The organism is Streptomyces sp. NPDC111656, assembly GCF_055656965.1.
The window spans coordinates 1-56,654 of sequence record NZ_JBVKCA010000021.1 but is presented as its reverse complement, the minus strand read 5'-3'; the positions used below and the strand labels follow the sequence as shown (position 1 = coordinate 56,654).

The 56,654-nt window shown below is 70.9% G+C and carries 49 protein-coding genes; 30 read left to right on the top strand and 19 right to left on the bottom strand.

Translation table 11 applies throughout. The features are described from left to right. Positions 1-15: 15 nt before the first annotated feature. Both ACZ7M3_RS42005 and ACZ7M3_RS42000 read right to left on the bottom strand, forming a co-directional pair. Positions 16-1,350, bottom strand: coding sequence for a PH domain-containing protein (locus ACZ7M3_RS42005; protein ID WP_472070811.1), 1,335 nt, complete (start codon positions 1,348-1,350; stop codon positions 16-18). Next, positions 1,347-1,862 (bottom strand): PH domain-containing protein, encoded by a 516-nt coding sequence (locus tag ACZ7M3_RS42000; RefSeq protein ID WP_472070809.1) that lies wholly within the window; start codon positions 1,860-1,862, stop codon positions 1,347-1,349. Before ACZ7M3_RS42000 ends, ACZ7M3_RS42005 begins: the two co-directional genes overlap by 4 nt. Before the next feature lie 31 nt (positions 1,863-1,893). Between ACZ7M3_RS42000 and ACZ7M3_RS41995 the strand changes: the two genes are divergently transcribed. Beyond that, on the top strand, positions 1,894-3,045 hold the full coding sequence (locus ACZ7M3_RS41995; protein ID WP_095853300.1) for an NADH-quinone oxidoreductase subunit D: 1,152 nt from the start codon (positions 1,894-1,896) through the stop codon (positions 3,043-3,045). On the opposite strand, the gene ACZ7M3_RS41990 is transcribed toward ACZ7M3_RS41995, so the two are convergent. Continuing rightward, positions 3,010-4,158 carry an SAM-dependent methyltransferase gene (locus ACZ7M3_RS41990; protein ID WP_472070807.1) on the bottom strand — a complete coding sequence of 383 codons (1,149 nt, stop codon included), beginning with the start codon at positions 4,156-4,158 and terminating at the stop codon, positions 3,010-3,012. The genes ACZ7M3_RS41995 and ACZ7M3_RS41990 overlap by 36 nt on opposite strands. 142 nt (positions 4,159-4,300) lie before the next feature. On the opposite strand from ACZ7M3_RS41990, the gene ACZ7M3_RS41985 reads away from it, so the two are divergent. The 3 genes from ACZ7M3_RS41985 (at position 4,301) to ACZ7M3_RS41975 (ending at position 6,990) form a co-directional block, all read left to right on the top strand. Beyond that, the gene (locus ACZ7M3_RS41985) at positions 4,301-5,506 is read left to right on the top strand and encodes a sensor histidine kinase (RefSeq protein ID WP_472070805.1); all 1,206 of its coding nucleotides are present in this window, start codon (positions 4,301-4,303) and stop codon (positions 5,504-5,506) included. A 70-nt stretch (positions 5,507-5,576) separates the two neighbouring features. Beyond that, entirely contained in the window at positions 5,577-6,248 is a 672-nt protein-coding gene (locus ACZ7M3_RS41980) for a response regulator transcription factor (protein WP_054237494.1), read from the top strand. Positions 6,249-6,357: 109 nt separating this feature from the next. After that, positions 6,358-6,990 (top strand): AAA family ATPase, encoded by a 633-nt coding sequence (locus tag ACZ7M3_RS41975; RefSeq protein WP_472070803.1) that lies wholly within the window; start codon positions 6,358-6,360, stop codon positions 6,988-6,990. A 93-nt stretch (positions 6,991-7,083) separates the two neighbouring features. Here the strand turns inward: ACZ7M3_RS41975 and ACZ7M3_RS41970 are convergent, their stop codons facing one another. Next, positions 7,084-8,190 carry a DUF5937 family protein gene (locus ACZ7M3_RS41970; RefSeq protein ID WP_472070801.1) on the bottom strand — a complete coding sequence of 369 codons (1,107 nt, stop codon included), beginning with the start codon at positions 8,188-8,190 and terminating at the stop codon, positions 7,084-7,086. 167 nt (positions 8,191-8,357) lie between these two features. Between ACZ7M3_RS41970 and ACZ7M3_RS41965 the strand changes: the two genes are divergently transcribed. After that, positions 8,358-8,576: a hypothetical protein gene (locus ACZ7M3_RS41965; protein ID WP_472070799.1), complete on the top strand. Its 219-nt coding sequence runs from the start codon at positions 8,358-8,360 to the stop codon at positions 8,574-8,576. A gap of 62 nt (positions 8,577-8,638) precedes the next feature. Here ACZ7M3_RS41965 and ACZ7M3_RS41960 read toward each other — a convergent pair whose 3' ends face one another. Next, entirely contained in the window at positions 8,639-9,877 is a 1,239-nt protein-coding gene (locus tag ACZ7M3_RS41960; RefSeq protein WP_472070797.1) for a threonine aldolase family protein, read from the bottom strand. A gap of 173 nt (positions 9,878-10,050) precedes the next feature. On the opposite strand from ACZ7M3_RS41960, the gene ACZ7M3_RS41955 reads away from it, so the two are divergent. The 10 genes from ACZ7M3_RS41955 (at position 10,051) to ACZ7M3_RS41910 (ending at position 18,885) form a co-directional block, all read left to right on the top strand. Continuing rightward, entirely contained in the window at positions 10,051-10,983 is a 933-nt protein-coding gene (locus tag ACZ7M3_RS41955) for a Rossmann-like and DUF2520 domain-containing protein (protein WP_075032433.1), read from the top strand. Continuing rightward, the gene (panC, locus tag ACZ7M3_RS41950) at positions 10,980-11,972 is read left to right on the top strand and encodes a pantoate--beta-alanine ligase (protein ID WP_472070795.1); all 993 of its coding nucleotides are present in this window, start codon (positions 10,980-10,982) and stop codon (positions 11,970-11,972) included. The genes ACZ7M3_RS41955 and panC overlap by 4 nt, the downstream gene beginning before the upstream one ends. Further along, positions 11,969-13,747, top strand: a complete 1,779-nt coding sequence (locus tag ACZ7M3_RS41945) for an L-aspartate oxidase (protein ID WP_452973990.1) — start codon at positions 11,969-11,971, stop codon at positions 13,745-13,747. The genes panC and ACZ7M3_RS41945 overlap by 4 nt, the downstream gene beginning before the upstream one ends. A 5-nt stretch (positions 13,748-13,752) precedes the next feature. Beyond that, on the top strand, positions 13,753-14,763 hold the full coding sequence (gene nadC / locus ACZ7M3_RS41940; protein WP_355309596.1) for a carboxylating nicotinate-nucleotide diphosphorylase: 1,011 nt from the start codon (positions 13,753-13,755) through the stop codon (positions 14,761-14,763). Positions 14,764-14,768: 5 nt separating this feature from the next. Then, entirely contained in the window at positions 14,769-15,566 is a 798-nt protein-coding gene (locus tag ACZ7M3_RS41935; protein WP_054237503.1) for a type III pantothenate kinase, read from the top strand. Between the two features lie 708 nt (positions 15,567-16,274). Then, entirely contained in the window at positions 16,275-16,898 is a 624-nt protein-coding gene (locus ACZ7M3_RS41930; RefSeq protein WP_472070879.1) for a hypothetical protein, read from the top strand. Positions 16,899-16,911: 13 nt separating this feature from the next. Continuing rightward, the gene (locus ACZ7M3_RS41925; protein ID WP_095853288.1) at positions 16,912-17,091 is read left to right on the top strand and encodes a hypothetical protein; all 180 of its coding nucleotides are present in this window, start codon (positions 16,912-16,914) and stop codon (positions 17,089-17,091) included. Between the two features lie 178 nt (positions 17,092-17,269). After that, entirely contained in the window at positions 17,270-17,767 is a 498-nt protein-coding gene (locus ACZ7M3_RS41920; protein ID WP_472070792.1) for a BlaI/MecI/CopY family transcriptional regulator, read from the top strand. 9 nt (positions 17,768-17,776) lie between these two features. Continuing rightward, positions 17,777-18,322 (top strand): amino-acid N-acetyltransferase, encoded by a 546-nt coding sequence (locus ACZ7M3_RS41915; RefSeq protein WP_472070790.1) that lies wholly within the window; start codon positions 17,777-17,779, stop codon positions 18,320-18,322. A gap of 227 nt (positions 18,323-18,549) precedes the next feature. After that, positions 18,550-18,885, top strand: a complete 336-nt coding sequence (locus ACZ7M3_RS41910) for a histone-like nucleoid-structuring protein Lsr2 (protein WP_095853285.1) — start codon at positions 18,550-18,552, stop codon at positions 18,883-18,885. A gap of 34 nt (positions 18,886-18,919) precedes the next feature. Here the strand turns inward: ACZ7M3_RS41910 and ACZ7M3_RS41905 are convergent, their stop codons facing one another. After that, positions 18,920-19,588: an SCO3374 family protein gene (locus ACZ7M3_RS41905; protein ID WP_472070788.1), complete on the bottom strand. Its 669-nt coding sequence runs from the start codon at positions 19,586-19,588 to the stop codon at positions 18,920-18,922. Positions 19,589-20,018: 430 nt separating this feature from the next. On the opposite strand from ACZ7M3_RS41905, the gene ACZ7M3_RS41900 reads away from it, so the two are divergent. Continuing rightward, entirely contained in the window at positions 20,019-22,544 is a 2,526-nt protein-coding gene (locus tag ACZ7M3_RS41900) for an ATP-dependent Clp protease ATP-binding subunit (RefSeq protein WP_054237510.1), read from the top strand. A 76-nt stretch (positions 22,545-22,620) separates the two neighbouring features. Here the strand turns inward: ACZ7M3_RS41900 and ACZ7M3_RS41895 are convergent, their stop codons facing one another. Continuing rightward, positions 22,621-25,761: an NACHT domain-containing protein gene (locus ACZ7M3_RS41895; protein WP_472070786.1), complete on the bottom strand. Its 3,141-nt coding sequence runs from the start codon at positions 25,759-25,761 to the stop codon at positions 22,621-22,623. A 493-nt stretch (positions 25,762-26,254) separates the two neighbouring features. On the opposite strand from ACZ7M3_RS41895, the gene ACZ7M3_RS41890 reads away from it, so the two are divergent. Beyond that, positions 26,255-26,845 (top strand): M23 family metallopeptidase, encoded by a 591-nt coding sequence (locus ACZ7M3_RS41890; protein ID WP_472070784.1) that lies wholly within the window; start codon positions 26,255-26,257, stop codon positions 26,843-26,845. Here the strand turns inward: ACZ7M3_RS41890 and ACZ7M3_RS41885 are convergent. Further along, on the bottom strand, positions 26,842-27,453 hold the full coding sequence (locus ACZ7M3_RS41885; RefSeq protein ID WP_054237513.1) for a TetR/AcrR family transcriptional regulator: 612 nt from the start codon (positions 27,451-27,453) through the stop codon (positions 26,842-26,844). The two genes, ACZ7M3_RS41890 and ACZ7M3_RS41885, sit on opposite strands and share 4 nt — an antisense overlap. A gap of 150 nt (positions 27,454-27,603) precedes the next feature. Here ACZ7M3_RS41885 and ACZ7M3_RS41880 point away from each other — a divergent pair, with 150 nt between their 5' ends. Beyond that, positions 27,604-29,196, top strand: a complete 1,593-nt coding sequence (locus ACZ7M3_RS41880; protein ID WP_472070782.1) for an MDR family MFS transporter — start codon at positions 27,604-27,606, stop codon at positions 29,194-29,196. 473 nt (positions 29,197-29,669) lie between these two features. Here the strand turns inward: ACZ7M3_RS41880 and cseC are convergent, their stop codons facing one another. The 5 genes from cseC to ACZ7M3_RS41855 form a co-directional block, all read right to left on the bottom strand. Beyond that, positions 29,670-30,995: a two-component system sensor histidine kinase CseC gene (gene cseC / locus ACZ7M3_RS41875; RefSeq protein WP_472070780.1), complete on the bottom strand. Its 1,326-nt coding sequence runs from the start codon at positions 30,993-30,995 to the stop codon at positions 29,670-29,672. 344 nt (positions 30,996-31,339) lie between these two features. Continuing rightward, the gene (cseB, locus tag ACZ7M3_RS41870; RefSeq protein WP_099942703.1) at positions 31,340-32,044 is read right to left on the bottom strand and encodes a two-component system response regulator CseB; all 705 of its coding nucleotides are present in this window, start codon (positions 32,042-32,044) and stop codon (positions 31,340-31,342) included. A 19-nt stretch (positions 32,045-32,063) separates the two neighbouring features. Beyond that, positions 32,064-32,717 carry a hypothetical protein gene (locus ACZ7M3_RS41865; RefSeq protein WP_388401854.1) on the bottom strand — a complete coding sequence of 218 codons (654 nt, stop codon included), beginning with the start codon at positions 32,715-32,717 and terminating at the stop codon, positions 32,064-32,066. Beyond that, positions 32,705-33,244: a SigE family RNA polymerase sigma factor gene (locus tag ACZ7M3_RS41860; protein ID WP_060898668.1), complete on the bottom strand. Its 540-nt coding sequence runs from the start codon at positions 33,242-33,244 to the stop codon at positions 32,705-32,707. The genes ACZ7M3_RS41865 and ACZ7M3_RS41860 overlap by 13 nt, the downstream gene beginning before the upstream one ends. 270 nt (positions 33,245-33,514) lie before the next feature. Beyond that, the gene (locus tag ACZ7M3_RS41855) at positions 33,515-34,438 is read right to left on the bottom strand and encodes an HhH-GPD family protein (RefSeq protein ID WP_308435076.1); all 924 of its coding nucleotides are present in this window, start codon (positions 34,436-34,438) and stop codon (positions 33,515-33,517) included. 337 nt (positions 34,439-34,775) lie between these two features. Here ACZ7M3_RS41855 and ACZ7M3_RS41850 point away from each other — a divergent pair, with 337 nt between their 5' ends. Then, positions 34,776-35,594 (top strand): hypothetical protein, encoded by an 819-nt coding sequence (locus tag ACZ7M3_RS41850; RefSeq protein ID WP_472070777.1) that lies wholly within the window; start codon positions 34,776-34,778, stop codon positions 35,592-35,594. 195 nt (positions 35,595-35,789) lie between these two features. On the opposite strand, the gene disA is transcribed toward ACZ7M3_RS41850, so the two are convergent. Together disA and radA are read right to left on the bottom strand one after the other, a co-directional pair. Next, positions 35,790-36,914, bottom strand: coding sequence for a DNA integrity scanning diadenylate cyclase DisA (gene disA, locus ACZ7M3_RS41845; RefSeq protein ID WP_067373625.1), 1,125 nt, complete (start codon positions 36,912-36,914; stop codon positions 35,790-35,792). A gap of 79 nt (positions 36,915-36,993) precedes the next feature. After that, a complete protein-coding gene (gene radA / locus ACZ7M3_RS41840; RefSeq protein WP_095853276.1) occupies positions 36,994-38,403 on the bottom strand; it encodes a DNA repair protein RadA in 1,410 nt (469 codons plus the stop codon). Positions 38,404-38,607: 204 nt separating this feature from the next. Between radA and ACZ7M3_RS41835 the strand changes: the two genes are divergently transcribed. Next, positions 38,608-40,413 (top strand): BACON domain-containing protein, encoded by a 1,806-nt coding sequence (locus ACZ7M3_RS41835; protein WP_472070775.1) that lies wholly within the window; start codon positions 38,608-38,610, stop codon positions 40,411-40,413. A gap of 49 nt (positions 40,414-40,462) precedes the next feature. On the opposite strand, the gene ACZ7M3_RS41830 is transcribed toward ACZ7M3_RS41835, so the two are convergent. After that, on the bottom strand, positions 40,463-41,323 hold the full coding sequence (locus tag ACZ7M3_RS41830; RefSeq protein ID WP_382005154.1) for a DUF3109 family protein: 861 nt from the start codon (positions 41,321-41,323) through the stop codon (positions 40,463-40,465). Positions 41,324-41,394: 71 nt separating this feature from the next. Here ACZ7M3_RS41830 and ACZ7M3_RS41825 point away from each other — a divergent pair, with 71 nt between their 5' ends. From ACZ7M3_RS41825 to ilvD, 4 genes are all read left to right on the top strand, one after another. Beyond that, a complete protein-coding gene (locus ACZ7M3_RS41825) occupies positions 41,395-42,327 on the top strand; it encodes a Ppx/GppA family phosphatase (protein WP_472070773.1) in 933 nt (310 codons plus the stop codon). A 315-nt stretch (positions 42,328-42,642) separates the two neighbouring features. After that, positions 42,643-43,467 (top strand): sugar phosphate isomerase/epimerase family protein, encoded by an 825-nt coding sequence (locus ACZ7M3_RS41820; RefSeq protein WP_095853272.1) that lies wholly within the window; start codon positions 42,643-42,645, stop codon positions 43,465-43,467. Further along, complete coding sequence (locus ACZ7M3_RS41815; RefSeq protein WP_472070771.1) at positions 43,464-44,081, top strand: TetR/AcrR family transcriptional regulator; 618 nt, start codon at positions 43,464-43,466, stop codon at positions 44,079-44,081. Before ACZ7M3_RS41820 ends, ACZ7M3_RS41815 begins: the two co-directional genes overlap by 4 nt. 200 nt (positions 44,082-44,281) lie before the next feature. Continuing rightward, positions 44,282-46,135, top strand: coding sequence for a dihydroxy-acid dehydratase (gene ilvD / locus ACZ7M3_RS41810; RefSeq protein WP_472070769.1), 1,854 nt, complete (start codon positions 44,282-44,284; stop codon positions 46,133-46,135). Between the two features lie 83 nt (positions 46,136-46,218). Here the strand turns inward: ilvD and ACZ7M3_RS41805 are convergent, their stop codons facing one another. Further along, positions 46,219-48,357, bottom strand: a complete 2,139-nt coding sequence (locus ACZ7M3_RS41805) for a protein kinase domain-containing protein (RefSeq protein WP_472070767.1) — start codon at positions 48,355-48,357, stop codon at positions 46,219-46,221. 231 nt (positions 48,358-48,588) lie between these two features. Between ACZ7M3_RS41805 and ACZ7M3_RS41800 the strand changes: the two genes are divergently transcribed. The 3 genes from ACZ7M3_RS41800 (at position 48,589) to ACZ7M3_RS41790 (ending at position 50,488) form a co-directional block, all read left to right on the top strand. Continuing rightward, complete coding sequence (locus ACZ7M3_RS41800) at positions 48,589-48,921, top strand: SH3 domain-containing protein (protein ID WP_472070765.1); 333 nt, start codon at positions 48,589-48,591, stop codon at positions 48,919-48,921. Positions 48,922-48,969: 48 nt separating this feature from the next. Beyond that, a complete protein-coding gene (locus ACZ7M3_RS41795; protein WP_054228689.1) occupies positions 48,970-49,449 on the top strand; it encodes a hypothetical protein in 480 nt (159 codons plus the stop codon). Between the two features lie 178 nt (positions 49,450-49,627). After that, positions 49,628-50,488 carry a class I SAM-dependent methyltransferase gene (locus tag ACZ7M3_RS41790; RefSeq protein WP_472070763.1) on the top strand — a complete coding sequence of 287 codons (861 nt, stop codon included), beginning with the start codon at positions 49,628-49,630 and terminating at the stop codon, positions 50,486-50,488. On the opposite strand, the gene ACZ7M3_RS41785 is transcribed toward ACZ7M3_RS41790, so the two are convergent. Further along, positions 50,452-51,888: a SulP family inorganic anion transporter gene (locus tag ACZ7M3_RS41785; RefSeq protein WP_452976466.1), complete on the bottom strand. Its 1,437-nt coding sequence runs from the start codon at positions 51,886-51,888 to the stop codon at positions 50,452-50,454. The genes ACZ7M3_RS41790 and ACZ7M3_RS41785 overlap by 37 nt on opposite strands. A gap of 303 nt (positions 51,889-52,191) precedes the next feature. Here ACZ7M3_RS41785 and ACZ7M3_RS41780 point away from each other — a divergent pair, with 303 nt between their 5' ends. The 3 genes from ACZ7M3_RS41780 to proC all read left to right on the top strand — a co-directional run bounded on the left by ACZ7M3_RS41780 (position 52,192) and on the right by proC (position 54,914). After that, complete coding sequence (locus ACZ7M3_RS41780; protein WP_472070761.1) at positions 52,192-53,052, top strand: ABC transporter ATP-binding protein; 861 nt, start codon at positions 52,192-52,194, stop codon at positions 53,050-53,052. Then, complete coding sequence (locus tag ACZ7M3_RS41775) at positions 53,049-53,849, top strand: ABC transporter permease (protein WP_355624353.1); 801 nt, start codon at positions 53,049-53,051, stop codon at positions 53,847-53,849. Before ACZ7M3_RS41780 ends, ACZ7M3_RS41775 begins: the two co-directional genes overlap by 4 nt. A gap of 255 nt (positions 53,850-54,104) precedes the next feature. After that, positions 54,105-54,914: a pyrroline-5-carboxylate reductase gene (gene proC, locus ACZ7M3_RS41770; RefSeq protein ID WP_054228694.1), complete on the top strand. Its 810-nt coding sequence runs from the start codon at positions 54,105-54,107 to the stop codon at positions 54,912-54,914. Positions 54,915-54,997: 83 nt separating this feature from the next. Here the strand turns inward: proC and trpS are convergent, their stop codons facing one another. Then, positions 54,998-55,996, bottom strand: coding sequence for a tryptophan--tRNA ligase (gene trpS, locus ACZ7M3_RS41765; RefSeq protein WP_472070759.1), 999 nt, complete (start codon positions 55,994-55,996; stop codon positions 54,998-55,000). Between the last annotated feature and the right edge of the window lie 658 nt (positions 55,997-56,654).

Sequence of the window (56,654 nt, the reverse complement as noted above, 5' to 3'; positions counted from 1 at the left end):
TGCCCTCTCGTCGTCTTACGCCATCCAGCGGTCCGGCCGGGCCTCGCGCCGCCCCGTCCGGGACCGGTCGGCCTGCGCCTGAAGAAGCTCCGCGGCCTCCGCGGCGTCCCGCAGCCGCGCCGTCACCGTGCGGTTGGCCCCCGTGTCCACATGGACGTCGGCGACGCCCCTGAAGCGCTCCCAGGGCCCTTGCGTCAGCCGTACGCTCTGCACCTTCGCGTGCGGCACGAGCGACAGGCGGCGGCGCAGCAGCCCGTGACGCGCCGCGAAGACGGTGTCGGTGACGGCGAGCCCGTACCCCCGCCACCACAGCGGCACGCACCACCAGGCCCGGCGCGGCGGCCGGGACAGGGCGGACGGCACCGTCACCCCGGGCAGCACCCTCGCGATCACCGACTCGGCGGCCTCGCGCGGAGCGACGGGCACGAGGACGGAGTTCGAGGACCCCGCCACGTCGAGTTCCACCCGCACCCAGCCGCGTCGCCGCCACAGCAGCGGTTCGACGATCCGTACGGTCTGCACGCGTCCGGGCGGCACCGTCTCGTGCGTACGGTCGAGGAGGCCGTGGTCGATGCGGAGCCCGTCCGGCGACTCGCCCACCGTCCAGTCGTACTCGCCGACGAACCGCCCCACGCTGCTCGCGCCCGCGGCGCCGAGCAGCGGCACCCCGGTGGCGAGGACCGTCCACACACTGTGGGTGGCGAACCACAGGAACGGGGGCACGACGAGCGCGGCGGCCAGGGAACCCCAGGTGGCGCCGGTGAGGACGAGGGAGACGGCGAGGAAGCCCGCCGGCACGTGCAGCAGCTGTCGTACCGGCGCCTCGCCGACCTCGTGAGCCGTCTCGGGGGCGAAACCGGCGGCGCGGGCGAGGAGTTCGGCGCGCAGTGCGCGGGCCTCGTCCTCGCCGAGATAGGCTAGTTCGTCCTTCTTGTCCGTTCCTATGACGTCGAGTTTGAGCTTGGTGACGCCCGCGACGCGGGCCAGCAGCGGCTGGGTGACGTCGACGGCCTGCAGCCGGTCGAGCCGGATGTGCGCGGTGCGCCGGAACAACAGGCCTGTACGGATGCGCAGTTCGGTCTCGGTCACCGCGAAGTGCGTGAACCACCAGCTCAGAAAGCCGTACAGGGCCGCCGCCGGGACGATGACGGCGAGCCCGATGAGCAGCGCGGTCGTCGTCAGCCTGGTCAGCTGCTCCTGTGCCTGGTTGGGGTCGTGCACGGCCCAACCGGCGACCACCGCGACCGGCGCCCAGGCGCGCCGGAACGGTGTCACCGGGTGCAGCCGCCGCTCCACCAGCGGCTTCTGCTCCCGTATGGCGTCCTCCGCGCCGGGCGCCGGCGCGTTCACAGCCCCGCCGATCGGGCTTCGCCCAGCTCGGTCAGCCGGTCGCGCAGCCGCTCGGCCTCGGTCGGGTCCAGGCCCGGGATGCACGCGTCCGTCGCGGCGGCCGCCGTGTGCAGCTGCACGCTCGCCAGCCCGAAGTGCCGCTCCACGGGTCCGGAGGTCACCTCGACCAGCTGCATCCGCCCGTACGGCACCACGGTCTCCTCGCGGAACAGCACACCCCGGCTGATCAGCAGGTCGTCCGCGCGCTCGGCGTATCGCCAGGAGCGCCAGTTGCGCCCCAGCATCCCCCAGCCCCACACGAGCAGGGTGAACGGCAGCAGCGCGAAGGCCGCCCAGACGGCGCCCGCGAACACCGCGAGAAGCACCCCCAGGGTGATCGTCAGCAGTCCTAGCCACACCACCAGCAGCAGCCGGCGCATCCGCAGCAGTCCCGGCGGCAGCCCGGTCCAGACCGGCTCCGCCGCCGTGCTTCCCACGGTGTTTCCCGCGGTCTCCGCGCTCCCCGTATCCATGCCGCAAGGGTACGTACGACAGACTGTCCCCATGACTCCTACGACGGAGACCATGGTCGGTATCGGCGGCGCCGCGGAGAGCACCGACATGGTGCTCAACATCGGGCCCCAGCACCCGTCCACGCACGGGGTGCTGCGGCTGAAGCTGGTCCTGGACGGTGAGCGGATCCAGCACGCGGAGCCGGTGATCGGCTATATGCACCGTGGCGCGGAGAAGCTCTTCGAGGCGCGCGACTACCGCCAGATCATCATGCTCGCCAACCGCCACGACTGGCTCTCCGCCTTCTCGAACGAGCTGGGCGTGGTCCTCGCCGTGGAGCGGATGCTCGGCATGGAGGTCCCCGAGCGCGCGGTGTGGATGCGGACCCTCCTCGCGGAGCTCAACCGGGTCCTGAACCACTTGATGTTCCTGGGCTCGTACCCCCTGGAGCTGGGCGGGATCACCCCGATCTTCTACGCCTTCACGGAGCGCGAGGAGCTCCAGCACGTCATGGAGGAGATCTCCGGCGGGCGCATGCACTACATGTTCAACCGCGTCGGCGGTCTCAAGGAGGACCTCCCGGCCGGCTGGACCACCCGCGCGCGCGGCGCCGTCACGGCCCTGCGCTCGCGGATGGGCGTGTACGACGACCTGGTGCTCGGCAACGAGATCTTCCGGGGGCGTACGCGGGGTGTGGGCGCTCTCACGCCGGAGACCGTGCACGCCTACGGAGTGAGCGGGCCGATCGCGCGCGCTTCGGGCGTCGACTTCGACCTGCGCCGGGACGAGCCGTACCTCGCCTACGGGGAGCTCCAGGACACCCTGAAGGTCGTCACCCGCCAGGAGGGTGACTGTCTGGCCCGCTTCGAGTGCCTCCTGGGGCAGACCCACAACGCGCTCGACCTCGCGGACGCCTGTCTCGACCGGCTCGCGGACCTTCCGCCCGGGCCGATCAACCAGCGCCTCCCGAAGGTCCTGAAGGCGCCCGAGGGACACACCTACGCCTGGACCGAGAACCCCCTCGGGATCAACGGCTACTACCTGGTCAGCAAGGGCGAGAAGACCCCGTACCGGCTGAAGCTGCGCTCGGCCTCGTTCAACAACATCCAGGCGCTGGTGGAGCTGCTGCCCGGGACGCTGGTCGCGGACATGGTGGCGATCCTGGGGTCACTGTTCTTCGTGGTCGGGGACATCGACAAGTAGGCCGTCGGCGAGGAGGCCGTCGGCCGGTGGATCGTCGGCGAGGAGGCCGGCGATCATTGGGTTCGGAATTCCCACCGGCTGGAGCAGCCAGCCGAAGTCGCCCAGGCCGCCGGTCGCGGTGAGCTCGGCGGCTTCCCCCGCGCCCGCCAGAGCGCGTACGTAGGCGGTGGGGTCCGTGGCGGCGAGTGAGAGCGCGGGCCGGGCGCCGCTCACGCCGAGCGCGCGCAGGGCCGCCCGCTGGGTCGCCACGCGCCCTCCGGGCAGCGCGCACGCGTCCAGCGCCACATGCGCCGTGATGTCGCACGAACCGTCCGGCACGGGCGCCGTCTCCCTGCCCTCGCGGAAGCCGGTGAGTGTCCCGAAAGGCGGTCGCGCGGCGGCGAAGTGCGCGTAGTCGACGGCGACGGCGAGGCCCCGGTCCAGGGAGGCGACCGCATCGGCCCAAGCGGTGTCTCTAGGGAGACCGATCTCGGCGCGGGCCCCCTCGAAGGGCATCCCCTCGGAGGGCACGTCATCGGAAAACATCTCTTCGGAGGGCGCCCCTGGGAAAGGCACCTCTTCGGAGGCCAGTGGCCACCACCTCCGCAGCCACTCCGCCTCCGCCCCGCCCACGGGCTCACCCAGGCGCTCGGCCCCGTCGTCGTCCCGTACGAGAACCACCCGGGGTACGCCCGCCGCGTCCACCTCCGCCACCTCCACCGGCACGTTGTCCAGCCACTCGTTGGCGAACAGCAGCCCGGTGATCCCCTTCGGGGGACGGCTGAGCCACTCGATCCGGTGATCGAGAACAGCGGGGCGGTCGGCGCGTTCGACGGCGTACCCGCGCGCGCGGGAGGCCACTTCGGCGGGGAGCGCGGCGAGGACACCGGTCACCAGCTCACCGCGGCCCGCCGCCATGTCGACGAAGGCGAGCTCGGCAGGGCGGCCGAGGGCCTCGTCGACCCGGCACAGCAGCCGGGCCACGGCCGCGGCGAACAGCGGGGACGCGTGCACCGACGTACGGAAGTGGCCGGCCGGCCCCTCGGGCCCGCGATAGAAGCCGGAGGGCCCGTACAGGGCCTCCTCCGTCGCCTCGCGCCAACCTCGCCACTCACCCGTTCCCACACGCCTCACCGAACCAGGCTAGGCCCCCCTTCACGACAGGCCCTAGCCGTCTCGGGCGGGGGAGCATCCACCTTGGGGAGTACGAGCGCCCCTTGCGGATCGACCCTCCGGTTGACCCCTGCACACTGCATGCTTCCCTACGCTGGGTTACGTGCAGCGCCTCTATGACTTTCTCCGCAGGCACCCGACGTGGGTCGACAGCTTCTGGGCCATCGTCCTGCTCGGGATCTCCGGCGTGAGCCTGACCAATGTCAACGGCGCCGCCGACCAGCGCGGGTCGCTCGCCGCGGCGCTCCCGATCGCCGTCGTCCTGAGTGCGGTCGTCGCGCTGCGCCGTCTCATGCCCGAGAAGATGCTGGTCCTGGCCGCGGTGACGGGTGTCGCGCAGGTGGTCCTGGATGTCCCGCCGGCGCCCGCGGACTTCGCGATGCTGGTGATCATCTATACCGTCGCCGCGGACGGTGCCCGCTGGGCTTCGCGCCTCGGGTTGATCGGCGGCCTCTGCGCGGCGACCGTCGGGCAGCTCCGCTGGCCGCTGCGGGATGAGGGCCCGCTGGGCGCCGTCCTGATAGTGATCTTCCAGACGGTTCCGTTCGCGCTCGCCTGGGTGCTCGGCGACTCGATCCGCACCCGCCGCGCCTACCTCGCCCAGCTGGAGGAGCGCGCCGCCCGCCTGGAGAAGGAGCGCGAGGCGCAGGCCAAGGTGGCCGTCGCAGCCGAGCGCGCCCGGATCGCCCGCGAACTGCACGACGTGGTCGCGCACAACGTCTCGGTGATGGTGGTCCAGGCAGACGGCGCCGCGTACGTCATGGACGCCGCCCCCGAGCAGGCCAGGAAGGCCCTCGAGACCATCTCCGGGACCGGTCGCCAGGCCCTCGCCGAGATGCGCCGCCTGCTCGGCGTGCTGCGCACCGGCGAGCACCAGGAGAGCGGTGAGTACGTGCCGCAGCCCGACGTCGAGCAGCTCGACGACCTCATCGAGCAGTGCCGCACCTCGGGCCTGCCCGTCGACTTCAAGGTCGAGGGCACCCCGCGCCCGCTGCCCAGCGGGGTGGAGCTCACGGCGTACCGCATCGTCCAGGAGGCGCTCACCAACACGCGCAAGCACGGTGGCCCGAACGCGGGCGCGAGCGTGCGCCTGGTCTACTTCGACGACGGGCTCGGGCTGCTCGTCGAGGACGACGGCAAGGGCGCGCCCCACGAGCTGTACGAGGAGGGCGGCGCCGACGGCCAGGGGCACGGCCTGATCGGGATGCGCGAGCGCGTCGGTATGGTCGGAGGCACTCTGGACGCGGGGCCGCGCCCCGGTGGAGGCTTCCGCATCAGCGTCCTGCTGCCGCTCAAGTCGGCTCACTGACACCTGTAACGACACCTTTTGGTCAGTTCCAAGAGCTTTTTGACCGTTGATGGAGAGGGAAGAGACCCCGATGGCGATCCGCGTGATGCTCGTCGACGACCAGGTGCTGCTGCGCACCGGCTTCCGGATGGTGCTCGATGCCCAGCCGGACATGGAGGTCGTGGCCGAGGCGGGCGACGGCGTCGAGGCCCTCCAGGTCCTGCGGTCGACCGCGGTCGACGTGGTGCTGATGGACGTACGCATGCCGAAGCTGGACGGCGTGGAGACCACCCGCCGCATCTGCTCGGACCCCAACCCCCCGAAGGTGTTGATCCTCACCACCTTCGACCTCGACGAGTACGCCTTCTCCGGCCTGAAGGCGGGCGCCTCCGGCTTCATGCTCAAGGACGTGCCGCCCGGCGAGCTGCTCACCGCCATCCGCTCCGTGCACAGCGGTGACGCCGTGGTCGCGCCTTCGACCACCCGGCGTCTGCTCGACCGGTTCGCGCCGATGCTGCCCCACGCCGGCAAGGAGCCCCAGCACAAGGAGCTGGAGCGGCTCACCGACCGTGAGCGCGAGGTGATGGTGCTGGTCGCGCAGGGTCTGTCGAACGGCGAGATCGCGGCCCGTCTCGTGCTGTCCGAGGCCACCGTGAAGACGCATGTGGGGCGCATCCTGACCAAGCTGGGGCTGCGGGACCGGGTGCAAGTGGTGGTCCTCGCCTATGAGACCGGGCTCGTACGGGCGGGCGGGCAGCGTTGATCCGGGGCGGGCACGCTGATCCGGGTCGACGGGCCGACGGGCCGACGGGCCGACGGGGCGATCGTGGGTGCGTGACCGGGGCGTGACCGGGGCCCACTAGGGTCTGCGCATGCTCCTGTGGATCAACGGCCCCTTCGGGGGCGGCAAGACACAGACCGCACACGAGATCCAGCGACGGCTGCCCGGCAGCGTCGTCTGCGACCCGGAACACGCAGGCTTCGGTCTGCGCCGCATGCTTCCGCCCGAACTGCGCGGGGACTTCCAGGACTTGGCGTCCTGGCGGCAGGGTGTGGTCGAGGTGCTCGATCTCGCCCTCGGCAAACACGACGGCGTGGTCATCGCCCCCATGACGGTCACCAACGCCCGCTATTTCGAGGAGACGGTCGGGCGACTTGCCGAACTGGGCCACGACGTACGGCACTTCGCGCTCCTCGCCGAGCGTGAGACCGTACTGAAGCGGTTGCGGGAACGCGGCTTCGGACACCTCCTTCAGTACGTCGCCGGGAAGGACGCCCCGCTGCGGCGCGAGAGTTGGGCCGTGCGGCAGCTCGACGACTGCCTGGAGCGGCTGCGCGAGCCGGAGTTCGCGGAGCACCTGTGGACCGATCACACGACGGTCGCCAAGACGGCCGACCGGATCGCCGTGCTCGCGGGACTGACGCTGACGCCGAACAAGGACGGGGCGGTGCGGGGACGGCTGCGACGGGCGTGGAGCGGCGCCCAGCACATCCGGTTCGACTGAGCCTCCGGAGCGCCGGACAGGGGGCCGCCGGGCACGGCATGGGGCCGACGAGCTTGACGTGCGGCCGCCGGGTTCGGCATGGGTCCGCCGGGCTCAGCGCAGGATGCCCTCCAGGAAGTCGCTGCCCAGCCGGGCCACGACGCTGACGTCCAGCTGGTGCAGCACGTACCGCCCGCGGCGTCTCGTGGTGATCAGGCCCGCCTTCTTGAGCACGCCCAGGTGCCGGGATATCTCCGGGGCCGTCATCCCGTTCACCTGCGCCAGCTCGCCCGTGGTGAACGCGCTGCGGGCCAGGCTGCGGCAGATCCGCATCCGGACCGGATGGGACAGCGCGGTCATCCGCAGGGTCAGCTGCTCCAGCGAGAACGGTGCCGCGAGCTCCGGGGAACCGACCGGGTAGTGCAGCACCGGCTGCCAGCCGTAGCGATGCAGCACCATCAGGTGCGGCCAGCCGAGACTGGTCGGCACGAGGAGGAGCCCGCCCTCCCCGGCGGCCGTCTGGCCCTGGCCCAGCTTGTCGACCGTGATCGTCCGGCCGGTCTCGTCGAGCGTCACCGCCGGGGACACCGAGGCCATGGCCTCGGCCAGGCCCTTGTGCCGCAGGAGGTCCGTCTTGTGGCGGGCGTCCGCCGCGAGCTGGTGGCGCAGCCGGGACCAGGTCTCGGCGAAGAAGGCCTCGTCGCAGTCCTCGAGGAACTGCCGCAGCCAGGCCCGGATCTGCGGCGGATCGTCCAGCAGCCGCTTGCTGAACCGCACCTGCTGGGGTCCGCGCGCGGCGGCCAGCTCCAGCGCGCGCTGCTGCAGCTCGGGGTCGGAGAGCGTGTCCCGGCCCGGCGCCGCGTACGGAAGCGCGCAGGTGAACTCCAGGGCGGCGTCCACGAACTGCTCGTCGGTCAGCTTGTCCAGCAGGTCCAGCTCCTCGGCGAGCGTGGCGCCCGGGAGCGTGGTCCTGCCGGGAATCCCCGCGTACGGCAGGAACAGGTCCGAGAACGTCGTCCGCCACAAGAAGTCGGCCTCGCACATCCGGTCCGCGAGATGCGGGTCGAGCCGGGCGGTCACGCCGGTCGCCCAGCCCTGCAGCCCGGGGTGGTGACCCGGCTCGGACAGCGCGTGCAGCGCCATGCCGAGCTCGGCCAGGGGCGACGGCACGACGGAGATCCGCTCCTGCCGCAGCCCGGTGACGTCGATGTGCACGCTCATGACCTCATGGTGCACCCCGCCACTGACAACGCCGTCGTCGATTGACGGCGACCGTCAATCGGGGCGACAGCCGCCGAGGACGGGCGCAATCTGGGACGACCGGGGCAACCGCGGGCCTTCGGATCCCCCTCCCGTCGCGCGTTTCCCGTCCCGAGAGGCAATGAGCCATGAGCATCACCCAGCAGTACTTCCTCGACAGCTACCGGGCCCGTCGGCACGGCGAGCCGGCCCCTCCGGCGCCCGGCGCGCACGACTGGCAGGTCGCCCGCGAGCTGCGCGACCTCCGGCGGTTCCGGGCGGTCGTGGCGGGCCGCCCGGCCCACGGGCGGATACGCCGGGCCCTGGGCCGGTGGCTGCGCGGACGGCGGCCACACCCGGGCTGCTGACCTCCGTGCGGGTCGCGCAGGTTTCCGTGCGGGGGCGGCCGGTCGCCGGTCGCCGTGTGCGGTCAGCCGGGCAGTCGCTCGACGAACTCCCGGACGGCCGCCCGTACGTCCTGCGCCGTCCACTCCAGACCGGGCGCCGCCACCGTGACCTCGGTGAGCGCGAGCCCCGGACCGCCCCGCATCCAGCTCTGGGAGAAGAGCGAGGTCTTCGTCTCCTCGGTCTGCCGCAGCGCCGCGTCCGTCAGGACGTCCGGGTCGTACGGCAGCCAGACCTGGAACTGGTGGGTGTGCGGCTCCTCCGGGTGCACGCGCACCCAGGGGACCTTGGCCTCCGTGAAACCCTCACGCAGGGCGGCGGCGACCACGCGCGCGTGGGCCACGTACTGCGGCAGCCGGGGCAGCTCCTGGTCCAGGCCGATGAGCGCGGCGAGCGCCGTGGGGAACTGCTGGAGGATCATGCCGCCGTACCGGTGGCGCCAGGTCTTCGCCTCGTCGATCAGCGTCTTCGGGCCCGCGATCACCGCCCCGCCGAAGCCCCCGAGCGACTTGTAGAACGACACGTAGACGCTGTCCGCGAGGCCCGCGATCTCGTCCAGTGGGCGGCCGAAGTGCGAGGTGCACTTCCACAGGCGGGCTCCGTCGAAGTGGACCACCGCGTCACGATCCCGGGCGGCCTCCACGACCTCGGAGAGTTCCTCCCAGGAGGGCAGCACAAAACCGGCGTCCCTGAGCGGCAGTTCGAGCAGCAGCGCCCCGAAGGGCTCCTCGAAGTCCCGTACCTCCTGGGCCGTGGGCAGCCGGGGCTCGTCGGTCACCCGCACCGGTCGCAAGCCGCTGACCTGGCTGAACGCCTGCCGTTCATGGACCTCGGGGTGGCCGAGCGCATGGAGCGCGACGGTCGGGTTCCCGGTACGGCCCGCCCAGCAGCGCAGGGCGACCTGCTGCGCCATGGTGCCGGTGGGGAAGAAAGCGGCCGCCTCCTTGCCGAGCAGGCCCGCGACCCGCTCCTCCAGAGTCTCGACGATCTGGCCGCCGTACATGTCGACGGGCCGGTCGAGGTCGTATACGCCCTCGGCGCCGGCGTTCAGCCAGGTCAGCCGCTCCCGGACCGTGGACTGGTGGCTGGGCTGCCACAGCACGCGCCGGGCCGCCCGCAGCGCGGCACCCCGCCGCTCCCGCAGCCGCTCGGCCGCCTCTTCCGGATCCTGGCCCGCACTCTCCGGCTCCTGCCCCGCCGTCTCCGGGTCCTGTCCCACCCTCATCGGGTCCTGTCCCGCCGTCGCTTCCGCCGCATCGCTCATCCCCGGATGATGTCGCGCGCGGCCCCGCCTCGGCATCCTCGTTTTCCACGCCCCCGCGACCTGCGGAAACCCACAGCCTGTGGACAACGAAAACGACGCTCGAACCAATCGCGTTAACATGACGAGAAATCGTCCGGTACCCCGAGCGGACTGGAACGGAAGGCCGCCGTCGAGTGAGTACATTCCCCCAGCCAGACCCCAAGGACCGCCCCGCGCGGCTCACCGTCGGCGTTGTCGGCGCGGGCCGGGTCGGCCCCGCCCTCGCCGCGGCGCTCCAGCTGGCCGGGCACCGCCCGGTGGCCGTCTCCGGGGTCTCCGACGCCTCCAGGCGGCGGGCCGCGCTGCTCCTGCCCGATGTGCCGTTGCTCTCCCCGGCGCAGGTCCTGGAGCGCTCCGACCTGGTCCTGCTGACCGTCCCGGACGACGCCCTGCCCGGGCTCGTCGAGGGGCTCGCCGAGACGGGCGCCATCCGGCCCGGACAGCTGCTCGTGCACACCTCCGGGCGGTACGGCGCGCGGGTGCTCGATCCGGCGCTCAGGGCGGGCGCCCTGCCGCTCGCGCTGCACCCCGCCATGACGTTCACCGGCACCCCCGTGGACGTGCAGCGGCTCGCCGGATGCTCCTTCGGGGTCACCGCACCCGAACAGCTGCGCCTGGCCGCCGAGGCCCTGGTGATCGAGATGGGCGGCGAGCCCGAGTGGATCGCCGAGGAGTCCCGCCCGCTCTACCACGCGGCCCTCGCGCTCGGCGCCAACCACCTGGTGACCCTGGTCGCCGAGTCCATGGAACTGCTGCGCACCGCCGGCGTGGAGGCCCCGGACCGGATGCTCGGCCCGCTGCTCGGCGCCGCCCTCGACAACGCCCTCAGGTCGGGCGACGCCGCCCTCACCGGGCCCGTCGCGCGCGGAGACGCCGGCACGGTCGCCGCGCACGTCGCCGAGCTGCGCAAGCACGCCCCGGGGACCGTCGCCGGCTATCTCGCGATGGCCCGCGCGACCGCCGACCGGGCGCTGGCCCACGGTCTGCTGAAGCCGGAACTCGCCGAGGACCTCCTCGGGGTACTCGCCGACGGCGCGACCCTGCCCGACGACGGGAGCGACCGATGACCACCACCCTGCTGCGCACCGCCGACGAGCTGCACGCGCGCGTACGGCGCGGCAGCCGGGCCGTCGTGATGACCATGGGCGCCCTGCACGAGGGCCACGCCACGTTGATCCGCGCAGCCCGCGAGATCGCCGGGCCCGAGGGCGAGGTCGTCGTGACGGTCTTCGTGAACCCGCTCCAGTTCGGCGCGGGCGAGGACCTCGACCGCTACCCGCGCACCCTCGACGCCGACCTCAAGATCGCCGAGGAGGCGGGCGCGGACGCCGTGTTCGCCCCCTTCGTGGACGAGGTCTACCCCGGTGGCGACCCCCAGGTCCGCCTCTCCGCGGGCCCCATGGGCGAGCGCCTGGAGGGTGCCGTGCGCCCCGGTCACTTCGACGGCATGCTCACCGTCGTCGCCAAGCTGCTGCACCTCACCCGGCCTGACGCGGCGCTGTTCGGACAGAAGGACGCCCAGCAGCTCGCCCTGATCCGCCGCATGGTGCGCGACCTGAACTTCGGCGTGGAGATCGTCGGCGTGCCCACCGTGCGCGAGGAGGACGGGCTCGCCCTCTCCAGCCGCAACCGCTACCTCTCGTCCGAGGAGCGGCGCACCGCGCTCGCCCTCTCGCAGGCCCTCTTCGCGGGCCGCGACCGGCACGCCGCCCAGGAGGCCCTGCGCGCCCGGGCCCGCGAGGTGCCCGCCACGCGCGCGCGTGCCGAGGCGCTGAGCGCGATCGGCGAATCCCGCGCCGCCGCCGACGCGCACGCGGTCGCCAAGGCCGTACCCGGCGCCCCCGCCGCCGTCCGCGCCGCCGCCCGCCTCGTCCTGGACGAGGCCGCCCGCCTCCGGCCGCCGCTGGTCCTGGACTACCTGGCGCTGGTCGACCCGTCCGACTTCACCGAGATCGAGGACGACTTCACCGGCGAGGCGGTCCTCGCCGTCGCCGGCCGGGTCGGGACGACCCGACTGATCGACAACCTCCCCCTCACCTTCGGAGCCGCCTCGTGACCGCCACAGGCACACCTACGGGTACTGGCATACGACTGCACGCACCCGCCCCCGGCTGGGCCCTCACCGCGGACGTGGTGGTCGTCGGCTCCGGCGTCGCGGGCCTCACCGCCGCGCTGCGCTGCGAGGCCGAGGGCCTGAGGACCGTCGTCGTCACCAAGGCCCGCCTCGACGACGGCTCCACGCGCTGGGCGCAGGGCGGCATCGCCGCGGCCCTCGGTGAGGGCGACACCCCGGAGCAGCACCTCGAGGACACCCTCGTCGCGGGCGTGGGCCTGTGCGACGAGGACGCCGTGCGCATCCTCGTCACCGAGGGCCCCGACGCCGTACGCCGCCTGATCGAGACCGGCGCCCACTTCGACGAGTCCTCCGAAGGCCGCCTGGCACTCACCCGTGAGGGCGGCCACCACCGCCGCCGCATCGCGCACGCGGGCGGCGACGCGACGGGCGCCGAGATCTCCCGGGCCCTCGTCGAGGCGGTACGCGCGCGTGGCCTGCGCACGGTCGAGAACGCGCTCGTCCTGGACCTCCTCACGGACTCCGACGGGCGCACCGCGGGTGTGACCCTCCACGTCATGGGAGAGGGCCAGCACGACGGCGTGGGAGCCGTCCACGCCCCCAACGTGGTCCTCGCCACCGGCGGCATGGGCCAGGTCTTCTCCGCGACCACCAACCCGTCGGTCTCCACGGGCGACGGCGTGGCACTCGCCCTGCGCGCGGGCGCCGAGGTTTCCGACCTCGAATTCGTCCAGTTCCACCCGACCGTGCTCTTCCTCGGCCCGGACGCCGAGGGCCAGCAGCCGCTCGTGTCGGAGGCGGTACGCGGCGAGGGCGCCCACCTGGTCGACGCGGACGGCGTGCGCTTCATGGTCGGCCAGCACGAGCTGGCCGAACTGGCGCCCCGGGACATCGTCGCCAAGGGCATCACGCGGCGCATGCAGGAGCAGGACGCCGAGCACATGTACCTCGACGCCCGGCACTTCGGTGCCGACATGTGGGAGCACCGCTTCCCGACCATCCTCGCCGCCTGTCGCGCCCACGGCATCGACCCGGTCACCGAGCCCGTCCCGGTCGCCCCGGCCGCCCACTACGCCTCCGGAGGCGTCCGCACGGACGCGCGCGGCCGCACCACGGTGCCCGGCCTCTACGCGTGCGGCGAGGTCGCCTGCACCGGCGTCCACGGCGCCAACCGGCTCGCCTCCAACTCCCTCCTGGAGGGCCTCGTCTACGCCGAGCGCATCGTCGCGGACATCGCGCGGAGCCGCTCGGAGAACGGCATCCACGCGCGCGTGCCCGTACCGGTCCCGCACCCCGAGAAGCCCGCCCACCCCCTGCTCGCCCCCGAGGCCCGGTTCGCGATCCAGCGGATCATGACGGAGGGCGCCGGTGTACTGCGCTCCGCCGCCTCCCTCGCGACCGCCACCGGCCGGCTCCAGCAGCTGCACACCGACGCCCGCGACGCCCTCGACGAGAACGGCAAGACCTCCGAGCCCGGTGTCGACACCTGGGAGGCCACCAACCTCCTGTGCGTGGCCCGGGTCCTGGTCGCGGCCGCGCGCCTGCGCGAGGAGACTCGTGGCTGCCACTGGCGCGAGGACCACGCCGACCGCGACGACGCCGACTGGCGCCGCCACATCGTCGTACGGCTGAATCCCGACCGCACGCTGGCCGTACACACCACGGACACCGCAGACTTCCCCCCGACCCTCCAGCAAACCCCCGGCTCCCCCCGACCAGGGGGGACCCCCGTGCCCCAGCGCCTTCAGGAGCAGTGACAGCAGTGAGCACCCCCGACCTTCCCCTCGCCCAGAGCGGCGGCTGCGGCGACGGCTGCGGCTGCGGCGCCGAAGCGGACGACGACGCGTACATGGAGTGCGGCCTCGACCCCGCGCTCGCCCAGCTCCTCGCCGACGCCGGACTCGACCCGCTGGAGGTCGAGGACATCGCGAACGTCGCCATCCAGGAGGACCTCGACCACGGCGTGGACGTGACGACCGTCGCGACCATCCCCGAAGACGCCGTCTCCACCGCCGACTTCGTCGCCCGTGACGCGGGCGTCGTCGCGGGCCTGCGGGTGGCCGAGGCGGTCATCTCCGTGGTCTGCACCGACGAGTTCGAGGTGGAGCGGCACGTCGAGGACGGCGACCGGGTCGAGGAGGGCCAGAAGCTCCTCAGTGTCACCACCCGCACCCGCGACCTCCTCACCGCCGAGCGCAGCGCGCTGAACCTGCTGTGCCGGCTGTCCGGCATCGCGACCGCCACACGCGCGTGGGCGGACGCCCTGGAGGGCACCAGCACCCGCGTGCGCGACACCCGCAAGACGACGCCGGGCCTGCGCGCCCTGGAGAAGTTCGCGGTGCGCATGGGCGGCGGCGTCAACCACCGCATGTCGTTGTCGGACGCGGCGCTGGTCAAGGACAACCACGTGGTCGCCGCCGGCGGCGTCGCCCAGGCCTTCGAGGCCGTCCGCGAGGCCTTCCCGGAGGTGCCGATCGAGGTCGAGGTCGACACGCTGCACCAGCTGCGCGAGGTCGTGGACGCGGGCGCCGATCTGATCCTTCTCGACAACTTCACGCCCGTCGAGTGCGAGGAGGCGGTGGCCATCGTGGAGGGCCGGGCGCTCCTCGAAGCGTCGGGGCGGCTCACGCTCGCGGGCGCCGCGGTGTACGCGAAGACCGGCGTCGACTTCCTGGCCGTGGGCGCGCTGACCCACTCCTCGCCGATCCTGGACATCGGCCTCGACCTGCGCGAGGCGTCGACGGACCAGGCCTCGACGGACGAGGCGGAGTAGGACCCATGCTGCTCACCATCGATGTCGGCAACACGCACACCGTCCTCGGTCTCTTCGACGGCGAGGAGATCGTCGAGCACTGGCGCATCTCCACGGACGCCCGCCGCACCGCCGACGAGCTCGCCGTGCTCCTCCAGGGCCTGATGGGCATGCATCCGCTGCTCGGCGAGGAACTGGGCGACGGCATCGACGGCATCGCGATCTGCGCCACCGTCCCGTCCGTACTGCACGAACTGCGCGAGGTGACCCGCCGCTACTACGGCGACGTGCCGGCCGTGCTGGTCGAGCCCGGCGTCAAGACCGGCGTGCCGATCCTCACGGACAACCCCAAGGAGGTCGGCGCGGACCGCATCATCAACTCGGTCGCCGCCGTCGAGCTCTACGGGGGGCCGGCGATCGTCGTCGACTTCGGTACGGCGACGACTTTCGACGCGGTGAGTGCGCGGGGTGAGTACGTCGGCGGTGTCATCGCGCCCGGGATCGAGATCTCCGTGGACGCGCTCGGGGTCAAGGGGGCCCAGCTGCGCAAGATCGAGGTGGCTCGGCCGCGGGCGGTCATCGGCAAGAACACCGTCGAGGCGATGCAGTCCGGGATCATCTACGGGTTCGCGGGGCAGGTCGACGGGGTCGTCAACCGGATGGTGCGCGAGCTGGCGGAGGATCCCGACGACGTCACCGTCATCGCTACGGGTGGGCTGGCGCCGATGGTTCTCGGCGAGTCCTCGGTCATCGACGAGCACGAGCCGTGGCTCACGCTGATCGGCCTGCGCCTGGTCTACGAACGCAACGTGTCCCGCACCTGACTTCCCTCGCCCCCGCCGCCCCTACCCGTCCCATCCCAGGGGCTCCGCCCCGGCCCCCCGCATCGCCCGAAGGCCTCGTCCTCAAACGCCGGACGGGCTGGGTGGTGCGGGCCGGGGTGGGTGGGGTTCGGCCTGAACGATCTCGTCCTCAAACGCCGGACGGGCTGAAGGGCGCGGGCAAGGCTCGGTGGGTTGACGGGGGTGGGTGGGGATCGTTCTGCGAGTTCTCGTCCTCGAACGCCGGACGGGCTGGACGGATACGGGCCGGGGCTGCGATGCGACCTTCGGCCGCGCCTTCAAACACCGGTCGAGCCGAGGCTCTCAGGTGCGCGAGGAACTGCGCGCCCAGCCCCTCCATCCCGTAGCCGCGAATCCTGCGTGGGCGGCGCCCCGTCAGGGGCGCGGGGAACTGCGCGCCCAGCCCCCACCGGCCGTCAGGCGAACGAACTCGGGCGGGTGGGGAATGCGGGGCGGAGCCCCTGCTCTGGGGGCGGGGAACCGCGCGGGCAACCCCGCCGTCCCGCAGGCGAAGGGATCGGGTGGACGGGGGTTCGGGGCGGAGCCCCAGCAGGGGGTGCCGTCGGGGACACTCACCCGCGGTCGAACCCCCGCCGACCCCCGGAGGGACACGCGCAGGCGCTATGCGGATTTTGTCTGATTAGCGCGTATCGTCACCGCATGCCCACGCCCTACGGATCCCGCGGCGGCATGGCGTTCGGAGCACAGGAGCTGCGTGTGCTCCGTCGCGCTCTCGCCCTCGCCCTCCATCCCACCCCCGCCTCGGCCGAAGACGTCCAGGACTGCCTCCGTCTAGCCGAGTCCGTCGACGAGGCGGCCCGCGAGGGAGCCAGGCTCAGGGCCTTCCTGCTGGCCGACCTCGCCCGCTACCGGGCCGCCCTGCCCGGCACCGCCGCGGGCTATCTCGTCCTCCTGGAGGAGGCACTCGGCTCGGGCTACCGTCCCGACCCGGACGACCTCGCCGCGCTCCGGGCGCTGCGCGGCAACCCCACCGCCGCCACCCTCCTGGACCGCTGCCACACCCTCGCCGAACAGGACGTCCGCACCCGCCTCGCGGGTCGCGGCACCACACCCACGGTCCCCGCCTCCCGTACCCGCCTGACGGCCCTGCCCGGCGGCCTGGCCGCGATCTCGGCCGCGGAGGAACCCGAGAAGAAGCCCGCGGGCAGCCCCGCCGCCGAGCCGCGGCCGCAGTCCCCGGCCAGGAGCCCGCACCCGGACCGTCCGATCCCGACCCCGGGCGAGGTCTTCCCGCCGAAGCGCAAGCCCGCGCCGCCGCCGGCGAACCCGCCGCAGCAACTCGCCGCGGGCTAGCTACTCTGGGGGCATGGACTATGTCTCCGCGCTGGTGCCCCCCGTAGTGATGGCCGTGTTCTTCATCGGGTTGATCGTGACGATCGTGAAGACCCAGGGCGGGGCCAACAAGTCCAAGGAGGACGCGGTCGTCGACGCCGCCCTCGCGCGCGCGGAGAGCGCCCGCCAGGCCTCCCCCGACATCAAGGCCTGAGGCGACACCAAGGTCACATGCCCCGGCCGACGCGGCCCGCGTCCCCGCCGGGGCACTCATCGGCGTACGACTCATACGTTCTCATACGTTTTTCGAGTCGTACGCCCTTTTTGTTGCTGATCTCCCACTATTGTTCTGAGCTGTGCCTCGCCCATTGGGAGAACTCGAAGACGCGGTCATGACGCGGGTGTGGAAGTGGAACCGCCCGGTGACCGTTCGAGAAGTCCTGGAAGACCTTCAACAGGAACGGTCCATCGCGTACACCACCGTGATGACCGTTTTGGACAATCTCCATCAGAAGGGCTGGGTGCGCAGGGAGGCGGAAGGCCGGGCCTATCGATATGAGGCGGTCTCCACGCGTGCCGCCTACTCGGCCGCACTGATGAACGACGCGTGGTCCCAGAGCGACAACCCCGCCGCCGCTCTCGTCGCCTTCTTCGGCATGATGAGTCAGGAACAGCGGCGCGCGCTGCGGGATGCCGTACACATCGTGCAAGGCCCTGAAGAAGGCCCCGAACAAGGCGAGGGCGGCGGCGAAACACGTGTAACCCCTGATGCCGCCGACGAGAAGCGGGTCGAGAAGCCCGACGAGAAGCCCGTTGAGGCGTCGGGTGAGAAGCAGGGTGAGAAGCCGGGCGAGAACCCCGACTCCGGCCCGGGCGGCACCGGGCGATAGCGTCCGCCCATGCCAGCAGAGCATCCAGCAGCGCGTCCCGAAGACACCGCGAAAGCCGTCACCGTCCGGCGGGCCAGGACCAGTGATGTCCCGGCCGTGCGCCGCCTCCTCGACGCGAACGTCCGCCGTAGCATCCTGCTCGACAAAGCGACGGTGACGCTTTACGAGGACATCCAGGAGTTCTGGGTCGCGGAACGTGACGACAGCGCCGATGTGGTCGGCTGCGGTGCGCTGCACGTCATGTGGGAAGACCTCGCGGAAGTCCGCACTCTCGCGGTGAACCCCGCGGTCAAGGGCGTCGGCGTCGGTCATCAGTTGCTGGAGAAGTTGCTGCAGACCGCCCGCTGGCTCGGCGTTCGCCGGGTTTTCTGTCTGACCTTCGAAGTCGACTTCTTCGCGAAGCACGGCTTCGTGGAGATCGGTGAGACGCCCGTCGACAGGGATGTCTACGCCGAGCTGCTGCGTTCCTATGACGAGGGTGTGGCAGAGTTCCTCGGTCTCGAACGAGTGAAACCGAACACCTTGGGCAACAGCCGGATGCTTCTGCATCTGTGATCGCCGGCGACTATTCCGTCCGACCGCCTTGCCCGCGTTCCCTATGTCCGAAACGCGCACGTTTCCGGTCTTCCAGCGACCCCTGAGTCTCACCCAGGGGTTTGTGTTTTTCCAGCAAAAGCGGTTTGCTTTCCGACGTACTGCAGTACTGCATATATCAGGGGACGTGAAACAGCGGCAGACGCCGCAGGCCCTCGACCCTCAAGTTATCGATGAAAGGAAATCCGGTGGCACAGAAGGTTCAGGTCCTTCTTGTCGACGACCTCGACGGTGGCGAGGCGGACGAGACCGTGACGTTCGCGCTGGACGGCAAGACGTACGAAATCGATCTCACGACCGCCAATGCGGACAAGCTCCGTGGCCTTCTCGAGGCCTACGTGAAGGGTGGTCGTCGTACCGGAGGTCGCGCTGCGGGGGGGCGTGGAAAGGCGCGTGTCGCTTCCGGTGGCAGCCAGGACACCGCGCAGATCCGCGCGTGGGCGAAGGAGAACGGTTACGAGGTCAACGACCGTGGCCGCGTTCCGGCGTCCATTCGCGAGGCCTACGAGAAGGCCAACGGCTGAGTCGAGGCCCATGGCCCAGTTGCCCAGCCAAGGTCTACGAGTAGGCCGGCGGCTGGGCGCACGCGCGTCGCAGCCGGACCCGGTGGCACTGCGTCGCCACCGTGTCCACGAGTCGTACGAGATCGGGGGCGCCCCCACCGCCCCCCACGGCCGACAGAGTCGGCAACGAGGGTTCCACCTCGCACCCCGGCTCGGGGGGCCGCAGCCAGACGGCGGCCCCCTGTGGACCGGACCCGCCGGGCCCGTCCGTCCCGGCCCAGTCCGCGGTGAGTGGCCCTTCGGGCACCCCCGGCGGCAGCGGAGCCTCGATGCTCCCGCCCGCGCCGATCGCCGTGAGATCGAGCGCCAGAGCGCCCCACTCCAGCCAGTCGAGCAGCCCCGGCAGCTCCTCCGCGCTTCCCGCGGCCACCAGTAGCCACATCCGCTTCCCGTGCCGCGCCGGCCACTTCTCACGCCGAGCCGCCGGATCTTCGCACGGTGCCGATCGGCTTGCGTGCAGTGCCACCGGAGAGACCGGTCCCAGGTGTCGCAGGGCCCTGACGCCAGCCTCCGCAGGGACGTCCAGGACGTCGAAGCGCAGGCCGGCGGCCAGTCGTAGCGGCGAACCGGGCACTGTCGCCCAGCCGAGTTCGTTCTCGTACCACTGCCGCACCGGGTCGCTCGGGTGGAGCGGGCGGCGGGGGAGGGGGACAGTGGGAAGCATGTCAGGAGCAACCGTCAGAAGGGCTCCAGAGTTACGCTGGGTGTTTCGTCATGTGCGCTGTGTATCGAAAGAAGGGGCGTGTGGGGGCGATCGGTGGCGCAAGGATGTTCGCCCATAGCGGAGGGAACCGGTGCGCGCGGCATGGAGTGTCAGTGCGTACGGGTAAGACATCCCTAGTGGGAAGGGCGACACGCATGGCTCGGGCATCTCTCGTTCGCCATCGGCGTACAGCTGGTGAGGGTATCTGCCTGGCCTGCGGGAACATCGTCTCGCACTATCAGGTTGGAGCAGATGTCGGCGTTCGGGGTCAGGAGGCCAAGGACGGTGTCGGCAGTTGGAATGAGCGGTCCCCGCTTGCGGGACTAAGCTGCGGAAGGACAGGGAGGGGAGCGTCCCCTTACTGCCTGACCGCTCTGAGGAGCGATTAACGATGTTCGAGAGGTTCACCGACCGCGCGCGGCGGGTTGTCGTCCTGGCTCAGGAAGAAGCCCGGATGCTCAACCACAACTACATCGGCACCGAGCACATCCTCCTGGGCCTGATCCACGAGGGTGAGGGTGTCGCCGCTAAGGCCCTGGAGAGCCTCGGGATTTCGCTCGAGGCGGTCCGCCAGCAGGTGGAGGAGATCATCGGGCAGGGGCAGCAGGCCCCGTCCGGGCACATCCCCTTCACCCCTCGTGCCAAGAAGGTCCTGGAGCTCTCGCTCCGCGAGGCCCTTCAGCTGGGCCACAACTACATCGGCACGGAGCACATCCTGCTCGGCCTGATCCGAGAGGGCGAGGGCGTCGCCGCCCAGGTCCTGGTCAAGCTGGGCGCAGACCTCAACCGGGTGCGGCAGCAGGTCATCCAGCTGCTCTCCGGTTACCAGGGCAAGGAGACCGCCACCGCCGGCGGTCCTGCCGAGGGCACCCCCTCCACGTCCCTGGTCCTCGATCAGTTCGGCCGGAACCTCACCCAGGCCGCTCGTGAGTCCAAGCTCGACCCGGTCATCGGGCGCGAGAAGGAGATCGAGCGGGTCATGCAGGTGCTGTCCCGCCGGACCAAGAACAACCCGGTCCTCATCGGCGAGCCCGGCGTCGGCAAGACCGCCGTCGTCGAGGGCCTGGCGCAGGCCATCGTCAAGGGCGAGGTGCCCGAGACCCTCAAGGACAAGCACCTCTACACCCTCGACCTGGGCGCGCTGGTCGCCGGTTCCCGCTACCGCGGTGACTTCGAGGAGCGGCTGAAGAAGGTCCTCAAGGAGATCCGCACCCGCGGCGACATCATCCTGTTCATCGACGAGCTGCACACGCTCGTGGGTGCGGGTGCCGCCGAGGGCGCCATCGACGCGGCGTCGATCCTGAAGCCGATGCTGGCGCGCGGTGAGCTCCAGACCATCGGTGCGACGACTCTGGACGAGTACCGCAAGCACCTCGAGAAGGACGCGGCCCTCGAGCGCCGCTTCCAGCCGATCCAGGTGGCGGAGCCTTCCCTCCCCCACACGATCGAGATCCTCAAGGGCCTGCGCGACCGCTACGAGGCGCACCACCGGGTCTCCATCACGGACGAGGCGCTGGTCCAGGCCGCCACCCTGGCCGACCGGTACATCTCGGACCGCTTCCTGCCGGACAAGGCGATCGACCTCATCGACGAGGCCGGTTCCCGGATGCGCATCCGCCGGATGACCGCGCCGCCGGACCTCCGCGAGTTCGACGAGAAGATCGCGGGCGTCCGCCGCGACAAGGAGTCGGCCATCGACTCCCAGGACTTCGAGAAGGCGGCCTCTCTCCGCGACAAGGAGAAGCAGCTGCTGGCGGCGAAGGCCAAGCGCGAGAAGGAGTGGAAGGCCGGCGACATGGACGTCGTCGCCGAGGTCGACGGCGAGCTGATCGCCGAGGTCCTCGCGACCGCGACCGGCATCCCCGTCTTCAAGCTGACGGAGGAGGAGTCCTCGCGTCTGCTGCGCATGGAGGACGAGCTCCACAAGCGGGTCATCGGTCAGAAGGACGCCGTCAAGGCGCTCTCGAAGGCGATCCGTCGTACGCGGGCCGGTCTGAAGGACCCGAAGCGTCCGGGTGGTTCGTTCATCTTCGCGGGCCCGTCCGGTGTCGGTAAGACCGAGCTGTCCAAGGCCCTCGCCGAGTTCCTCTTCGGTGACGAGGACGCGCTGATCTCCCTCGACATGTCGGAGTTCAGCGAGAAGCACACGGTGTCGCGTCTCTTCGGTTCGCCCCCCGGATACGTGGGCTACGAAGAGGGCGGTCAGCTGACGGAGAAGGTGCGGCGCAAGCCGTTCTCGGTGGTCCTCTTCGACGAGGTCGAGAAGGCCCACCCGGACATCTTCAACTCGCTGCTGCAGATCCTGGAGGACGGTCGTCTGACCGACTCCCAGGGCCGGGTCGTGGACTTCAAGAACACGGTCATCATCATGACGACCAACCTCGGCACGCGGGACATCTCGAAGGGCTTCAACCTGGGCTTCGCGGCCACGGGTGACACGAAGTCGAACTACGAGCGCATGAAGAACAAGGTGTCGGACGAGCTCAAGCAGCACTTCCGCCCCGAGTTCCTCAACCGCGTCGACGACGTGGTCGTCTTCCCGCAGCTGACGCAGGAGGACATCCTCAAGATCGTCGACCTGATGGTCGGCAAGGTGGACGAGCGCCTCAAGGACCGGGACATGGGCATCGAGCTCTCCCAGTCCGCCAAGGAACTGCTGTCCAAGAAGGGTTACGACCCCGTCCTGGGCGCGCGGCCGCTGCGTCGCACGATCCAGCGCGAGATCGAGGACACGCTCTCGGAGAAGATCCTCTTCGGTGAGCTGCGTCCCGGTCACATCGTGGTCGTCGACACGGAGGGCGAGGGCGACACCAAGACCTTCACCTTCCGCGGTGAGGAGAAGTCGGCGCTGCCCGACGTCCCGCCGATCGAGCAGGCCGCGGGTGGGGCAGGACCCAACCTGAGCAAGGAGGCGTAGCGCTCGGCGCTCGCCTGAACGAAGGGGCTGCCCCGGGACCTCGGTCCCGGGGCAGCCCCTTTTTTCACACCGCCTTTCACACCACGCTGTCCGTTTTCTCGATCGTGACGGCCGCGGTGTCCGGGAGGAACGCCAGGAGATGCTCCGGTACGTCGGTCACGTCCGGGGCGAGATGGAACGTGACCTTGCGCAGGCCCGGAAAGAGCGCCGGGACATTCGAGAGGTCTTCGTTTCCTGTGAACTTGTTGAGCCGCAGTCTCGTCACGTTCGGCAGTACCGGACCCGCGCTCCACCCGACGGCATTCCAGTTCACACGAAGTTCCTGTAGAGCGGGAAGCCGGGCGATCTCTTCGAAGTCCTCGGGGGTGAGGTTTTCGGGGAGTGTGGCCAGACTCAGCTGCTTCAGCGAGTGCATATGACTCAGGCCGCGCAATCCGGTGAATCGGAGGGCGTTCCTGGTGAGCCGCAGGTACGTCAGCGGCAGGTCCCGGGGGAGAGCGGCGTCGAGGGAGTCGCCGTGCAGCGGAAAACCGATGTCGAGCATCCGTAGAGTGCGGGAGGCGGAGAGCGGCGTCAGGGCACCCGGCTTCTCGAGTCCTGGCACGGTATCCACCGAAAGCCATTTCAGGGGCAGTTCGGCGAGCGGGGTGAGGTCGTCGACGCTCGGGTTGCTGCCGCTGATGTCCAGGTGCGTGAGCCGACCCTGGTCCGACAGGAACGTCATGTCGCGCAGGATCCGGTTGTCGCGTACGACGAGTTCACACAGCTGGTCCGGCAGCAGCCCCTCGCGCAGGTCGTCCGCGCCGATGTCCCCGACGACCTGGAGCATGGGGCGGCCGCCGAGGTCGCGCAGGGCGCGCAGCTGGTCGGCGCTGTGCGCGACGAAGTACAGGTCGTCCGGTGGCAGATGGGCGATGACGTCGGCCGTGTAGCGCCGGGTGTCGAACCGGTGGGCCGTCCAGGTGAGTTGGGCCCGTACGGGCAGCGACGGATGCGACCGGAAGCGGGACAGGACCGGAAGCGCCCCGTCCGTGCCGATGAGTGACGCGGTGATGACCACGGCCCTGGCCTGATCGTCGGTGAGCCCCTCGGGGCCGGGCAGCAGTTCCAGGACGAGCGGGCCCGCGTCGGCGAGGGTGCGGGCCTCCTCGGTCGTACGGGGCGGGATGAGCGAGGTGGCGTTCCGCTCCACGGCCGCGCGGACGTGGGGGTCGAGTTCCGTGGCGTGTTCCAGCGCGGCCAGGGCGAGAAGTCGTATACGCGTACCCGCCGTTCCGGACGTCTCCTCGGCGGCCTTGGCCAAGTCGGTCAGGAGGGTGGCCCGTTCGCGGGGGCGGGCGTGGGCGACCGCCATCCGGATGACGTCCGACCACTGGGAGTCGAAGGCGCCTCGCACCAGCAGCCCGAAGTCCCCGTCCTCCACCGCCGCCCGCGCGCCCAGGTAGTCCTGGAAGGTGCGGTGGACGAACTCGACGGTGCCGAGGGTGGGTTCGCGGAGCAGGCCGCTGCGGACGAGAAGGTGGCGCAGGATCGCCGGGGCGTCGCCCTGCGCGGCGGCGGACGGGAGGGACGGCAGGACGTCGGCGACGATGCGTTCGGCACGGTCGCGGTCCATCTCGGACTGGTTGTTGCGGATGAGCCAGTAGGCCAGGCGCTGGAGGAGCTGGACCTGCGGGAGTTCCGTGAGGTGGGTGCCGCCGGTGCGTTCGGGCGCGAACATGTCGCGCTCCTCGTCACGGCGCGACAGCAGCATGGACAGGGCGGCGTCGTACAGCTCCTGCCGGCCGTGCGGCAGATAGCCCCGCCGGTCGCGGTGCAGCGCGCAGATCAGCCCGCACATCAGCGGGTTGGTGGCGAGCCGGCCGAGGTCGGGCTTGGTGCCGACGGCGGTGAGGAGGGAGTGTTCGTAGCCGTCGAGGCGGTCGGTGTCCGGGGCGTCGAGCCGGGCCGCCGTGTGCCAGCGGCGGATGAAGGCGGTGACGTCGTCGCGGCTCATGGGGGTGAGGGCGAGCTCGGTGAAGCCGTCGGGGGTGAGCCAGTCCTCGCGGACGGCCGAGGGGCGGGAGGTCACCAGCCACTGATTGCCGGGATAGACGTCCAGCAGCTCGCGCAGCCAGCGGCGGGTCCGCTCGCGGTCGCGCTCGGGGATCTCGTCGATGCCGTCGACGAGGAGCAGCCCGCGCCCGGCGGCGAGGACGCGGTCGCTCCAGCCGTCCGGCTGGGTCGCGTGGAAGGGCACGCGGGCGGCGGCGAGGAAACCGTCGGGTGCCGGGAGTCCGTCGAGGCGGCGTACGAGGGTGCGCAGGGGCAGGACGTACGGGATCCGGTCGCCGCGCTCACCCCGGGCCGCGGTCACGGCCAGCCACTGCACGAGGGTGGTCTTGCCGGAGCCGGCCACTCCGCGCAGCAGCACCAGGTCCTGTGCGGCGAGGGCCTGGTCGGCGGCGAGGGTGCTGCCGGCGGCCGCGATGTGTGTCCCGCTCGGGCCGGTCGCCTCCGCGTCCTCGGTGGCCCGTACGGCTTGCAGGCTGAGGTAGGCGGCGTCGAGGGGCCAGCGCTCGGGGGAGTTGACGAGATCGATGCCGTAGATGGTGAGCCGGCCGTGCTTGGTCGCGACGTACGCGAGGTACCGCTGCTCGAAGGCGGGATCCGTGCCGCCGGGCGGCGGAGTCCGTGCGATCAGCTCGTCCACCTTGGCGATGAGTTCGCTCTGCCTGCGGCTCTGCTCCACCAGCGTGCGGGCCACGAAGGCCGAGCGCTGGGTGAAGAAGTGCAGGATGTGCAGGCAGGCCGCGCTCAGGATCCGCTCGTAGAACAGGGTCGCGTCGAAGGAGAGGTCCCGCTCGGGGTCGCCGCTCGCGGCGCGCAGCCGCAGGGCGAGCGCCGCGTGACCGAGTTCCACGGCCTGTACGTCGGTCATGGCGAGGTCGCCGAGGGCGTGCAGGGTGTCGGCGAGGGCGTGGACGACGGCCTGCTCCTCGTCGGGGGCCAGCGGGCGCTCCCCGGTGCGCAGGGCTCGTGCGACCAGCTCGGCCGCCAGCCTGGCCAGCTCCTTCTCCCCGAGGGTCCGCTTCTCTCCCCTGAAGGAGACGAACCCGGAGATCCGCAGCGGCTTCTCGACCAGCCCGGCGCCCGGCCCGTCCGCCACGAACAGCTTCCTGACGAGCGGCGCGACCACGCTCGAGGCCAGTTTGGCACCTACGGCTGCTGGTTCCATGACGCTCCCCCGGACGGCACGGTGATGGCTGCGCAGACCACATTAGGGCCTGTCGCAGGTGGGGAGTGCGGTCGGGATCGAGGGCCCCGCACAGCCTTGTGACACGCCCTCGCGGTGACATGACGCACAGGCGATTTTTCCCTTACTAGGGCGTGTAGTAGACAGCGAGGGAAGGGCAAAACGGACGTAACGGTGCACAACCCCCGTGGGGTGTGCGGTGTCGTGGTCGGCGGTGCGGTGGGGGCCGTATCGCGCCGGAACGCAACGCCCGTATGTGGGGTTAAACGTCTCTACTCTGAAAAATCGGGCGTATTCGATACGGGGTGGGGCGTCTGTCAAGAAGCTGGAAATTTTAGGGTGAACTACGACCTGGCGTCGTAGATGGGGACTTTGTGGGACGGCCAGGACTCGGGTTACCAAGGGATGGCCCACTCGGCGACAACCTGTCCGCCGGGTGGACCTGACCCCCGTCTCCGTTCCCACGAGGTTCCGCATGTCGAAGCGCGTCACGTCCCGCCACTCCCGTATGTCCCTGCTCCGCTCCAGGGCGGCCGTCCTGGCCGTCGGCGTGGGTGCCACGGCCGTACTGGGCGCCGGGGTCGCGGCCGCCGCCACCGAGGCGGCCCCGCAGGCCGCCGTGAAGACGGTCGCCACCAAGGCGACCGCCTCCTGGGTCGACCCGGTGAAGAAGTACACGCTCTCCGCGGGCTTCAACCAGGCCGGCAACCTGTGGCAGCACAACCACTCCGGCCAGGACTTCGCCGTGCCCACCGGCACCGAGGTCGTCGCCGCGCACGGCGGCACCGTCGTCAAGACCGGCGGCAACGGCGCCGGTGACGGTCCCGCGTACGGCAACGCCGTCGTCATCAAGCATGGCAACGGGACCTACTCGCAGTACGCCCACCTGTCCCGGATAGACGTGCGGATCGGGCAGGTCGTCGCGACCGGCCAGCACATCGCGCTCTCCGGCAGCACCGGCAACTCCACCGGCCCGCACCTGCACTTCGAGATCCGCACGACCCCGAACTACGGTTCCGCGGTCAACCCGGTGGCCTTCCTGCGCGGCCAGGGCGTGACCGTCTAAGACGCTTCAGGGGTGACGACGGCGCCGCCGTGCGCCTGCGTCACCAAGTCGATCGCGACCTCGAGGACAGCCTTGCGCTTCTCCTCGGGGTCGCCTTCGACGTCCTTGAGCAAGAACATCCCGGCGTGCATCGAGAACAGCGCGCTGATGCAGCGCACCTGATCCGTCAGATCGGCGTCCGGCTCCTTGAGCAGGCCGACCATCCGGATCATGCGGTCCTTGAAGTCCTCGCCCGTGCGCAGCTCGCGGACGGCCGCCTGGTTCTCCTGCATGAAGCGGAAGAGCGGGGCCGCGTCGGCGAGCGCGTTGCTGTAGCGGCGCAGGATCTCCTGCTTCGTCTCCAGCGTGCGAGGCTGCTGCCGCGCCCACTCGATCAGCTCGTCCATGGGCCTGGACAGGTCCTGGAAGAGACTGATGAGGATGTCTTCCTTGGTCTTGAAGTGGTAGTAGAGCGCCGCCTTCGTGACGTCGAGGTGCTCGGCGATCTCGCGCAGCGAGGTCTTCTCGTAGCCGTGCTCGGAGAAGAGTTCGAGGGCGACGTCCTGGATGCGCTGGCGGGTGTCCCCGCGGCGCTGTCGCTTGGTGCCGTCCATGGTGTCGCCGCCCATCCCTGTACTCCTCGCACTCCTTGAAACGTACGCGTCGTCCGACTGGCAAATCCAGGAAAACTTACTTGACGCCCGGCTAGTTACCGGTCTAACTTCCCTCAGTGTAGTCAACTTGCCGGGCGGCAAGTAAGTACCCAGGGGAGTGGAACCGTGGCGGACAACAAGGAAGCGGTCATAGAGACCGAGAAACAACCGCGCAGCGTACGCGTCGTGCTGCTCGCGCTCATGATCACAATGATGCTGGCCATGCTCGACAACATGATCGTGGGCACGGCGATGCCGACGATCGTGGGCGAGCTGGGCGGCCTCCAGCACCTGTCATGGGTCGTCACCGCGTACACCCTCGCGACCGCCGCCTCCACCCCCATCTGGGGCAAGCTCGGCGACATGTATGGGCGCAAGGGCGCCTTCATGACCTCGATCGTGATCTTCCTGGTCGGCTCCGCGCTCAGCGGTATGGCCCAGGACATGGGGCAGCTCATCGGCTTCCGTGCCGTTCAGGGCCTGGGCGCCGGTGGTCTGATGGTCGGCGTCATGGCGATCATCGGTGACCTGATTCCGCCGCGGGAGCGCGGCAAGTACCAGGGCATGATGGCCGGCATCATGGCGCTCGCCATGATCGGCGGACCGCTCATCGGCGGCACCATCACCGACCACTGGGGCTGGCGCTGGTCCTTCTACATCAACCTGCCGCTCGGCATCGTCGCGCTCCTCGCCATCAGTGCCGTCCTGCACCTGCCGAAGAAGCGCGTCCAGGCGAAGATCGACTACCTCGGTGCCGGACTGCTGGCCCTCGGTATCTCGTCCATCGTGCTGGTCACCACCTGGGGCGGCAGCGAGTACGCCTGGGGCTCGGCCAGGATCATGGAGCTCATCGGCATCGGTGTCGCCGCGCTGGTCGGCTTCGTCTTCGTGCAGACCAAGGCCGCCGCGCCGATCATGCCGCTGCACATCTTCCGCAGCCGCAACTTCACGCTGATGTCGATCATCGGCTTCATCACCGGCTTCGTGATGTTCGGCGCCACGCTCTTCCTGCCGCTGTACCAGCAGTCCGTGCAGGGCGCGTCCGCGACCAACTCCGGGCTGCTCCTGCTGCCGATGCTCGGCGCGATGCTGGTGACCTCGATGGTCGCCGGTCGGGTCACCACCGGCACCGGGCGCTACAAGGCCTTCCCGATCGTCGGCGGCGTCCTCATGGCGGTCGGCCTGTTCCTGCTCGCTCAGATGGACACCGGTACGACCCGGTTCACCTCCGGGCTGTACATGGCCGTGCTCGGCCTCGGTATGGGCTGCCTGATGCAGATCACCATGCTGGTCGCGCAGAACAGCGTCGAGATGAAGGACATGGGCGTCGCGTCCTCGTCCACCACCCTCTTCCGTACGCTCGGCTCGTCCTTCGGCGTCGCGATCATGGGTGCCCTGTTCAATCAGCGGGTCCAGGACGTGATGAGCGAGCGGGCCGGGTCGCTGGGGTCCAAGGTCACCGAGCAGTCGGCGCAGCTGGACGCGGCGAGCCTGGCCAAGTTGCCGGCGGCGGCGCGGGAGGCGTACCAGTACGCGGTGTCCTCCGGAACGCACTCCGCGTTCCTGCTGGGTGCGGTGGTGTCGTTGGGGGCGCTGGTGGCTGCGTTGTTCGTGAAGGAGGTTCCGCTGCGGGGGGCGGGCGCGGGGGCGCCGGAGGGTTCGGCCGAGGGTGCGGTGAACGACTCGGCGCCGAAGCCGACCGTCGTCGAGACCGTCTGACGTCGCCCGACCCGACATCACCCGACCCGATTTCACCCGATCCAACCCCGCTTGATTCGAAGACCCCCGGAGTGTCCGCCCCGGGGGTCTTCTCCTGTACGCCCTTGGCTCCCCCCGAGCCTCCTCGCCCCCGCCGCCCCTACCCGTCCCATCCCCGGGGGCTCCGCCCCCGGCCCCCCGCATCGGCCTGAACGGCCTCGTCCTCAAACGCCGGACGGGCTGAATGGAGCGGGTCGGGGTGGGTGGGGTGTCGGTCTTCGGGCTCGTTTTCAAGTGCCGGATGGGCTGAGTGATGCGGTCGGTGTTCGGCCTTGTGTTCGCGGCGCCGGGCGAGGCGAGGTTTTTAGGGGCGCGGGGAACTGCGCGCCCAGCCCCCGCCGGCCCGCAGCCGAACGAATCGGGGGAACGGGTCGAGCCGGGCCCGGCCGACGGTGACAACTACGGCAACAGCAACCGGTACTTGCACACCGGCATCAGGTCAGCAGCATCGGATAGCTGCCGGTGTTCGTCGGCGCATGTTCCGGCAGCCACAGCACCGCGACCGCACCCTCCGCAGGCACGTGCTCCGGGGCTCCCGCGGGCCGGACGTTGCGGAAGGTCAGCCGGGCACCGAGCACCCGGGCCTGACCGGCCGCGATGGTGAGGCCGAGGCCATGCCCGTGGCCCGAGCGGTCGCTGCTGCCGGTGCGGAACCGGCTGGGTCCCTCGGCGAGAAGCTCCTCGGGGAAGCCGGGACCGTGGTCACGGACCCGGATGACCCGGCCCTCGACCGAGACCTCGATCGGCGGCTTGCCGTGCCGCGCCGCGTTGGCCAGCAGGTTGAACAGCACGCGCTCCAGGCGACGCGGATCCGTCGTGACCTCCGACTCGTGGATCACGCGTACGTCGACGTCCGCGTCCTTGGCGGCCACCCGCCGCGACACGAACTCGCCGAGCAGGATGTCCTGGAGTTCGGCCCGCTCGGAGGCGCCGTCCAGCCGCGCCACTTCGAGGACGTCCTCGACGAGGGTCCGCATCGCCTGGGCCCGGTCGCGGACGAGTTCCGTGGGGCGGCCGGGCGGAAGGAGCTCCGCCGCCGTCAGCAGACCGGTCACCGGCGTGCGCAGTTCGTGGGCGATGTCGGCGGTCACCCGGCGCTCGGCCTCGATGCGCTGCTGGAGCGCGTCCGCCATGGCGTCCACCGCGCGCGCGAGGTCGTCGGTCTCGTCCCGTACGACCCCGCCGATCGCTTCCCGTACCCGTACGTCGGTCTCCCCCTTGGCGACCTGGTTCGCCGCGGCGGCGGCCTTGCGCAGCCGGCGCGACAGCTGGCCGCCGATCAGCACGCCGAGCGCGCTGCCGCCGAAGACGACCGCGATCGAGCCGATGATCAGCGCCTGGTCGAGGTCCTTCATGACGTCGGTGTTGCGGTCCGTGAAACCGGTGTGGAGCGAGAGGACGCGGCCGTCCTTGAGGGGGACGGCCGCCCAGATGTCCGGGACCCCGTTCGGACGGTCGGCCACAAAGGTGGCCCGCCGGCCCTGCATGACCTTCGCCAGCAGGTCCTTCGGGATGGCCGGGTCGTCGACCTTGACCCCGAAGGCCTGGGTCCGCCCGGACTCGTACATGCGCTCGGCGACCGTGATGCGCTCGTCCGCCAGGTCGCGCGAGTTGTCCAGCATCGAGACGCGCGCCGCGTTGTGCACGACGAGGCTGAGCGCGACCGCGACCAGCGCGCCGACCATGGCGATCGCCGCGCTGAGCTTCCACCGGATACCCGTGCGAATGCCGGAGTTCCCGGCGGCGGCCGCCATGCGCATGCCCACAGGCGCGCCGCGTCGGGCAGCCGGACCCCGACCGACGGGCGTCCCGCGACGAACGGGTGTGCCCCGGCCGACGGGTGTACCCCGGCCATCGGCAGGTGTGTTCCAGCCGGTCCGACCGCTCCCGGTCACCGGACCGCTCCCGATCACCGGACTGTTCCCCGTCACCGAGCCGTACCCGTCGGACGAGCCGTACCCGTTGACGGGCCCGTGCCCGTCGGACGAGCCGTACCCGTTGACCGGGCCGCGCCCGCCACCCCCGTCGGCCGGTCTGTTGCGGCCGGTCGGGCCGTCGCCGCCCGCCGGAGTCCGGCGCCGAAATATCCCCCGCATACCCCTGCTCAGGCCTTCAACTTGTAGCCGAAGCCACGGACCGTCTCGATCCGGTCCTGGCCGATCTTCGTCCGCAGCCGCTGTACGTGGACGTCGACGACACGGGTGTCCCCACCCCAGCCGTAGTCCCACACGCGTTCGAGCAGCTTGTCGCGGCTCAGCACCGTACCCGGCGCTGAGGAGAACTCCAGCAGCAGCCGCATCTCGGTGGGCGTCAGGGCCACCGGCGTACCACCCCTGAGCACCTCCATGCCCTCGGTGTCGATCTCCAGGTCACCGAAGGAGAGCACCCCGCCGTCGACGGACGAGGCCTCTTCGGGGGTTCCGTTCGGACCGCTCGCGTGTCCGAAACGGCGCAGCACGGCGCGGATCCGGGCCACCAGCACGGCCCCGTCGAAGGGCTTGGTCACATAGTCGTCGGCGCCCGCCTCCAGGCCCAGTACGACGTCGATCGAGTCGGCACGCGCGGACAGCATGATCACGGGGACGGTGGACTCGTCACGGATGCGGCGGCACAGCGAGACACCGTCGAGTCCGGGGACCATCACGTCCAGCAGGGCGATGTCGGGACGGTCGGCGCGGAACGCCTCCAGGCCCGACAGCCCGTCGGGCATGGCTGTCACCGCGAAGCCGTCGCGCTCGAGAGCGAGCTGCGTGGCCTCGCGGATGACGTCGTCGTCCTCGACGAACAGGACGTGGGTCTGCTCTGCCATCCGGCTGCTCCGTCTGCGCTCAGTTCGCGGGAGCGGGCGTGTCGACGCCGCCCACCGCGTTGCCGTAGTCGTTGTGCGTCCGGGACCTCTCGGTGAAGCGGGTCGCGGTCCACCCGTAGGTGATCACTTCTTCGCTGGAGGGGTACTCCACCGGATCGCCCTTCTTGTACAACTGCTGGGTGATCACCAGGTCGCCCCGGTCTATCTCCGCGTAGACCGGCGGCTCCTCGGTCTTGAAGACATTTTCGTACCTGCCGCTTTCCTCGCGGTAGACATACGAGCCGATCCCCACGGCATCCCCGCAGGTCATGACGTTGACCACGACGTCGTCGGTGGTTCCTCCGGTCAGATCCCCGTACGACACGTCGACCGGGTACTCGTCGGCGACGCACGGTTTCGTCAGCGCGCTCTTGACCGACTCGCTGACCTCCGGGTCGTCTTTGACGAGCTTGACCGCGTCCACCCGCTTGGGCGTCCTGGACGGGGGGGCGGAGGTCGCGGGGCTCGGGGCCGCCCCCTTCGCCACCGCCTCACTGCTCGCCGGGCCCTCGTCGCGGGCGCCCGTGCCGCCCGTGGCGCAGGCGGTCAGGAAAAGGCCGATGGCGGCGAGCGCGGCCGTCACCGCGCTCCCCGCCTTCAGGACCTGCCTGGCCCGAGTTCCTAGGCCGCGCAACGCTCCCGCTCCTCACGTTCGAGCGCGCGTGCGTCCAGGTCGCGGCTCTCCAGCTCCTCGCGGAGCCGGGCGAGCGCCCGGTGCAGCGTGCTCTTGACCGTTCCGGCCGACATGCCGAGGGCGGCGGCCGTCTCCTCCGTGGACATCTGCTCCCAGTGTCGCAGCACCACGACGCTGCGTTGCTTGGGAGCGAGAACCTTCATGATGTCCATAAGGAGCGCCCGGTCCGCGTGCTGCTCGGTCGAGTCGTCGACGCAGGCGTCAGGGAGCTGCTCGGTGGGCACCTCTTCGAGTTTCCGCGCCCGCCACCACTCGGTCCGCGTATTGATCATCACGCGGCGCAGATAGGCGTCCGCGAGCCGCTTGTCCGCGATGCCGTCCCAGCGGCCGTACGTCCGTACGAGCGCGGTCTGCAGGAGGTCCTGGGCGTCGACGGGGTCGGGGACCAGGCGACGGGCACTGCGCAGCAGCGCGTCCTGCCGAGTGCGGACGTACTCCTCGAATTCGAGCACCTCGCCGTGCGCCATGATCAACCGCCTCCATCCCCGTTTCCGACGTGCCTGGCTCGCGCCTGCTGCCGGTTGTCCGTTTCCTGTGTCCCGCTGTCGTTCTGCTGTGTGCGCGGTACGGAAATGAAGCTACGGAGGCGTTGTCACGGGGTTGTCCGAGGCAGCCTTCGGTGAGCGCTCGGCTGTACGTCGGTTGTGTAACGGATGTATGAGGTGGGTAGGGCGGTGTGGTTACAAGTCCCGGTTGGGGTGGTTTTGCGGGTGTGACCGGTGTCCTGGGGGCGGTGGCTAGGTCAAGGGCAGCCGATACAAACCACCCGGGAGCGGCTCCACGAGTCCGTCGGCGACGAGTCCGTCGAGGGCACGGGCCCGCTGCACGGGCTCGTCCCACACGCGATCGAGTACGGACTGCGGGACCGGGCCCTCGACGGCCTCCCTCAGTACGGCGAGGAGCTTGCCGCGCACCTGGCGGTCCGTACCCGCGTACGTCTGGCCGCGCCGCGGCGGGCCGTCGTGCGCCGGCTTGCCCGCCAGCCGCCAGGCGCACTGCGCGGCGATGGGGCAGCGGTGGCAGGCCTCGTTCTTGGCCGTGCAGATGAGTGCGCCGAGCTCCATGGAGGCGGCGGCCCAGTGGGAGGCGGTGCCCTCGTTCTCGGGCAGGAGGGCACGGGCGAGCTTGCGCTCGGCGGCGGTGGTGGCGTTCGGCGGGTACTGCACACCGCTGACGGCCCGTGCGAACACCCTTCGGACATTCGTGTCCAGCACGGCATGCCGCTGCCCGTACGCGAACGAGGCGACGGCGGCGGCCGTGTACTCCCCGATACCGGGCAGCGCGAGCAGCTGAGCGTGCTCCGTGGGTACGTCGCCGCCGTGCCGTTCCGTTATGGCGACCGCGGCGCCGTGCAGCCGGAGCGCACGGCGGGGGTAGCCGAGCCGGCCCCAGGCGCGGACGGCTTCGCCCGGAGCCTCCTTGGCCAGGTCGGCGGGGCGGGGCCAGCGGGCGACCCACTGCTCGTACACGGGCAGGACACGGCTCACCGGGGTCTGCTGCAACATGAACTCACTGACCATCACGCCCCAGGGGCCGGCGTCGGGGCGGCGCCAGGGGAGGTCGCGGGCGTGCTCGTCGAACCAGGTGATCACCGGTTCGTGCAGGGTCTTGCCGGGGGCGTCGGGCTGGGGGCTGGGTGTGGGCATGGTGGGTGCAGTCATGGCGGTTCCGATCCTGCCATGCGGGGGTGGGACTACGCGGTTTCCTCCGAGGCGCGGAGGAGTGGCTTTTCGCCCCGGCCCCCACGGGCCCCTTCGCCCGCGGGGCGGTGAGGACTGGTCGTGCCCACGCGGCGGACCGCCCAATGTCATAGCCCCGCGTCCTTGAAGGGGCGCTCCGGTCGGCCGGAGGGGGCTGTGCGCGGCAGCCCCTGGAGGACGGGAAGGGGTGGTGTGGGGGCAACTCGGCCGGTGTGCCGGAATGATGATCAGGAAAAGTTGGCGCTCAGGGCGGCGGGTGGGGCGAGCGCCGGCGTGGATCTCTCGTACAGTTTGCGCCGTGGGATCTATGCGCAATCCGGTCGGGCCACTTCCCTCCACCATCTACTGGCGTCGGAGGGCCGTTCTGCTGTCCCTGGTAGCGCTGTTGGCGCTGCTGATCGCCTGGGTGGTCAGCAGTGGCGGCGGGGGCGGCAAGAAGAACGCGGACGGGTCCAACGGGAAGAACCCCGTACAGACGATCACGCCGGGCCCCTCCGGTTCCGGACCCGCGATCAGCCAACACCCGGGCGGCCGCGACGAGTCCAGCCCCGGTACGAGTGCCGGCACGGCAAGCGGCGACAGCAGTGGCAGCGGCAGCGGTAGTGGCAGTGGGGACGGGTCCGGCGGGACCGGCAGCGCGGACGGCGGTGGCTCGGACGGTGGTTCCAGCGGTGGCACCAGCTCCGGGGATCAGGTCCCGGCCGGCTCCACTCTCCCCAACTGCACCGCGGGCGCCGTCAAGTTGACCCTGCGCAGCGTGCACAACGCGTACGCCCCCGGCGACAAGCCCTCGATCGAGCTGATCGCAAAGAACTCCTCCGCCGGTGACTGCAAGGTCGATCTCGGCCCGAAGAGCGCGGTCCTGACGATCACTCAGGCCGGCGGCGACAAGAGCTTCTGGTCATCGAGCGACTGCCCCAAGGACGCGGCCAGTCTCTTCTTCCGCGTTCCGGCCGGCGACCAGGTGACCTACACGGTCGACTGGGACCGCACGGCGAGCGCCGCCCAGTGCGCCACACCTCCGGCGGGTTCGGCGACCGCGGGCACCTATCTGGTGGAGGCGAAGGCGCCGGGCCTGGCGAAGGCGACGACGTCGTTCGTGCTGTCCCAGGACTGAGCGCGGGAGCGGGAGCCCTCGGAGGGGCGGGCATGGAGCAGCCCCCGAGGGCCCAGACGCGCGATCGCGCCCGCACGGCCCGCACGCACCCTTGAAACGCGCCCGGCCCCGAAAGCAGTAGCGCGTAAGACACAGTGCGTAAGACACGGCGCGTACGACGGAGTGCGTCGGACGTGGCGGGTCAGACGCAGTGCGTCAGACGTAGCGCTCCAGGATCGACGACTCCGCCAGTCGCGACAGCCCCTCACGGACGCTGCGTGCCCGCGCCTCGCCCACCCCGTCGACCGCCTGAAGCTCGTCGACGCTCGCGGCGAGGAGCTTCTGCAGACCACCGAAGTGCTCCACGAGGCGGTCGATGATCGCGCCGGGCAGACGCGGGACCTTGGCGAGGAGGCGGAAGCCGCGCGGGGAGACCGCGGAGTCGAGCGCCTCGGGGGAGCCGGTGTAGCCCAAGGCTCTGGCCACCGTGGGCAGTTCGAGCAGCTCGGAGTGGGGCAGGGCGTTCAGGTCGGAGAGGGCCTCGTCGACCGTGCGGGAACGCTTCGCTGTCGGCTCCGGCACGTAGTCCCGGACCACCAGCTCCCGCTCGGGCTCCACGCCCGCGATCAACTCGTCCAGCTGGAGGGCGAGCAGACGCCCGTCCGTGCCCAACTCCACCACGTACTCGGCGATCTCCGTGGCGATGCGCCGCACCATCTCCAGGCGCTGCGCCACCGCCGACACGTCCCGGACGGTGACGAGGTCCTCGATCTCCAGGGCGGAGAGCGTGCCCGCGACCTCGTCGAGGCGGAGTTTGTAGCGCTCCAGGGTCGCGAGGGCCTGGTTGGCGCGGGAGAGGATTGCGGCGGAGTCCTCCAGGACGCGGCGCTGACCGTCGACGTACAGCGCGATCAGACGCATCGACTGGGAGACCGAGACGACGGGGAAGCCGACCTGCTTGCTCACCCGGTCCGCCGTGCGGTGCCGGGTGCCGGTCTCCTCCGTCGGGATCGTCGGGTCGGGCACGAGCTGGACGCCCGCCCGCAGGATCTTGGTGATGTCCTTGTCGACGACGATGCCGCCGTCGAGCTTGCACAGTTCGCGCAACCGGGTCGCCGTGAAATCGACGTCCAGGACGAAGCCGCCCGTGCACATCGACTCGACGGTCTTGTCCCAGCCGAGCACGATGAGTCCGCCGGTGTTTCCGCGGAGGATCCGCTCGAGCCCGTCGCGCAGGGCCGTGCCAGGTGCCACGGCGCTCAGTGAGGCGCGCATCAGGCCATCGGCACCGGAGCTCCCACCGGACTTTCCGGGAGCTGCTGCCCGGTCGTTGGCTGCCACTGCACTCCTCCGGTCGCGGATTTCCGGTCGCCCAAGATTCGTCCAGAGTTCGTACGGACGGGCGAGACCAGGGCAAAGTCTACCGGCGCTGCTCCTCGTCCCGTGGGGCCTCTCTGTGACGGGAGCGTGGAAGGACCCGCAGCGCCTCGCCCATGTCGGCGACTTCCAGGACCTTCATACCGGCGGGGATCTTGCCCGGATCGCCGGGAACGAGGGCGTGCGTGAAGCCCAGACGGTGGGCTTCGGCGAGCCTCCGCTGCACTCCCGTGACCCGTCTGACCTCGCCCGCGAGCCCTACCTCGCCGATCGCCACGAGGTTCTTGGGGAGAGGGGTGTCACTCGCCGCCGACGCGAGCGCGAGGGCGATCGCGAGGTCCGCGGCGGGCTCGGAGAGCTTCACGCCGCCCACCGTCGCCGAGTAGATGTCCCGCTTCCCGAGGGCGCTGATCCGGCCCCGCTGCTCCAGGACCGCCAGCATCATCGAGACCCGGGAGGTCTCCAGGCCGGACGTCGTACGCCGGGGGGAGGGGATCTGGGAGTCGACGGTGAGGGCCTGCACCTCGGCCACCAGCGGGCGGCGGCCCTCCAGGGTGACGGTCAGGCAGGTGCCGGGGACGGGCTCGGCACGGCGGGTGAGGAAGAGGCCGGAGGGGTCCGCGAGGCCCGTGATGCCCTCGTCGTGCAGCTCGAAGCAGCCGACCTCGTCCGTCGTCCCGTACCGGTTCTTGACCCCTCGGACGAGGCGCAGGCGCGCGTGGCGGTCGCCCTCGAAGCTCAGGACGACGTCCACGAGGTGTTCGAGCAGGCGGGGGCCCGCGATCGCGCCGTCCTTGGTGACATGGCCCACAAGGAGCGTGGACATCCCGCGCTCCTTGGAGGCACGGATGAGCGCCCCGGCGACCTCCCGGACCTGGGCCATGCCGCCCGGCGCCCCGTCGATCTCCGGAGAGGCGACGGTCTGGACCGAGTCCAGGATGAGGAGCGAGGGCTTCACGGCGTCCAAGTGGCCGAGCACGGCGGCCAGGTCGGTCTCCGCCGCCAGATACAGGTGGTCGTCGATCGCCTTGATGCGGTCGGCGCGCAGACGGACCTGGCTGGCCGACTCCTCACCCGTCACGTACAGCGTGCGGTGCTCGTCGCTCGCCGCCTTCGCCGCCACGTCCAGGAGGAGCGTGGACTTGCCCACACCGGGCTCGCCCGCGATCAGGACGACCGCGCCGGGCACGAGACCGCCGCCGAGGACGCGGTCCAGCTCGGGTACGCCGGTGGAGCGGGCCGTGGCCTGGCGGCCGTCGACCTGCCCGATCGGCACCGCGGAGGTGGTGACGCGGCCCGGTGTCGTCGTACGGACCGCGGGCGCGCCGTACTCCTCGACCGTGCCCCACGCCTGGCACTCGGGGCAGCGGCCCAGCCATTTGGCCGTCTGCCATCCGCACTCGGTGCAGCGGTAGGACGGCCGGTCCTTCGCGGTTTTCGTACGGGCAGCCATGACGGAACCGTAGCCGAGAGGACTGACAGCCCGGGCGGGCCCGCTCGGTGAGGCATCCGCCATGGCCTGCCGTTGCCGCCTGTGACGGTGTGGGCCACGGAATCGGAGGGTCCTGTCCCCTTTTGAGGGATCGTTTCACCCGTACGGATTAAATGTGCTCAAGGGGGAGGAAGGGGCCACCCCGGGGCACCTACGGTCGCACGGGTGATGAGCAGCAGTCCGGAGACCTCCACGCACACGACCGGTGCACACCGGGCGCACGGAGATGCGCGCAAGCGGGTGACCGCGCCCCGTGGTGCGCACACCCGCACCCTGGCTCAGCGCCCTCCCGCGCGCTACGAGCCCTACTTGGACGGCCTTTTCACCTACTGCCTGTCCGTGCTGTGCGACCACGACGAGGCCACCGCCGCCCTCGGGGACGCCCTCGCGCTGGCCGAGCGCCGTGGCCGGCGTGGCCCGGTCTCCGCGGACGACCGCAGGGCCTGGCTGTACGCCCTCGCCCGCTGGTCCTGTCTGCGCAAGCTCACCGAGGCCCGGCGCAGGCGCCAGGCGGCCCACGCCTCCGGTCGGCGTACGCCCGCCAAGGGCCACAAGGCCCTCTTCAAGGGGCACAAGGAAGCCGCCGACCGGCATGCGGCCGAGGCCCCGAGCGCCCCGGTCTCCGAGGAGGCGCAGGACCGGCGTCGGCACGAACTCGCCCTGCTGGCCTGGCCGGAGGCGGCCGGCACCACGCCCGAGCAGCGCGAGGCGCTCGAACTCGCCGTGCGCCACCAACTCGCCGCCGCCGAGGTCGCCGCCGTTCTCGGCCTGGACCTCGTCAAGGCGCGCGAACTGCTCGCCACCGCCGCCTGCGAGGTCGAACGCACCCGCGCCGCCCTCGCCGTCGTGGAGACCGGCACCTGTCCGAGCGTCGGCCGCCTCACCGGCGACAACCAGCTCGTCCTGAGTGCCACCCTGCGCCGGGAACTGGTCCGGCACGTCGACGACTGTCCGCGCTGCCGCCGCACCGCCGAGCGCGCCGCGCCCGGCGCCTGGCCCGGCACCACCGTCACGCCCGCCGAGCTCCCCGTCCTCGAGGCCCCGCGCGCGGCCCTGCACATCGCGATGGCACACGTCCCGCGCGCGCGGGGTGCCGCTCCACGCTTCGACCGGCGCGGTTTCCCCGTGGACCCCAAGGACCACGCCGCCCGCCGGGACCGTCTTCGCGCGCGTGCCGTCACGACGACCGTCGTCGCCACCGTCGTCGCCGCACCCGTCCTGGCCCTCTGGGCGGCCTACCGTGGCGCGCCCCTCACCGGCGAGGGCGCCGACGGCCGCTCGATCACCGCGAGCGAGGCGCACGGCCCCGACGGCATCACCGGCGAGGGGGCGGGCGGCTACGAGAACGCCGGCAACGCCAGCGCCAGACCCGACGCCCGTTTCGCCAAGGGGAACCGCTCGCCCGACGTCTCCGTGGAGGTCATCAGCGCCCCCAGTGCGGGAAGCGGCGCCGGACACCTCTCGGTCCGGGCCTCGGGCAGCGGCGACACGACCTTCGTCACGCTCGCCGCCTCCGGGAACTCACCGGTCCACTGGTCCGCCGAGACGGGAGCGTCCTGGCTCTACTTCAGTCAGTCGTCGGGAACGCTGGCCCCAGGAGAAACGTTCACGATCAAGGTGTACGTCGATCATCTTCGCGAGCCGGTGGGCCCCTGGGGCGCGCGGGTGGCGATCGCACCGGCCGGAGCGGTGGTCACGATCGGGGGGTACGGAACAGCGGGTCCGTCCGCCCCGGCCGGCTCCGGCCCGACGCCCGGCCGTCCCACCCCGTCCGCCCCCGGCCCGACCCCGCCCGCCTCGGACCCGCCACCGACGCCCAGCGACCCCCAGCCGACGCCCTCGGACACGTCGTCCCCGCCCCCTTCGTCGGACCCGTCGGGCCCGTCCGAGCCGTCGGGCCCGTCCGAGCCGTCGGACCCGGGCGGTTCGACGCCGCCGCCCGGCGACAGCTCCACCCCGACCCCGTCCTAGTACCGCCTGCGGGTCGGGGAGGGGCGGGAAGACGATGGACCGGGGGTTCTCAGGCGACCGGATCCGCGGGATGCGGCGCCAGCAGCGGCAGCTGCGAGGCCAGCCGCTCCTCGCAGAGCTCGACCAGCCGGTCGTACCCCGCCTTGCCCATCAGCTCGATCAGTTCCGGGCGGTAAGAGACGTACACCGGGTCGCCCGCGCCGTGTGCCGAGGTCGCCGACGTGCACCACCAGTGCAGGTCGTGGCCGCCCGGACCCCAGCCCCGGCGGTCGTACTCGCCGATGGAGACCTGGAGCACGCGCGTGTCGTCGGGCCGGTCGATCCACTCGTACGTCCGGCGCACGGGCAGCTGCCAGCAGACGTCCGGCTTGGTCTCCAGGGGCTCGCGCCCCTCCTTGATCGCCAGGATGTGCAGCGAGCAGCCCGCGCCGCCGGCGAAGCCGGGCCGGTTCTGGAAGATGCACGAGCCCTGGTAGGGGCGGGTCTGGCGGTCGCCGTCCTCGTCCTCGGAGACCCAGCCGGTCTTCAGCCCCACGTCATGGTGCTGCCAGACGTCCGGCGTGAGCCGTGCCACGTGCCCGGCCACCCGCTTCTCGTCGTCCTCGTCGGAGAAGTGGGCCCCGAGGGTGCAGCAGCCGTCGTCGGCGCGACCGGCCTGGATGCCCTGACAGCCGCTTCCGAAGATGCAGTTCCAGCGAGAGGTCAGCCATGTCAGATCGCACCGGAAGACCTGCTCGTCGTCGGCGGGATCCGGAAACTCCACCCATGCCCGAGCGAAGTCGAGCCCCTTCTCGTCGGTCACGGTGGCCTTCTTCGGGGACTTCGTCGGGGACTTCTTGGACGCGGAGGCCTTCGCCTGCGAAGAACCCTTGGTCGATTTGTCGGGCTTCGCCTTTTTCGTCTTTGGCACCCGTCCAGGGTAAGTCGCTTCGGCCTGCTCCGGGGACGGTCGATCGCCGTACTCGCAGTAGCGTTCCGTATATGAGACTCGGTGTCCTCGACGTGGGTTCGAACACGGTGCACCTGCTGGTGGTGGATGCACACCCCGGCGCGCGCCCGCTGCCCGCGCACTCGCACAAGGCCGATTTGCGGCTCGCCCAACTGCTCGACGAGAGCGGGGCGATCGGCCTCGACGGTGTCGAAAAACTGATCGCGACCGTCCGGGACGCGCTGGAGGCCGCCGAGGACAAGGGCGTCCAGGCCCTGCTGCCGTTCGCGACCTCCGCCGTGCGCGAGGCCAGCAACGCCGACGACGTACTGGCCCGGGTGCAGGCCGCGACCGGTGTCGAGCTCCAGGTCCTGACCGGGGCGGAAGAGGCCCGGCTGACCTTCCTGGCGGCCCGCCGCTGGTTCGGCTGGTCGGCGGGGAAGCTGCTGGTCCTCGACATCGGCGGCGGCTCGCTGGAGATCGCGTACGGCATGGACGAGGAGCCGGACGCGGCGGCGTCGCTGCCACTCGGTGCCGGACGGCTGACCGCGGGCTGGCTGCCCACCGACCCCGCCGACCCGGCGGACATCAGGGCCCTGCGCCGCCACGTCAGGGCCGAGATCGCCCGTACCGTCGGTGAATTCAGCCGCTTCGGCGCCCCCGACCACGTGGTCGCCACCTCCAAGACCTTCAAGCAGCTCGCCCGCCTGGCCGGCGCCGCCCGCTCCACGGACGGCCTCTACGTCCAGCGCGAACTCAAGCGCCGCTCCTTGGAGGACTGGGTCCCCCGCCTGGCCTCCATGACCGCCGAAGAACGCGCCGAACTCCCCGGCGTCTCCCCCGGCCGCTCCAGCCAACTCCTCGCCGGCGCCCTCGTCGCCGAGGGCGCCATGGACCTCTTCGCCGTGGAAACCCTGGAAATCTGCCCCTGGGCCCTACGGGAAGGCGTCATCCTCCGCCGCCTGGACCAGATGGCATCAGAGTGACCGAGTAGCCCGACGCCACGCACCCCGCGCCCCCAGGGGCGCGGGGAACGGGCCCCAAGCCACAGACAACCCGCACTGACCCACCGTCGCCCGCCCCCAGGGGTGCGGGGAACGGGCCCCAAGCCACAAACAACCCGCACTGACCCACCGTCGCCCGCCCCCCCAGGGGCGCGGGGAACTGCGCGCCCAGCCACAAACAACCCGCACCCGCCCACGGTGAACCCCACAACGGCGACAGGGCGCCCCACCCGACGCCGACCCCCACCCAACCCCCACCACCCCCCGCCCAACCGCCGGAGGCTTACGCTGTCCCTCGTGGCAGAACCAGTCGTGCGCATCCCGGATGCGAAGGTCGCGCTGTCCACGGCGTCCGTGTATCCGGAGTCGACGGCGACGGCCTTCGAGATCGCCGCGCGCCTCGGTTACGACGGTGTAGAGGTGATGGTCTGGACCGACCCGGTCAGCCAGGACATCGAAGCCCTCCGCCGCCTCAGCGAGTACCACCAGATCCCGATCCTCGCCGTGCACGCCCCCTGCCTGCTGATCACCCAGCGCGTGTGGTCCACCGACCCCTGGGTCAAGCTCCAGCGCGCCCAGGCGGCAGCGGAGAAGCTGGGCGCGTCGACGGTCGTCGTACACCCCCCCTTCCGCTGGCAGCGCCAGTACGCGCGCGACTTCGTCACGGGGATGTGGCGCATGGCGAACGAGACGGACGTACGGTTCGCCGTCGAAAACATGTACCCCTGGCGCTACCGCGACCGCGAGATGCTCGCGTACGCCCCCGACTGGGACGTGACGAAGGACGACTACCGCCACTTCACGATCGACCTCAGCCACACCTCGACGGCCCGCAGCGACGCCCTGCAGATGATCGACCGCATGGGCGACCGCCTCGGTCACGTCCACCTCGCCGACGGCAACGGCTCCAACAAGGACGAGCACCTCGTTCCGGGCCGCGGCACCCAGCCCTGCGCCGAACTGCTGGAGCGCCTCGCCCTCTCCGGCTTCGACGGCCACGTCGTCATCGAGGTCAACACCCGCCGTGCCATGTCCAGCGCCGAACGCGAGGCGGACCTGGCGGAGGCGCTGGCCTTCACCCGCCTGCACCTGGCGTCCGCGGTGAAGGTGCCCCGCCGGTGACGGACGCCGCGACCCCCCGTCGTAGGGGACGGCCTTCTCGTACGGAGACGGCGGCGGCCCCCGCCACCCGCGACCGCATCCTGGACGCGGCCCGCGAGGAGTTCTCCGAGCGCGGCTACGAGAAGACGTCGGTGCGCGGCATCGCCAAGGCCGCCGGGGTCGACTCCGCCCTCGTGCACCACTACTTCGGCACCAAGGAGCAGGTCTTCGAGGCGGCCATCGAGGGCGCGTTCGCGCCCGCCCTGGCCGCGCCGACGGCGGTCGAGGACGGCCCGCTCGACACGGTCGGCGAGCGCCTGACCCGCTTCCTCCTCGGTATCTGGGAGAACCCCACCACTCGGACCCCGCTGCTCGCCATCGTCCGCTCCGCCGTGAACAACGAGACCGCGGCCGCCGTCTTCCGCCGCCTCGTCGCCGCCCAGCTGCTGCGCCGCATCGCGGGCCGCCTCGACCTGCCCGACGCGGAACTGCGCGCCGAACTGGCGGCGGCCCAGCTGGTGGGGGTGGCGATGCTCCGCTACGTCATCAAGGTCGAGCCGCTGGCATCGGTGGACGTGGAACGCATCGTCGAGCGGGTGTCGCCGGTGGTACAGGGTCACTTGACGGCCCCGTGAGCTGAGCGCCCGGTAAGGAGCGCGAGGCACCGCGCGCCACGTCACACCGAACCCGCACCCCCGTCCAGCCACCCAACGAGAACAGCCCCCGACACCCGCCCACCGAGACGCGCATCCCGCATTCCGGACGCCCCGTCCGAATCCTGGCGCACCGGCGTAGGCTCGACCTCAGTCATTACTCTCCGAAGGAGCGAGCGACGATGCCCGAGCTGAGGTCCCGAACAGTCACCCACGGCCGCAATATGGCGGGCGCACGCGCCCTTATGCGCGCCTCCGGTGTACCGGGCGCGGACATCGGACGGAAGCCGATCATCGCGGTCGCCAACTCCTTCACGGAGTTCGTGCCGGGCCACACCCACCTCCAGCCCGTCGGCCGCATCGTCAGCGAGGCGATCACCGCGGCCGGGGGCATCGCGCGCGAGTTCAACACGATCGCGGTCGACGACGGCATCGCGATGGGCCACGGCGGCATGCTGTACTCGCTGCCCTCCCGCGACCTGATCGCGGACTCGGTGGAGTACATGGTCGAGGCGCACTGCGCCGACGCCCTGATCTGCATCTCGAACTGCGACAAGATCACCCCCGGCATGCTCATGGCGGCCCTGCGCCTGAACATCCCGACGGTCTTCGTCTCCGGCGGCCCCATGGAGTCCGGCCGCGCCACCCTGGTCGACGGCACGGTCCGTACGCTCGACCTGGTCGACGCGATCTCCGACGCCGTGAACGACAAGATCTCGGACGAGGACATCCTCCGTATCGAGGAGAACGCCTGTCCGACCTGCGGCTCCTGCTCCGGCATGTTCACGGCCAACTCGATGAACTGTCTGACCGAGGCCATCGGCCTGTCCCTCCCCGGCAACGGTTCGGTGCTCGCCACCCACACGGCCCGCAAGGGCCTGTACGAGGACGCGGCCCGCACGGTGGTCGACATCACGCGCCGCTACTACGACCAGGACGACGAGTCGGTCCTGCCCCGCAACATCGCCACGCACGCCGCGTTCGAGAACGCCATGGCCCTCGACATCGCCATGGGCGGCTCCACCAACACGATCCTGCACCTGCTGGCCGCCGCCCAGGAGGCGGGCGTCCCCTTCGGTCTGGACGAGATCAACGAGGTCTCGCGCCGTGTGCCGTGCCTCGCCAAGGTCGCCCCGAACGTCGCCAAGGACCGCACGTACTACATGGAGGACGTGCACCGTGCCGGCGGCATCCCCGCCCTGCTGGGCGAACTGCACCGCGCGGGCCTCCTGAACGAGGACGTCCACTCGGTCCACAGCCCGTCCCTCTCCGACTGGCTGAAGACCTGGGACGTGCGCGCCGGATCCCCGTCCCCCGAGGCGATCGAGCTGTGGCACGCGGCCCCCGGCGGCGTCCGCTCCTCCGAGGCCTTCTCCCAGTCCGAGCGCTGGCTGGCACTCGACGAGGACGCCGAGGGCGGCTGCATCCGCTCCGCCGAGCACGCCTACTCCAAGGACGGCGGCCTGGCGGTCCTCAAGGGCAACCTGGCGGTCGACGGCTGCGTCGTGAAGACGGCCGGCGTCGACGAGTCCATCTGGACCTTCGAGGGCCCCGCGGTCGTCTGCGAGTCCCAGGACGAGGCCGTCGACAAGATCCTCAAGAAGGAGATCACGCACGGCGACGTCGTGGTCATCCGCTACGAGGGCCCCAAGGGCGGCCCCGGCATGCAGGAGATGCTCTACCCGACGTCCTTCCTCAAGGGCCGCGGCCTCGGCAAGACCTGCGCCCTGATCACCGACGGCCGCTTCTCCGGCGGCACCTCGGGCCTGTCCATCGGCCACGCCTCCCCCGAGGCGGCCTCCGGCGGCACCATCGCCCTGGTCCAGGACGGCGACCGCATCCGCATCGACATCCCGAACCGCTCGGTCGAACTCCTGGTCTCCGACGAGGAACTCACCACCCGCCGCGACGCCCTGAACGGCGTCTACGCCCCCGCGAACCGGGACCGCAAGGTCTCCGCCGCCCTCCGCGCCTACGCTGCGATGGCGACGAGCGCCGACAAGGGCGCGGTACGAGACGTCTCCAAGCTGGGCTGACCCGACCGCGCAAGCTCATGAAGGGGCCGCTTCTTCGGAAGCGGCTCCTTTGTTCCGCCCGCTTGTTGTTCTGCCCCTTCGGCTCACCAGGCCGCCGGATCGTCCCCCGCCACGCCGAACACGGTCCCGTCGGGCGCGCTCGTGTAGACGTGGCCATCGGCGATCATCGGCTTCTGCAGTCCGGCCGAGACCCGGTCCGACTCCGATCCGAGTCTTGTCCGGGTCTGGCCGACGAGCTTGCCCCGGACTGAGTCCACGGCGAGCAGCCGCCCGTCGGCCGCGGTGAAGTACACGTGCTTGGCGTCGACGGCCGGTGCCGAGCCCTGGCTCACGGCGGTCTCGAGGCGCCAGCGCTGCTTCCGGGCGTCCATGTCGAAGGCCACCAGCGCGCCCAGGGTGCTCATCATGTAGACGGTGCTTCCGCGGACGGTGGCCTGAGCCTGTGGCAGCGCCACATCGAGCCCCACCCGGTGCGACGTCCTGCTCTTCGGGTCGTACTGGACCAGGGCGACGGTCTGGGTGTACTTGTCGACCGACGTGAAGAACACGGTGCCCCGCCATGCGCCGACCGGATACAGCGTCCCCTTCAGACCGGTGTTCCACCGCACGTCGCCGGTCTCCGGGTCCACCGCGGTCACCTGCGTACGCGTTCCGTCGCCCGTCGTGCTCGTGGCGTAGGCGAGTTCGTCCCCGGCGAACGCGGCGACGTTCGGCACGGTCTGTCCCGGCAGCCGGCGGCTCCAACGGTCCTGACCCGTGGCGCCGTCCACCCCGCTGACCTTCCCGTCGGCACGGGTGAGGAGCACCAAGCCCCCCACCCGCTGCCATCGGCCGTACGCCGTGAGGTCCATCTTCCAGCGCACCTTGCCCGAGGCGGGATCGAGCGCCTCCAGGAGCCGACCGGCGTGCGTCACGGCATGCACCAGGCCGCCCGAAATCGTGGGCGCCCCGTCCGGGAGGCTCTGCTCGGTCGAGACGTGACGCCACAGCACCTTGCCGTCGACCGGGTCGAGGGCGGAGACCAGTCCCGGCTGGGCACAGAACAACTTCCCGCCGCCGTACGAGCATTGGGGCGCCCCGTCGGCTCGGGCCACGGGCTTCGTGTCCCACCCGCTGAAGGCGGCCGGTGCGGACCGCTGCTGATGGTCCGGCGGAGCGGTGCTGGTGCCGTCCTGTCCGAGCAGCCGGGTCGTGGCCAGCGTCCCGCCCGCGACAAGGACGAGAGCGCCGACGGCGAGGGCGACGCGCCTGAGCGCTCGGCCCTTGGACCGTCGCGCGGGCGGCGGAGACTGCGCGTCGGCGGGAGCGGACGGGGCGGCGGGGGCGGCCGGAGTGGCCGGGGCGTCGGCCTGGCTGGTGCGCTGAGCCGGAATGAACGCCTGCGTGTCGTACGAAGCCGCCAACGAGCGCAGCTCCCGCATCAGCTCGTCGGGCGTCGGCCGGTCCTCGGGCTCTTTGGCGAGGCAGCGGGTGATGAGCGGTGCGAGGTTGCCGGGCACGTCGGTCAGGTCCGGCTCGTCGTGGACGACTTGGTAGGCGACGACGTAGGGGCTGTCGGAGTCGAAGGGGCCACGGCCCGTCGCCGCGTGCACCATCACCGAGCCCAGGGCGAAGATGTCGGCGGCCGGTCCCACCTCCCGCGGACGGCGGAACTGCTCGGGTGCCATGAACGGCGGCGTTCCGATCAATTTGCCCGTCTCGGTGCGCAGTTCACTGTCCGACGGCCGCGAAATACCGAAGTCGATGACCTTCGGGCCGTCGTCGGCGAGCAGGACGTTGCTGGGCTTGAGATCCCGGTGCACGACGCCCACCCGATGGATGTCGCGCAGTGCCTCGGCCAATCCGGCCATCAGCCGACGCAGCTGGGAGGCGGACATGGGCCCGTTCCGTTTCACCTGCTCGGCGAGGGTCGGGCCCGGTATGAACAGGGTGGCCATCCAGGGGCGCTCGGCCTCCGGGTCGGCGTCGACCACGGGGGCGGTGAACGCACCGCTCACCCGCCGCGCCGCGGCGATCTCCTGCCGGAAACGCCCCCTGAACTCGGGATCCATGGCAAAGGCGGCATGCACGACCTTCACCGCGAGCCGCAGTCCCGAGCCGCTGCGGGCCAGATGGACCACGCCCATGCCACCGGATCCGAGGCGCTCGTCAAGGTGGTACTGCCCCGCGTACTCGGGAAGTTCCGCTTCCGGATCCGCTCCGGTGTTCCGCTGTGGCGCCATGGACCCACCCCCGTGCTGTTCGTCCGCGCGCCCGACGCACGGAGCCTAGTCGATTCCTCGTACGAGACCGAGGCGGCTTGCTAGCCTCCGCGTGCGACAGGCGTACACATGTGCACTGCCTGAATCCATCGGTCCACCGATCCATCAGCTCGAACTGCTCGAACTGCTCGATCTGCTCGATCTGCTCGATCTGCTGGATCTGTTCCATCTGATTCAACGGGGGAGTCCTCAATGGCTGTTGAGCGAATTGAAAACGTGGAAAGCAGTGACGGGGAAGCGGTGCCGACGACGGCGATCGCGAGCGCAACCGCGGCGCAGACCACCTACCCCATCGCACCCGGCTACGCGGTGAACGTCCGCAGCGGCCCCGGCACCGGCTACCGCATCGTGCGGGTCCTGCCCGAGGGGTCACGCGTGTCGATCTCCTGCCAGCGCCCGGGCGACTCCGTGAGCGGCCCGTACGGCACCACCAGCATCTGGGACAACATCGCGGGCGGCGAGTACATCTCCGACGCCTACGTGAAGACCGGCAGCGACGGCTACGTCGCGCCGCGCTGCTCCTGACCGAACGAGGCCTGGGGCCCCGCGGCCGGCCGGAGCGATAATCGTCGAGTGAGTGACGAGAACCAGTCCGGTACCCCCGCGGGACCCCAGCCCGAACCCCTCCGCTTCTTCGGGACGACCTGGGTGGCCCAGGACGGCGGCTACACGGCCCGCCGCATCGCCGTGGCCGTCGGCTCGCTCGCCGCCGCGGTCGCCGCCTGTTTCGTGCTTCGCTTCGCCTACCAGGGCCTGGCGATCGCGGACGTCGGCAAACCGGTGACCCTCCTGGTCGTGGTGATGTTCGCGGTGTGCAGCGCGCTCGCGTTCCGCCACACCTGGGACGCCTTCTCCAAGCGCCCCGACCCCGACCGCCAGGCCTCCCTCCGCGGCCTCCTGGCCATCGGTTTCATCGGCTCCCTCCTCGCCTACGCCTTCCGCACCCTCACCGAGGCCCCGGGCGAGAAGCTGGCCCGAGAGGAGTACGAGGAGGCACGCCGCCAGTACGAGCGCCGCTCCCGCAACCCTTCCAAAAAACGCCGCCGCCCCTGAAGGGGCACCGAGGCGCAGCCCCGTGCCCCAGGGGCGCGGGGAACTGCGCGACCAGCCCCCACCGTCCCGCAGCCGAAGACACCACCTCGGGGGTCTGGGGGCGGAGGGATGGGACGGGTAGGGGCGGCGGGGGCGAAAACCGCTGTTCCCCACCCCCACGCCGCACCACCATTCCCTCATGACCACCCACCCGCGCTTCTCCCACACCACCCGAGCCCACTCCTTCAACACGGCCGCAGCCCAGTACGCCGCGAACCGCCCCTCCTACCCACCCGCCCTCTTCACCACCCTCGAAGACCTGGCCGCCCGCCCCCTCAAGGGCGCGAAGGTCATCGACGTGGGCGCGGGCACCGGCATCTCCACCACCCTCCTGCACGCCCGAGGCGCGGACGTCATCGCCGTGGAACCCGGGGCGGGCATGGCCGCCGAGTTCCGCCGCGCCCACCCCGACATCCCCCTGGTCCGGGGCACCGGCGACACCCTCCCCCTCGCCACCGCCTCCGCCGACTTCCTCACCTACGCCCAGTCCTGGCACTGGACGAACCCGGCCCACTCCCTCCCGGAGGCCTTCCGCGTCCTGCGCCCCGGCGGCGCCCTCGCGCTCTGGTGGAACACGTCCGCCCTCGACGTCCCCTGGATCGCCGCCCAGGCCCAGCGCATCGATCAGTACTTCGAGGACGCCCACCCCACCGAAGAAGGCACCGTCACGAAGCCTGAAGAAGGCACCGCCACCAAGGCCAAAAAGGACAAAAAAGACACCGAATCCCACCAGCGAACCCCAGGCTTCCTCGCGGAACGCGCCTTCAAAGGCGCCCCCGAACCCCCGCCCCACACCCACCGCGTCGTCCGCTGGAGCCGCCATGTCCCCGTGGACACCCACCTCGCCAACATCGGCAGCCACTCGGCCTTCCTGGTCCTCGGCAAGGAAGACACCGACGCCTTCCTCGCCGAGGAGCGCACCCGCCTCCTGGAGACCTTCCCGGACGGCCGGGTCGAGGAGGTCTACGACGTACTGGTGATCGTGGCCACCCGCTCGTGATCCCGTGCGGCGGCCCACCGCTCCAGGGCCGCCGCACACGCGTGGTCCACATGCCGCAACCCGCCCAACTCCAGCCGTACGTCACGGTCGTGCGGCAACGCCTCCAAGGCGTCCAGCAGCTTCGGCAGCCGTAGGAACGTGGCGTTCCCCATCACCCGTACGACCACCCCCGCGGCCCCCCGGTCCTCGGTCTCCACATGCACATGGCTGATGTCCCACGCGGTCTTGGCGACGGCGAGCGCAAGCCCGACCAGCACCCCTTCAAACAGATTCCCCACCACGATCGCCACCGCCGTCACACCCAGCACGACCACCTCCCCGCGATGCCCGCGCCACAGCACCCGCACCTCCCGCACCGGCACCAACTTGCAGCCCGCGTGCACCAGCAACCCCGCCAGCGCCGCCACCGGAATGATCCCGAGGACCCCGGGCACCACCACCGTGAAGACCAGCAGCCACACCCCGTGCAGTACGCGCGAGACCTTGGTCTGGGCCCCGGCCTGCACATTCGCCGCGCTCCGCACGATCACCGCGGTCATCGGCAGCGCCCCGAGCGCCCCGCACACGGCGTTCCCTGCACCCTGCGCGATGAGCTCACGGTCGTAGTCGGTCCGCGGCCCCCGGTGCAGACGGTCCACCGCCGCCGCGCTGAACAGCGACTCGGCGGAGGCGATCAACGAGAAGGCGACCACCGTCCCGAGCATGCCCACTTCCGTGAGCCGCCCCAGGTCCGCCAAGGACGGCGGCTGCACGGCATCGAGCAGCCCGCGCACCTCGACCCGCCGCACGGACAGATCGAACACCCCGGTCACCCCCGCCGCGAGCGCCACCGCCAGCAACGGCGCCGGCACCACCCGTGCCCCTCGCCGCCAACGCGGCCACAGCAGCAGTACGACCACGGTGGCGCCCCCGACCGCGAGGGCCACCGGGTCCGCGTCCCCGGGCAGCGACACCAGCCCGGCGATCTTCTCGAGCCCGCTCGCGGGCGCGGACGCGTCACCCATCGCGTAGACCTGGCCCGCGATCAGCACGAGCCCGATACCGGCGAGCATCCCCTGCACCACCGCCACGGACACGGCCCGGAACCACCGCCCGAGCCGCAGCGCCCCGAGCATGAGCTGCACCAGCCCGGCGCCGAGCACCAGCACACCCAGGGCCCGCAGCCCGTACGTCTGCACCGCCTCGTACACCAGCACGGTCAGCCCGGCCGCGGGCCCGCTCACCTGAAGGCTGCTCCCGGGCAGTACCCCGGCGACCAGCCCGCCGACTATCCCGGTCACCAGCCCCAACTCGGCCGGCACACCCGAGGCGATGGCGACCCCTACACACAACGGCAACGCGACGAGAAACACGACGAGAGACGCGGACAGATCGGCTCGACGCAGATCGGCTTTACGCATGGCGACGGCACCTCCGGTTGAGAGCGGAAGATGCGTGGGTGCCGAGCCGGGGGAGGGCACGGCGGATCCAGCGGCGCGACATCAAGGCCGGTGGGCATATGACCGCGCACTGAAATCCATTGTCGGTAACGGGAGTTGATCGCGCAGCCCTTCCGCGTAACCGTCGAGTGAACGCGGAAGCGCACCACCCCACCGCAGGCCGGAGTGCCCCCTTCCGATCACGCCGCCGCGCGCCTGCGCCGTCGAATGCGACCGGGGTTGCCGGGGTTGACGGCGCCACCCCTCCCGAGCAATATTCATCGCATGATGAATATTGCTCCCCGGCCCCCCGACCGCCCCACGGCCACGGCCACCACCACCCCCCGGTCCTTCGAGCCCTCCCAGCCCTCCCAGTCCCCGGCCACCGCCATCCACGCCGCAGGCCTCACCGTCGTACGCGGCCCCCGCACCGTCCTGCGCGGCCTCGACTTCGCCGTACCCCGCGGCCAGATCACCGGCCTCCTCGGCCCCTCCGGCTGCGGCAAGTCCACCCTCATGCGCACCATCGTCGGCACCCAGGCCAAAGTCACCGGCACCCTCGAAGTCCTCGGCCGCCCCGCCGGCGACGCCGCACTCCGCTCCCGCATCGGATACGTCACCCAGGCCCCCTCGGTCTACGACGACCTGACCATCCGCCAGAACCTCGACTACTTCGCCGCGATCCTCGACCCCGGCCGCGCCGCCGCCGACCGCCGCGCCGCCCATGTCACCCAGGCCATCGCCGACGTCGACCTCACCACCCATGCCGACTCCCTCGCCGGCAACCTCTCCGGCGGCCAGCGCAACCGCGTCTCCCTCGCCGTCGCGCTGCTCGGCACCCCCGAACTCCTGGTCCTCGACGAGCCCACCGTCGGCCTCGACCCGGTCCTGCGCCGCGACCTGTGGAACCTCTTCCACGCCATCGCCGCGGAACGGAAGGCGACGCTGCTGGTCTCCTCCCACGTCATGGACGAGGCCGAGCGCTGCCACCGCCTGCTCCTGATGCGCGAGGGCGAGATCCTCGCCGACGACACGCCCGACGCCCTGCGCGAACGCACCGGCCGCGACACCGTCGAGGCCGCCTTCCTCCACCTGGTCGACGAGGCCACCGCGACCGCCGACGCCCGCAAGGAGACCGTCCGATGACCACGCCCACGAACGCGACCCTGCACGCGGCCACGACGGCCCCCGCTCGCCCGAGCGCGATCAACTACTCCCGTACGACCGCCACCGCGACCCGCGTCCTGCGCCAGCTCCGCCACGACCCGCGCACCATCGCGCTGATGATCCTCATCCCGTGCCTGATGCTCGTCCTGCTCCGCTACGTCTTCGACGGCAGCGCGCGCACCTTCGACTCCATCGGGGCCTCCCTCCTCGGGATCTTCCCGCTGATCACGATGTTCCTGGTCACCTCCATCGCCACCCTGCGCGAACGCACCTCGGGCACCCTGGAACGCCTCCTCGCCATGCCCCTCGGCAAGGGCGACCTGATCGCCGGCTACGCCCTGGCCTTCGGCGCCGTCGCCGTCGTCCAGTCGGCCCTGGCCACAGGCCTCGCGGTCTGGTTCCTCGGCCTCGACGTCACGGGCTCCCCCTGGCTCCTGCTGCTCGTGGCCCTCCTCGACGCCCTGCTCGGCACGGCGCTCGGCCTCTTCGTCTCGGCCTTCGCGGCCTCGGAATTCCAGGCGGTCCAGTTCATGCCGGCGGTGATCTTCCCCCAACTCCTCCTCTGCGGCCTCTTCACGGCCCGCTCGACCATGCACCCCGTCCTCGAAGCCCTCTCCGACGTCCTCCCCATGTCCTATGCCGTCGACGGCATGAACGAAGTCCTCAAGCACACCGACATGACGACCGACTTCGTCCGCGACGCGTTCATCGTGGCGGGCTGCGCCCTCCTGGTCCTGGCCCTCGGCGCGGCAACCCTGAGGCGCCGCACCGCATGACGAATCCCCGCCCCCCTCAGGGGCGCGGGGAACTGCGCGACCAGCCCCCACCGGCCCGCAGTCGAAGAACCCACCCGGGGGGTCTGGGGGCGGAGCCCCCGGGAACGGGATGGGACGGGTAGGGGCGGCGGGGGCGAGAAAGCCCCCCACGGCGGCAGACCCACCCCCGTCCGCCCAACGGACACCCCACCCCGCCCACCCCCCCAAGTGCGAGGATGACCCCAGGACGACGCACCCCCGGAGGGCACCCGCACCATGACCCAGAAAGTCGCAGTCCTCGGCACCGGCAAGATCGGCGAAGCCCTGCTCAGCGGAGTGATCCGATCCGGCTGGGCCCCCACCGACCTCCTGGTCACGGCCCGCCGCCCCGAGCGCGCCAGGGAACTCCAGGAGCGCTACGGCGTCACCGCCGTCACCAACGCCGAGGCCGCCAAGAACGCAGACACCCTGATCCTCACGGTCAAGCCGCAGGACATGGGCACCCTCCTCGACGAACTCGCCCCCCACGTCCCCGCCGACCGCCTGGTCATCAGCGGCGCGGCCGGCATCCCCACCTCCTTCTTCGAGGAGCGCCTGACCGCGGGCACCCCCGTCGTCCGGGTCATGACGAACACCCCCGCCCTCGTCGACGAGGCGATGTCCGTCATCTCCGCCGGCAGCCACGCCACCGAAGCGCACCTCGCCCACGCCGAGGAGATCTTCGGCGCCGTCGGCAAGACGCTCCGCGTCCCCGAGTCTCAGCAGGACGCCTGCACCGCGCTCTCCGGCTCGGGACCGGCGTACTTCTTCTACCTGGTCGAGGCCATGACGGACGCGGGCATCCTGCTGGGCCTGCCGCGCGACAAGGCCCACGACCTGATCGTCCAGTCCGCGATCGGCGCCGCCGTGATGCTCCGCGACAGCGGGGAGCACCCCGTGAAACTCCGCGAGGCCGTCACCTCTCCCGCGGGCACCACGATCAACGCGATCCGCGAACTCGAGAACCACGGCGTCCGCGCGGCCCTCATCGCCGCACTGGAGGCAGCCCGCGACCGCAGCCGCGAACTGGCCTCCGGCAACAGCTAAGAGACAGCGGGGCTGGGGTCGGGGCTGGGGTCGGGGCCACCGCCCCGGCCCGCCGCTCACTCGACCCCGCCCCCTCCGCGACTTCAGCCGGCGGCCAGCAGCCCGATCGCCCGATACGCCGCGTCCACCCGAGGACGCGCCATCTCCCGGGCCTTCACGGCGCCGTCCCGCAAGACCGCCTCCACATACGAGGGATCCGCGCACAACCGTTTGTGCCTCTCCTGCAGGGGCCGCAGAAGTTCGATCACGGCCTCGGCGGTGTCCTTCTTCAAGGCGCCGTACGACTCATAGGCGCCGCCCAGGGTTTCCGGATCCGCACCCTCACAGGCGGCGAGAATCTCCAGCAGGTTCGAGACCCCCGGCCGCGCCTCGGGGTCGTGCACGACGTCCTGCCCGCTGTCGGTCACGGCCCGCATGATCTTCTTCCGTACGGCATCCGGCTCATCGAGCAGATAGACGACGCCCGGCCCCACGTCATCGCTCTTGCCCATCTTCGACGTCGGCTCCTGCAGATTCATGACCCGCGCCGCGACCTGCGGCCGCGTGGCCCTGGGCACCACGAAGGTGTGCCCGTAGCGCTGGTTGAACCGCACCGCGAGATCCCGGGTCAGCTCCACATGCTGCGTCTGGTCGTCCCCGACCGGCACCTCGTCGGTCCCGTACGCCAGGATGTCCGCCGCCATCAGTACGGGATACGTCAGCAAGGACAGCCGCACACTCCCGCCCCGCTCCCGCTCGCGCGCGGCCTTCTCCTTGTACTGGATCATCCGTCGCATCTCCCCGTCGGTCGCGACGCACTCCAGCAGATACGACAGCCGCGCGTGCTCGTCCACATGACTCTGTACGAAGAGGGTGCACAGCTCCGGATCGAGCCCCGAGGCCAGCAACAACGTCGCCGCCTGCCTACTGAGCCTGCGCACCCGTCCCGGATCGTGGTCTACGGTCAGCGCGTGCAGGTCCACGACGCAGAACAGGGCGTCGGCCTGGTGCTGATCGACATCGGCCCACCGCCGCATGGCCCCGAGATAGTTCCCCAGCGTCAGATGCCCGGTCGGCTTGACCCCACTGAAGACCCGTGTCATCTCTCCACCTCCTGGTCGAGGCCGCCGCACTCGCCGGCCGGCTCCCCAGGAGAGAGACACAAAAACGGCCGCCGAGGCGGCGGCCGTTGAGTACATACGTGAGTACGGCCGCCGTCAGGCGGCCCACCACTGCTGGGTGCACGTATGCGTAGTCATGGCCCCGAGGCTACGCCTCAGGAGGGCATCCCGGAGCGGATTTGACACGCCCCTACCCGGTACGTAGTGTTCTCCGAGTTGTCCGACGTGAGCGCCGACTCCGGTCGGTCCCTGGACAGCCATTCCGCAACAAGCACTCAGCGAACGGCGACTCGTCGTCGGCTCGTTTTCATGCGTGTTTGCGGAATGAGGAATCCGCGTTCGAAAGGGCGCCACCCCGATTAGCTCGGGAGCCAGGAATCCGCTAAAGTCTCACTCGTCGGAACGGCCCAAGGGCCTGGAAGACAAGCCCCACTGACTGGGAATCAGGCCCGAAAGGATCTGATAGAGTCGGAACCGCCGGAAAGGGAAACGCGAAAGCGGAAACCTGGAAAGCACCGAGGAAATCGGATCGGGAAACGGTCTGATAGAGTCGGAAACGCAAGAACAAAGCAAGACAGCAAGACCGAAGGGAAGCGCCCGGAGGAAAGCCCGAGAGGGTGAGTACAAAGGAAGCGTCCGT

What these genes read in the sequence shown, in the direction of transcription:
- ACZ7M3_RS42000 (WP_472070809.1), bottom strand. Translation starts at nt 1,862, where the DNA reads ATGGATACGGGGAGCGCGGAGACCGCGGGAAACACCGTGGGAAGCACG.
- ACZ7M3_RS41995 (WP_095853300.1), top strand. Translation starts at nt 1,894, where the DNA reads ATGACTCCTACGACGGAGACCATGGTCGGTATCGGCGGCGCCGCGGAG.
- ACZ7M3_RS41980 (WP_054237494.1), top strand. Translation starts at nt 5,577, where the DNA reads ATGGCGATCCGCGTGATGCTCGTCGACGACCAGGTGCTGCTGCGCACC.
- ACZ7M3_RS41975 (WP_472070803.1), top strand. Translation starts at nt 6,358, where the DNA reads ATGCTCCTGTGGATCAACGGCCCCTTCGGGGGCGGCAAGACACAGACC.
- ACZ7M3_RS41970 (WP_472070801.1), bottom strand. Translation starts at nt 8,190, where the DNA reads ATGAGCGTGCACATCGACGTCACCGGGCTGCGGCAGGAGCGGATCTCC.
- ACZ7M3_RS41965 (WP_472070799.1), top strand. Translation starts at nt 8,358, where the DNA reads ATGAGCATCACCCAGCAGTACTTCCTCGACAGCTACCGGGCCCGTCGG.
- ACZ7M3_RS41960 (WP_472070797.1), bottom strand. Translation starts at nt 9,877, where the DNA reads ATGAGCGATGCGGCGGAAGCGACGGCGGGACAGGACCCGATGAGGGTG.
- panC (WP_472070795.1), top strand. Translation starts at nt 10,980, where the DNA reads ATGACCACCACCCTGCTGCGCACCGCCGACGAGCTGCACGCGCGCGTA.
- ACZ7M3_RS41935 (WP_054237503.1), top strand. Translation starts at nt 14,769, where the DNA reads ATGCTGCTCACCATCGATGTCGGCAACACGCACACCGTCCTCGGTCTC.
- ACZ7M3_RS41930 (WP_472070879.1), top strand. Translation starts at nt 16,275, where the DNA reads ATGGCGTTCGGAGCACAGGAGCTGCGTGTGCTCCGTCGCGCTCTCGCC.
- ACZ7M3_RS41925 (WP_095853288.1), top strand. Translation starts at nt 16,912, where the DNA reads ATGGACTATGTCTCCGCGCTGGTGCCCCCCGTAGTGATGGCCGTGTTC.
- ACZ7M3_RS41920 (WP_472070792.1), top strand. Translation starts at nt 17,270, where the DNA reads ATGACGCGGGTGTGGAAGTGGAACCGCCCGGTGACCGTTCGAGAAGTC.
- ACZ7M3_RS41915 (WP_472070790.1), top strand. Translation starts at nt 17,777, where the DNA reads ATGCCAGCAGAGCATCCAGCAGCGCGTCCCGAAGACACCGCGAAAGCC.
- ACZ7M3_RS41905 (WP_472070788.1), bottom strand. Translation starts at nt 19,588, where the DNA reads ATGCTTCCCACTGTCCCCCTCCCCCGCCGCCCGCTCCACCCGAGCGAC.
- ACZ7M3_RS41900 (WP_054237510.1), top strand. Translation starts at nt 20,019, where the DNA reads ATGTTCGAGAGGTTCACCGACCGCGCGCGGCGGGTTGTCGTCCTGGCT.
- ACZ7M3_RS41895 (WP_472070786.1), bottom strand. Translation starts at nt 25,761, where the DNA reads ATGGAACCAGCAGCCGTAGGTGCCAAACTGGCCTCGAGCGTGGTCGCG.
- ACZ7M3_RS41890 (WP_472070784.1), top strand. Translation starts at nt 26,255, where the DNA reads ATGTCGAAGCGCGTCACGTCCCGCCACTCCCGTATGTCCCTGCTCCGC.
- ACZ7M3_RS41885 (WP_054237513.1), bottom strand. Translation starts at nt 27,453, where the DNA reads ATGGGCGGCGACACCATGGACGGCACCAAGCGACAGCGCCGCGGGGAC.
- cseC (WP_472070780.1), bottom strand. Translation starts at nt 30,995, where the DNA reads ATGCGCATGGCGGCCGCCGCCGGGAACTCCGGCATTCGCACGGGTATC.
- cseB (WP_099942703.1), bottom strand. Translation starts at nt 32,044, where the DNA reads ATGGCAGAGCAGACCCACGTCCTGTTCGTCGAGGACGACGACGTCATC.
- ACZ7M3_RS41860 (WP_060898668.1), bottom strand. Translation starts at nt 33,244, where the DNA reads ATGGCGCACGGCGAGGTGCTCGAATTCGAGGAGTACGTCCGCACTCGG.
- ACZ7M3_RS41855 (WP_308435076.1), bottom strand. Translation starts at nt 34,438, where the DNA reads ATGACTGCACCCACCATGCCCACACCCAGCCCCCAGCCCGACGCCCCC.
- radA (WP_095853276.1), bottom strand. Translation starts at nt 38,403, where the DNA reads ATGGCTGCCCGTACGAAAACCGCGAAGGACCGGCCGTCCTACCGCTGC.
- ACZ7M3_RS41825 (WP_472070773.1), top strand. Translation starts at nt 41,395, where the DNA reads ATGAGACTCGGTGTCCTCGACGTGGGTTCGAACACGGTGCACCTGCTG.
- ilvD (WP_472070769.1), top strand. Translation starts at nt 44,282, where the DNA reads ATGCCCGAGCTGAGGTCCCGAACAGTCACCCACGGCCGCAATATGGCG.
- ACZ7M3_RS41805 (WP_472070767.1), bottom strand. Translation starts at nt 48,357, where the DNA reads ATGGCGCCACAGCGGAACACCGGAGCGGATCCGGAAGCGGAACTTCCC.
- ACZ7M3_RS41800 (WP_472070765.1), top strand. Translation starts at nt 48,589, where the DNA reads ATGGCTGTTGAGCGAATTGAAAACGTGGAAAGCAGTGACGGGGAAGCG.
- ACZ7M3_RS41790 (WP_472070763.1), top strand. Translation starts at nt 49,628, where the DNA reads ATGACCACCCACCCGCGCTTCTCCCACACCACCCGAGCCCACTCCTTC.
- ACZ7M3_RS41785 (WP_452976466.1), bottom strand. Translation starts at nt 51,888, where the DNA reads ATGCGTAAAGCCGATCTGCGTCGAGCCGATCTGTCCGCGTCTCTCGTC.
- ACZ7M3_RS41780 (WP_472070761.1), top strand. Translation starts at nt 52,192, where the DNA reads ATGATGAATATTGCTCCCCGGCCCCCCGACCGCCCCACGGCCACGGCC.
- ACZ7M3_RS41775 (WP_355624353.1), top strand. Translation starts at nt 53,049, where the DNA reads ATGACCACGCCCACGAACGCGACCCTGCACGCGGCCACGACGGCCCCC.
- proC (WP_054228694.1), top strand. Translation starts at nt 54,105, where the DNA reads ATGACCCAGAAAGTCGCAGTCCTCGGCACCGGCAAGATCGGCGAAGCC.
- trpS (WP_472070759.1), bottom strand. Translation starts at nt 55,996, where the DNA reads ATGACACGGGTCTTCAGTGGGGTCAAGCCGACCGGGCATCTGACGCTG.